Annotated in this window: 53 protein-coding genes and 1 tRNA gene (2 of these 54 running past the window's edge); 19 read left to right on the top strand and 35 right to left on the bottom strand. The window is 72.5% G+C overall.

All coding sequences use genetic code 11. The features are described from left to right. From OF852_RS01635 to OF852_RS01600, 8 genes are all read right to left on the bottom strand, one after another. A protein-coding gene (locus OF852_RS01635; protein ID WP_271120074.1) for a transglutaminaseTgpA domain-containing protein crosses the window boundary here: on the bottom strand, window positions 1-1,009 show its beginning. Its footprint begins 1,295 nt before the window's first position; the window shows 1,009 of its 2,304 coding nt (coding positions 1-1,009); the start codon lies at window positions 1,007-1,009; its stop codon lies beyond the left edge, outside the window. Then, window positions 1,006-2,427, bottom strand: coding sequence for a DUF58 domain-containing protein (locus tag OF852_RS01630; RefSeq protein WP_271120073.1), 1,422 nt, complete (start codon window positions 2,425-2,427; stop codon window positions 1,006-1,008). The genes OF852_RS01635 and OF852_RS01630 overlap by 4 nt, the downstream gene beginning before the upstream one ends. After that, window positions 2,424-3,395, bottom strand: coding sequence for an AAA family ATPase (locus OF852_RS01625; RefSeq protein WP_271120072.1), 972 nt, complete (start codon window positions 3,393-3,395; stop codon window positions 2,424-2,426). Before OF852_RS01625 ends, OF852_RS01630 begins: the two co-directional genes overlap by 4 nt. Window positions 3,396-3,427: 32 nt before the next feature. After that, window positions 3,428-9,385 carry an Ig-like domain-containing protein gene (locus OF852_RS01620; RefSeq protein WP_271120071.1) on the bottom strand — a complete coding sequence of 1,986 codons (5,958 nt, stop codon included), beginning with the start codon at window positions 9,383-9,385 and terminating at the stop codon, window positions 3,428-3,430. Between the two features lie 4 nt (window positions 9,386-9,389). Next, window positions 9,390-10,823 carry a serine/threonine-protein kinase gene (locus OF852_RS01615; RefSeq protein WP_271120070.1) on the bottom strand — a complete coding sequence of 478 codons (1,434 nt, stop codon included), beginning with the start codon at window positions 10,821-10,823 and terminating at the stop codon, window positions 9,390-9,392. Between the two features lie 102 nt (window positions 10,824-10,925). Beyond that, complete coding sequence (locus OF852_RS01610) at window positions 10,926-11,723, bottom strand: PP2C family protein-serine/threonine phosphatase (protein WP_271120069.1); 798 nt, start codon at window positions 11,721-11,723, stop codon at window positions 10,926-10,928. After that, window positions 11,720-12,352, bottom strand: coding sequence for an FHA domain-containing protein (locus tag OF852_RS01605; RefSeq protein ID WP_271120068.1), 633 nt, complete (start codon window positions 12,350-12,352; stop codon window positions 11,720-11,722). Before OF852_RS01605 ends, OF852_RS01610 begins: the two co-directional genes overlap by 4 nt. A 53-nt stretch (window positions 12,353-12,405) precedes the next feature. Continuing rightward, entirely contained in the window at window positions 12,406-13,842 is a 1,437-nt protein-coding gene (locus OF852_RS01600) for an aminobutyraldehyde dehydrogenase (RefSeq protein WP_271120067.1), read from the bottom strand. Window positions 13,843-13,957: 115 nt separating this feature from the next. On the opposite strand from OF852_RS01600, the gene OF852_RS01595 reads away from it, so the two are divergent. The 5 genes from OF852_RS01595 to OF852_RS01575 all read left to right on the top strand — a co-directional run bounded on the left by OF852_RS01595 (window position 13,958) and on the right by OF852_RS01575 (window position 18,468). Further along, a complete protein-coding gene (locus OF852_RS01595) occupies window positions 13,958-14,425 on the top strand; it encodes an Lrp/AsnC family transcriptional regulator (RefSeq protein ID WP_271120066.1) in 468 nt (155 codons plus the stop codon). A gap of 2 nt (window positions 14,426-14,427) precedes the next feature. Next, window positions 14,428-15,846 (top strand): aspartate aminotransferase family protein, encoded by a 1,419-nt coding sequence (locus OF852_RS01590; protein WP_271120065.1) that lies wholly within the window; start codon window positions 14,428-14,430, stop codon window positions 15,844-15,846. Between the two features lie 65 nt (window positions 15,847-15,911). Further along, window positions 15,912-17,216 (top strand): NAD(P)/FAD-dependent oxidoreductase, encoded by a 1,305-nt coding sequence (locus tag OF852_RS01585; protein WP_271120064.1) that lies wholly within the window; start codon window positions 15,912-15,914, stop codon window positions 17,214-17,216. Window positions 17,217-17,302: 86 nt separating this feature from the next. Beyond that, complete coding sequence (locus OF852_RS01580; RefSeq protein ID WP_271120063.1) at window positions 17,303-17,860, top strand: YceI family protein; 558 nt, start codon at window positions 17,303-17,305, stop codon at window positions 17,858-17,860. A gap of 74 nt (window positions 17,861-17,934) precedes the next feature. Then, window positions 17,935-18,468 carry a TspO/MBR family protein gene (locus OF852_RS01575; RefSeq protein ID WP_271120062.1) on the top strand — a complete coding sequence of 178 codons (534 nt, stop codon included), beginning with the start codon at window positions 17,935-17,937 and terminating at the stop codon, window positions 18,466-18,468. Window positions 18,469-18,477: 9 nt separating this feature from the next. On the opposite strand, the gene OF852_RS01570 is transcribed toward OF852_RS01575, so the two are convergent. After that, window positions 18,478-19,443 (bottom strand): aldo/keto reductase, encoded by a 966-nt coding sequence (locus OF852_RS01570; RefSeq protein WP_271121091.1) that lies wholly within the window; start codon window positions 19,441-19,443, stop codon window positions 18,478-18,480. Window positions 19,444-19,557: 114 nt separating this feature from the next. Between OF852_RS01570 and OF852_RS01565 the strand changes: the two genes are divergently transcribed. Then, entirely contained in the window at window positions 19,558-20,166 is a 609-nt protein-coding gene (locus OF852_RS01565; RefSeq protein WP_271120061.1) for a methylated-DNA--[protein]-cysteine S-methyltransferase, read from the top strand. Further along, complete coding sequence (locus OF852_RS01560; protein WP_271120060.1) at window positions 20,163-20,756, top strand: DNA-3-methyladenine glycosylase I; 594 nt, start codon at window positions 20,163-20,165, stop codon at window positions 20,754-20,756. Before OF852_RS01565 ends, OF852_RS01560 begins: the two co-directional genes overlap by 4 nt. A 21-nt stretch (window positions 20,757-20,777) precedes the next feature. Here OF852_RS01560 and OF852_RS01555 read toward each other — a convergent pair whose 3' ends face one another. The 14 genes from OF852_RS01555 to OF852_RS01490 all read right to left on the bottom strand — a co-directional run bounded on the left by OF852_RS01555 (window position 20,778) and on the right by OF852_RS01490 (window position 32,453). Then, window positions 20,778-21,752 (bottom strand): hypothetical protein, encoded by a 975-nt coding sequence (locus OF852_RS01555; RefSeq protein WP_271120059.1) that lies wholly within the window; start codon window positions 21,750-21,752, stop codon window positions 20,778-20,780. 40 nt (window positions 21,753-21,792) lie between these two features. Then, entirely contained in the window at window positions 21,793-22,539 is a 747-nt protein-coding gene (locus tag OF852_RS01550; RefSeq protein ID WP_271120058.1) for a YaaA family protein, read from the bottom strand. A gap of 1 nt (window position 22,540) precedes the next feature. After that, window positions 22,541-23,065, bottom strand: a complete 525-nt coding sequence (locus tag OF852_RS01545) for an AAA family ATPase (protein WP_271120057.1) — start codon at window positions 23,063-23,065, stop codon at window positions 22,541-22,543. 13 nt (window positions 23,066-23,078) lie between these two features. Continuing rightward, window positions 23,079-23,339, bottom strand: coding sequence for a F0F1 ATP synthase subunit epsilon (locus OF852_RS01540; RefSeq protein ID WP_271120056.1), 261 nt, complete (start codon window positions 23,337-23,339; stop codon window positions 23,079-23,081). 2 nt (window positions 23,340-23,341) lie between these two features. Next, the gene (gene atpD / locus OF852_RS01535; protein WP_271120055.1) at window positions 23,342-24,802 is read right to left on the bottom strand and encodes a F0F1 ATP synthase subunit beta; all 1,461 of its coding nucleotides are present in this window, start codon (window positions 24,800-24,802) and stop codon (window positions 23,342-23,344) included. Between the two features lie 23 nt (window positions 24,803-24,825). Next, entirely contained in the window at window positions 24,826-25,722 is an 897-nt protein-coding gene (locus OF852_RS01530; RefSeq protein ID WP_271120054.1) for a F0F1 ATP synthase subunit gamma, read from the bottom strand. 47 nt (window positions 25,723-25,769) lie between these two features. Further along, on the bottom strand, window positions 25,770-27,407 hold the full coding sequence (gene atpA / locus OF852_RS01525; protein WP_271120053.1) for a F0F1 ATP synthase subunit alpha: 1,638 nt from the start codon (window positions 27,405-27,407) through the stop codon (window positions 25,770-25,772). Between the two features lie 28 nt (window positions 27,408-27,435). After that, complete coding sequence (locus tag OF852_RS01520; protein WP_271120052.1) at window positions 27,436-28,221, bottom strand: F0F1 ATP synthase subunit delta; 786 nt, start codon at window positions 28,219-28,221, stop codon at window positions 27,436-27,438. Then, window positions 28,221-28,787, bottom strand: coding sequence for a F0F1 ATP synthase subunit B (locus OF852_RS01515; RefSeq protein WP_271120051.1), 567 nt, complete (start codon window positions 28,785-28,787; stop codon window positions 28,221-28,223). The genes OF852_RS01520 and OF852_RS01515 overlap by 1 nt, the downstream gene beginning before the upstream one ends. A 23-nt stretch (window positions 28,788-28,810) precedes the next feature. Further along, window positions 28,811-29,035 carry an ATP synthase F0 subunit C gene (gene atpE / locus OF852_RS01510; protein WP_271120050.1) on the bottom strand — a complete coding sequence of 75 codons (225 nt, stop codon included), beginning with the start codon at window positions 29,033-29,035 and terminating at the stop codon, window positions 28,811-28,813. A gap of 54 nt (window positions 29,036-29,089) precedes the next feature. Beyond that, complete coding sequence (gene atpB, locus OF852_RS01505; RefSeq protein ID WP_271120049.1) at window positions 29,090-29,911, bottom strand: F0F1 ATP synthase subunit A; 822 nt, start codon at window positions 29,909-29,911, stop codon at window positions 29,090-29,092. 126 nt (window positions 29,912-30,037) lie between these two features. Further along, entirely contained in the window at window positions 30,038-30,478 is a 441-nt protein-coding gene (locus OF852_RS01500) for a hypothetical protein (protein ID WP_271120048.1), read from the bottom strand. Beyond that, entirely contained in the window at window positions 30,475-31,779 is a 1,305-nt protein-coding gene (locus tag OF852_RS01495; protein WP_442908654.1) for a glycosyltransferase family 4 protein, read from the bottom strand. The genes OF852_RS01500 and OF852_RS01495 overlap by 4 nt, the downstream gene beginning before the upstream one ends. Beyond that, window positions 31,776-32,453 carry an L-threonylcarbamoyladenylate synthase gene (locus OF852_RS01490; RefSeq protein WP_271120046.1) on the bottom strand — a complete coding sequence of 226 codons (678 nt, stop codon included), beginning with the start codon at window positions 32,451-32,453 and terminating at the stop codon, window positions 31,776-31,778. The genes OF852_RS01495 and OF852_RS01490 overlap by 4 nt, the downstream gene beginning before the upstream one ends. A 64-nt stretch (window positions 32,454-32,517) precedes the next feature. Here OF852_RS01490 and OF852_RS01485 point away from each other — a divergent pair, with 64 nt between their 5' ends. Then, the gene (locus tag OF852_RS01485) at window positions 32,518-33,132 is read left to right on the top strand and encodes an HAD-IA family hydrolase (protein ID WP_271120045.1); all 615 of its coding nucleotides are present in this window, start codon (window positions 32,518-32,520) and stop codon (window positions 33,130-33,132) included. A 164-nt stretch (window positions 33,133-33,296) separates the two neighbouring features. Here the strand turns inward: OF852_RS01485 and prmC are convergent, their stop codons facing one another. From prmC to argS, 10 genes are all read right to left on the bottom strand, one after another. Continuing rightward, entirely contained in the window at window positions 33,297-34,175 is an 879-nt protein-coding gene (prmC, locus tag OF852_RS01480) for a peptide chain release factor N(5)-glutamine methyltransferase (protein WP_442908653.1), read from the bottom strand. A gap of 5 nt (window positions 34,176-34,180) precedes the next feature. After that, complete coding sequence (gene prfA, locus OF852_RS01475; protein WP_271120044.1) at window positions 34,181-35,266, bottom strand: peptide chain release factor 1; 1,086 nt, start codon at window positions 35,264-35,266, stop codon at window positions 34,181-34,183. Window positions 35,267-35,268: 2 nt separating this feature from the next. Beyond that, a complete protein-coding gene (rho, locus tag OF852_RS01470) occupies window positions 35,269-37,311 on the bottom strand; it encodes a transcription termination factor Rho (protein ID WP_442908638.1) in 2,043 nt (680 codons plus the stop codon). Between the two features lie 239 nt (window positions 37,312-37,550). Next, on the bottom strand, window positions 37,551-38,489 hold the full coding sequence (gene thrB / locus OF852_RS01465; RefSeq protein ID WP_271120043.1) for a homoserine kinase: 939 nt from the start codon (window positions 38,487-38,489) through the stop codon (window positions 37,551-37,553). After that, entirely contained in the window at window positions 38,486-39,565 is a 1,080-nt protein-coding gene (gene thrC, locus OF852_RS01460) for a threonine synthase (protein ID WP_271120042.1), read from the bottom strand. The genes thrB and thrC overlap by 4 nt, the downstream gene beginning before the upstream one ends. 3 nt (window positions 39,566-39,568) lie before the next feature. Further along, a complete protein-coding gene (locus OF852_RS01455) occupies window positions 39,569-40,900 on the bottom strand; it encodes a homoserine dehydrogenase (RefSeq protein WP_271120041.1) in 1,332 nt (443 codons plus the stop codon). After that, the gene (gene lysA / locus OF852_RS01450) at window positions 40,897-42,324 is read right to left on the bottom strand and encodes a diaminopimelate decarboxylase (RefSeq protein ID WP_271120040.1); all 1,428 of its coding nucleotides are present in this window, start codon (window positions 42,322-42,324) and stop codon (window positions 40,897-40,899) included. The genes OF852_RS01455 and lysA overlap by 4 nt, the downstream gene beginning before the upstream one ends. Window positions 42,325-42,457: 133 nt before the next feature. Further along, window positions 42,458-43,429, bottom strand: coding sequence for a nucleoside hydrolase (locus tag OF852_RS01445; RefSeq protein WP_271120039.1), 972 nt, complete (start codon window positions 43,427-43,429; stop codon window positions 42,458-42,460). Then, complete coding sequence (locus OF852_RS01440) at window positions 43,426-44,241, bottom strand: LmeA family phospholipid-binding protein (RefSeq protein WP_271120038.1); 816 nt, start codon at window positions 44,239-44,241, stop codon at window positions 43,426-43,428. Before OF852_RS01440 ends, OF852_RS01445 begins: the two co-directional genes overlap by 4 nt. A gap of 2 nt (window positions 44,242-44,243) precedes the next feature. Next, window positions 44,244-45,896, bottom strand: coding sequence for an arginine--tRNA ligase (gene argS / locus OF852_RS01435; RefSeq protein WP_271120037.1), 1,653 nt, complete (start codon window positions 45,894-45,896; stop codon window positions 44,244-44,246). Window positions 45,897-45,959: 63 nt separating this feature from the next. Between argS and OF852_RS01430 the strand changes: the two genes are divergently transcribed. Next, window positions 45,960-46,550, top strand: coding sequence for a hypothetical protein (locus OF852_RS01430; RefSeq protein ID WP_271120036.1), 591 nt, complete (start codon window positions 45,960-45,962; stop codon window positions 46,548-46,550). A 16-nt stretch (window positions 46,551-46,566) separates the two neighbouring features. Here the strand turns inward: OF852_RS01430 and OF852_RS01425 are convergent, their stop codons facing one another. Further along, window positions 46,567-47,247, bottom strand: a complete 681-nt coding sequence (locus OF852_RS01425; protein ID WP_271120035.1) for a pyridoxine/pyridoxamine 5'-phosphate oxidase — start codon at window positions 47,245-47,247, stop codon at window positions 46,567-46,569. A gap of 23 nt (window positions 47,248-47,270) precedes the next feature. On the opposite strand from OF852_RS01425, the gene OF852_RS01420 reads away from it, so the two are divergent. The 4 genes from OF852_RS01420 (at window position 47,271) to OF852_RS01405 (ending at window position 49,688) form a co-directional block, all read left to right on the top strand. Continuing rightward, window positions 47,271-47,343, top strand: a tRNA-Arg gene (locus OF852_RS01420). Window positions 47,344-47,531: 188 nt separating this feature from the next. Then, window positions 47,532-48,347, top strand: a complete 816-nt coding sequence (locus OF852_RS01415; RefSeq protein ID WP_271120034.1) for a CPBP family intramembrane glutamic endopeptidase — start codon at window positions 47,532-47,534, stop codon at window positions 48,345-48,347. Beyond that, the gene (locus tag OF852_RS01410; protein ID WP_271120033.1) at window positions 48,319-48,924 is read left to right on the top strand and encodes a TetR/AcrR family transcriptional regulator; all 606 of its coding nucleotides are present in this window, start codon (window positions 48,319-48,321) and stop codon (window positions 48,922-48,924) included. The genes OF852_RS01415 and OF852_RS01410 overlap by 29 nt, the downstream gene beginning before the upstream one ends. 95 nt (window positions 48,925-49,019) lie before the next feature. Further along, window positions 49,020-49,688, top strand: a complete 669-nt coding sequence (locus OF852_RS01405; RefSeq protein WP_271120032.1) for a TM2 domain-containing protein — start codon at window positions 49,020-49,022, stop codon at window positions 49,686-49,688. A gap of 33 nt (window positions 49,689-49,721) precedes the next feature. Here the strand turns inward: OF852_RS01405 and OF852_RS01400 are convergent, their stop codons facing one another. Next, window positions 49,722-51,152 (bottom strand): helix-turn-helix transcriptional regulator, encoded by a 1,431-nt coding sequence (locus tag OF852_RS01400; RefSeq protein WP_271120031.1) that lies wholly within the window; start codon window positions 51,150-51,152, stop codon window positions 49,722-49,724. A gap of 135 nt (window positions 51,153-51,287) precedes the next feature. Here OF852_RS01400 and OF852_RS01395 point away from each other — a divergent pair, with 135 nt between their 5' ends. The 6 genes from OF852_RS01395 to OF852_RS01370 all read left to right on the top strand — a co-directional run. Next, window positions 51,288-53,177, top strand: coding sequence for a phosphoenolpyruvate carboxykinase (GTP) (locus tag OF852_RS01395; RefSeq protein ID WP_271120030.1), 1,890 nt, complete (start codon window positions 51,288-51,290; stop codon window positions 53,175-53,177). A 94-nt stretch (window positions 53,178-53,271) separates the two neighbouring features. After that, the gene (locus OF852_RS01390; RefSeq protein WP_271120029.1) at window positions 53,272-53,877 is read left to right on the top strand and encodes an RNA polymerase sigma factor; all 606 of its coding nucleotides are present in this window, start codon (window positions 53,272-53,274) and stop codon (window positions 53,875-53,877) included. Then, a complete protein-coding gene (locus tag OF852_RS01385; protein WP_271120028.1) occupies window positions 53,867-54,637 on the top strand; it encodes a hypothetical protein in 771 nt (256 codons plus the stop codon). The genes OF852_RS01390 and OF852_RS01385 overlap by 11 nt, the downstream gene beginning before the upstream one ends. Window positions 54,638-54,743: 106 nt before the next feature. Further along, window positions 54,744-55,391, top strand: a complete 648-nt coding sequence (locus tag OF852_RS01380; protein WP_271120027.1) for an NADPH-dependent F420 reductase — start codon at window positions 54,744-54,746, stop codon at window positions 55,389-55,391. Window positions 55,392-55,420: 29 nt separating this feature from the next. Beyond that, entirely contained in the window at window positions 55,421-56,227 is an 807-nt protein-coding gene (locus OF852_RS01375) for an arginase family protein (protein ID WP_271120026.1), read from the top strand. A 29-nt stretch (window positions 56,228-56,256) separates the two neighbouring features. Further along, window positions 56,257-56,567, top strand: partial view of a crotonase/enoyl-CoA hydratase family protein gene (locus OF852_RS01370; RefSeq protein WP_271120025.1) — the 5' end (the start) only. 487 nt of this gene lie beyond the right edge of the window; 311 of the gene's 798 nt are visible here — the first part of the coding sequence; its start codon is at window positions 56,257-56,259; the stop codon falls past the right edge of the window.

The raw sequence follows: 56,567 nt of genomic DNA, 5'->3' as shown, positions 1-56,567 counted from the left end.
CGGAGGTCGGCACGCGCACGAAGCTCCCGGAGGCGGTCTCCTCCTGCGAGCTCCCGACCGAGTAGACGACGCCGTCGTAGCTGTCGAGCGCGGCGACACGCAGTCTCGCGCCGTCGGGCAGCCCGTCGACGTGGAGCATGACCTCGTCGCGCCGCTCCACGGCGAGGTAGCGGCGGAGTCCGGCGAGGGGGCTCGGGTAGGCGCGCGGGTCGAATGGCTGCTCGACGGCGGTGCGGAGCACATCGCGCTCCCCGGCGGGCGGGAGCCCGGTGGTGGCGCCGATCCCCGCCCCGGCCGCGAGCGCGAGGATCAGGCCGGCTGCGACGACGCTGCGCACGCCGGCGATCCGGTCGGCGACGGCCTCGAGCCGGCGCGGGCGCTCCTGGACCTCGGGGGCGAGGAGTCGGATCGCGGCGCGACGGCGCATCGATCGCAGGCGCACGCACCACAGGAGGATGACGGCGAGGAGGGCGAGGGCGAGCGGCACGGGCCAGGGCACGGTCGCGGGGCCGAAGACGATGCCGACGACGAGGATGACGACGGAGGGGATCGCGGCGAGCTCGGGTCGCCGGCTCCGCAGCGCGACGGAGAGCGCGACGATGGCACCGCCGAGCACGAGCAGGAAGGCGGGGACGAGCAGCGCCTGATAGCTGCCGACGGGCAGCGTGATGGTGAGGAGCTGGCGCCAGCTCAAAGCGACGGCGCCGAGGAGCTCGAGGATGCCGTCGAGGCTGGGCAGGACCCCCGACACGGCGCGCTCCGGCACCGCGACGGGCACCCCCGCCGCGAGGAAGACGAGGAAGCCGGCGAGCACGACGACCGCGGCCGGCCAGCGCCAGGCGGCGCCCGCCGCGGCCACGAGCGTGCCGAGCACGAGGCCGATGCCGATGAGCACGAGGAAGCGCTCGCCCTGGTACACCGGCCACATCGTGAGGGCGGCGATGCCGACCGAGAGGCAGGTGAAGAGCACGCTCGAGAGCGCCGAGGCGACGCCGCGCTGCGGGTTCATGCGATCGCCGCCGCTCGCGCCATGGCCGCGCGGAGGTCGTCGAGGTAGCCGATGGTGAGCACGGTGAGACCGGCGACGCGGCGGAGGCCGGGCTTCGCCTCGGGGTCGCAGACGACGGCGACGACCTCGACGTCGGGCGGGAAGCCGGAGGACGCGGCGCGCAGCTCCGAGGCGGCGGGCACCGAGCCGCAGATCAGGAAGGCGACCGAGATCCCGGCGACCCGATCGGCGGTGACGCGCGCGACATCCCGCACCCCGAGCGCCGTGGGGGCCATCTGCACGACGGCGAGGTCGTCGAGGAGCCGGGCGGGGCGCACGGTCGCGAGTCCCCGCACCGCGAGCACCTTGCGGCGCGCGAACTCGGGCGTCTTCTCGCTGACGACGACGGAGACGGTGCGGCCGTCGCGGATGGCGCGGACGCCGAGGCTGCCGGCCGCGCTCACGGCGAGCTCGAACTCCTCGGGCGAGGCGTAGTCGGCCAAGGCGAGGCTCAGCGCGACGACGAGATGGCTGCGGCGCGTCTGCTCGAACTGGCGCACCATGTAGGTGCCGGTCTTGGCGGTCGACTTCCAGTGGATGTAGCGGCGGTCGTCGCCCGCCTGGTACTCGCGCAGGGCGTGGAAGGACACGTCGCTGTCGGTGAGGTCGCGGGTCGCGGCGCCCTCAAGGTCGCGGATGAGGCCCGTCGAGGTGGAGGGGACGGCGACCGTGCGCGGGTGGACGGTGAGCTCGATGGCGTCCGCCCAGATGAGCTCGCGTCGGACCAGGCCGATGGGGTCGGCGCGCACGGAGCGGACGGGGCCGACGGGGACGATCCCGCGGTGCACGGTCGGCACCGCGGTCTCGCGCTCGTGGACGCCGCCGCCGCGCAGCCCCGGCACCACCACCTCGACGAGCCCCTCGCCGACGGGGATCTCGGCCGTCGAGCCGAGGATCCGCAGCCGACCCGGGTTCTCGATCCGCACGATCATGGCGGCGGTGTCGCCGACGACGACGCGGCGGTGGGCGAGTTCGAGCGTCATGCGGTACCCGGGCCGGCCGACGAGCGCGATCGCGGCGACGACGATGAGGAGCACCCCCGCCCAGCCGACGGCGGCGAGCTCGATCCAGCCGAGGCGGTAGCCCGCGAGCAGGCAGAGCGGCACGAGCGCGAGAACGACCCAGCCGAGCGGCGTGACGACCCCGGCGAGGCGCGAGCCGGCGCGGCGGAGCACACCCCCGACGACGCTGCCGGCGCGCACGCTCGCGACGACGGCCTCCGCGAGGAATCCGGTGCGCGTGCCGACGAGGCGCGTGCGCGTGTTCGTGAGGCCGACGTCGCCGGTCGTGGTGACGGCGTCGGGCCGGTGGGTGCCGGTGGCGCTGGTCCTGGTCGCGCCGCGGCGCGAGGAGCGCCCCGGTTCGCGGGGCGTGCTCACACGGCTTGCCGATCGCTCGGCGGCGGCGTCTCGATGAGGATCTGCGCGACGATGCTCGAGCTCGTGACGCCGTCGAACTCGGCCTCGGGATCGAGGACGAGCCGGTGCGCGAGCACGGGCTCGGCGAGGGCCTTGACGTCGTCCGGGACGACGTAGTGCCGGCCGCTCGCGGCGGCGAGCGTCTTGGCCGTGCGGGTGAGCGCGAGCGCGCCGCGGACGCTGGCGCCGAGGCGGACCTCCTCGGCGGTGCGGGTCGCCTCGACGAGGCGGCCGACGTAGTCGTTGATGGTGGGGTCGACGTGGACGGTCCGCGCGAGGCGGGCGAGCTCGAGGACCTCCTCGGCGCCGACGATCTCGGGGAGCGTCGTCTCGTGCGCGCGGGTGCCGGCGCCCTCGAGGATGCGGAGCGTCGAGGCGTGGTCGGGATAGCCGATCGAGGTCTTCATGATGAAGCGGTCGAGCTGCGCCTCGGGGAGGCGGTACGTGCCGGCCTGCTCGATGGGGTTCTGCGTCGCGATGACCATGAACGGCGAGCCGACGGGGTGCTCCTCGCCGTCGACCGTGACGTGGCCCTCGTCCATGACCTCGAGGAGCGCCGCCTGCGTCTTGGGGCTGGCGCGGTTGATCTCGTCGGCGAGGACGATGTTCGCGAACACGGGGCCGCGGTGGAAGTCGAAGCGGCCGGAGCGCTGGTCGTAGATGCTGACGCCCGTGATGTCACCGGGGAGCAGGTCGGGCGTGAACTGGATCCGGCTCGAGCTGCCGCCGACGCTCTGCGCCATGGCCCGCGCCAGCGAGGTCTTGCCGGTGCCGGGGGCGTCCTCGAGCAGCAGGTGCCCCTCGCTGAGCAGGGCGACGAAGCCGAGGCGCACGACGAAGGTCTTGCCGAGCAGGACCTGCTCGACGTTCTGGACGAGGCGGGCGAAGGCGTCCTGGAAGGATGCGGCCGCTTCGGGCGTCATGGTCATGTCTGGGGGCTTCCGTTCGGGGTCGAGAGGTCTCAGTCGTAGTCGTTCCAGCGGTACTCGCGCACGTAGCTGTCGCCGTTGGCCCGGATGGTGACGGTGAGGGCGGGGTAGCCGCCGAGCGCCCGCTCGCGCACGTCGCAGGTGCCGGGGCCGGAGGTCAGGGGCACCTGCGTGGTGCCGCCGTCGCAGGAGACGGTGACGGCCGTGTACGCGTTGTCGACGCGTCCGGCATCCCAGCGCCACTCCCCGCGGCCGCGGTCGACGACGCCGCCCGGGTCGGTGACGATGGCCGCGAGGCCGACGAGCTGGTCGTTGCGGACGGGGACGCCGAGCGCGAAGCTCTGCGACCAGTCGGTGCTGCAGAGCACGGTGTCGCCGTAGGCGGCGCAGGCCTTGACCTGCACGGCGACGTTCCGCCCGTAGTGCGTGCTGTCGGCGACGAGCCGCGAGCCGAGCTGACTGGGCCGCCCGGAGGAGCCCTGATCGACGCCCTCGCCGATGAGGCGATAGCGGAACAGGCTCCCGGCATCACCGCTGGGCGGCGCCGCCGTGTAGGAGTCGAGGGTGAAGTCCCAGGTCGACGCGCCGTTCGCGCTCGGCCCGCTCGTCGAGATCGAGGTGACGGTGCCGGGCGGGACGCGCGGGGTCACGGAGACGGGTGCGGTCGCCGTGCAGCCCTGTCCGTTGTAGGCGTAGACGAGCATCTGGTAGGTCTGGTTCGCGGTGAGGCCCGAGAAGGTCGCGCGGACCTCGCCCGCCCCCGTCCACTTCACGCGGCTGTCGGCGGGCGGCGGCGACACGACGGGGTCGCCGGAGTCGACGCCGCTGACGGTGCAGCCGGGGGCCGAGTCCGTGTAGGCGACCGCGTAGTAGTTGGTGATGGAGCGGCCGTTGCTGTCGAAGGCGCCCGCCCAGTCGAGCGTGACGGTCGTGGGGCTCTCGGGCTCGCTGGAAGCGGAGGGCCGGGTGGCGCCCGCGATGGGCGCGCCGGCGGGGCGCCCGGTCGAGCTCGCCTCGTTCCAGGTGGCGAGCGAGTTGGGGGCGCTGTTGCGGGCGCTGACGGCGTAGCTGGTCGCGCTCCCGTTCGTGATCGAGGGCGCCTGGATGTTGCGGCTGTAGGAGGTGCCCGCCGGGTCGGAGGGGTCGACGGAGACGTTCGAGGAGACGCCGCCGACGGTCACGACGTAGAAGGAGATGGGGCTCGCGGAGCCGGCTTCCGCGGGCTTGCGCCAGCTCACGCGCAGTCCCTGGTCGAGCGGCGTCGAGGAGAGCCCGGTGGGCGCCCCCGGGATGATGTCCGACCAGATGGCCCGGGTGTTCGCGACCGGGTCGGATGCGCCGATCGAGTTCACCGCGGCGACGCTGTACCGCACGGCGTGGCTCGGCCCGTTGCCGGGGGTCGCGATCGAGCACGATGCCGGCCCCGAGCAGGTGGTCGTCGAGAGCTGGGCCCCGGAGTCGGCGCCGGTCACGCGGATCCGGTACTCGGTGATCGGCGAGTTGTTCGCGGACCCCGGCTCCCACGTGACCTTGAGGCTGCGGTCGCCGAACTCGGTGGTGCGCACGCTCGCGACCGGGTCGGGTCGGTCCTGCACGGAGATGCGGACGCTCCCCCAGACGTCGCGCGAGGGATCCCGGGTGGCGTCGGAGACGCGGTACTGGAGGCTCGCGTCGGCCGGCGCGGCGTTCTGCGAGACCTGGACCCGCAGGATGGAGCCGTCGCCGCTCGTCGTGACGCGCACGCCGTCGGGGAGCGAGTCGCCGTCGGCGCCGCGGACCTCGACGACCTCGAGCGGCTGACCGGGGAACGGGTTCGTCGCCCGGTCGTTCGCGAGGACGTCGATCGTGGTCGTCTCGCCGCGCTTCGCGACCGCGACATCCGGCGCCGGGCTCGCGAGCGGACGCGTCGAGGCGACGACGGAGAGGTTGATGCGACCCGCCTGCCCCTCGGAGAGCGCGTCGCGGACCCCGAGGCTCATCGACGTGCTCGAGCCCTTCGGGGTCGAGGGGTCGGCCGTGAGCACGAGCCGCTGGCCGTTGAGCTGGTAGGTGAATCCCTCGGGCAGCGGCGCGAGGGGCGAGAACTCGAGCTCGTCGAGATCGTCCGGATAGGGGTAGTTCGTGAGCCGCAGCAGGTCGAGCTCGCGCGACTGGCCCGGCTCGAACTCGAGGGACGCGCCGAGGAACAGCGGCGGCTGGTTCTCGCGCGGGAGCACGTCGATCGGGAGCGAGAGCACGGCCGTGCGCCCCTCGGGATCGTCGGGGCCGGTCCCGTCGGTGACCTCGAACGCGATGCTCGCGGGCCCGAAGTACTGATCCGCCGAGGTGTAGCGGAGGGTGTCGCCGTCGACGACGAGGTCGTCGCCGTTCGCGTGCGTCGCGCGCACCGTCGCGGCATCGGTGATCTGCACGCCCTCGCTGCCGAGGGAGACGACGTAGTCGTCGAGGTCGATGACGAGCGGCTCCTCGCTGCGCACGCTGAGCTTGCCGACCTCGGGGCGCAGCTGCGGCAGCGCGTCCGCGGTGCCGGGCACGACGATGAAGGCGTAGGCGCGCAGCTGCTCGTCCTCCGGGTTGGAGACGAAGAACGGGATGATCTGCCGCTCCTCCTCGACCGAGACGCGGATGCGCTTGTCGGCCTGGACCTCGGGTCCGGCGCCGTAGCCGGGCAGGACGCCGACGTCGAGCTCGAGCGAGGACCCGTCGGCGAAGAAGACGTCCGCGAGGACGTCGACGTCGATCGAGGTCCGGTCGAGGACGTCCGCGACGGTGAGGACGGCATCCCGCGCGACGGGGCGGGCGAGCGGCGCGTCGGGGTCGACGATGACCGAGATGTAGGCCGAGCTCTGTCCGCCGAACTCGTTCGAGATCGTGTAGACGAGCCCGTAGCGGCCGGGCGCCTCGGGCGGGGTGATGTCGACGATCTCGTCGTCGATGATCTCGGCCGCGACGAGCTCGTCGTTGGGCTCCACGGCATCCACCCGCAGCGCTCCGCCGTCGGGGTCGGAGTCGTTCTGGAGCGCCTGCACGGAGACGGTCTTGCCGGGCCGCACCGTCACGACGTCGTCGACCGCGATCGGGTTGCGGCCGCCCGCGGCCCTCGGGCTGATGCCGATGCGCACCGTCCCGGTCGCCTCGAGCCCGAGCCCGTCGCGGACGCGGTAGGTGAAGGCGTCCGTTCCCGCCGAGTACGCGCCCGCCTCGTAGACGAGGTAGTCGGCGCCGACCTCGATGACGGAGCCCTTCTCCGGGCTCGAGTCCTGCCCGAGGAGCTGGACGGCATCGCCGTCCGGGTCGATCCCGGCGAGGGGCAGATCGACGAGGATCTGGCTGCCGGCGATCGCGCGCGCCGTCACGGTGCGGGGCAGCGGCGCGCTGTTGGTCGCGGCGTTGCGCTCGCGGACCGAGATCTGCACCGACGCCTCGGCGCGCTGCCCGTCCGTGCCCTCGATCGCGTAGACGGCCGTGTAGTTGCCGGCGGTCTCGGGCGCGAGGTAGCGGAGGCGGCTGCGGGAGGCGAACAGCAGCCCGCCGCCCTCGGGGACGTCCTCGACGAGCTCCGGCAGGAGGGTGATGTCGAAGCCGTCGGGCTGCTCGTCGTTGTCGAGGACGGGGATGTCGATGATGTCGCCGACGCGCGCGTTGATGCGGTCGTCCTCCGCGATGGGCGCCTGCTGCTGCACCGGCGGGGGGATCTGGACGACGGTGATGGTGCCGGCGGCGTCCGCGAGGCCGTTGCTCACGCGGTAGTCGAGCGTGTACGGCTCGTCCACCGGCCCGACGAGGGTGACCCGGACGCTCCGCTGCTCGACGAGCTCGGCGCGGATGCCGCTCTCCGCGGGCGGCTCCTGCAGCTCCGTCACGACGAGCACGCCGCCGGAGGGGTCGATGTCGGTCGCCGCGACGTCGACGAGCTCGTCGCCGAGCGTCGTGACGAAGACCGTCTTCGGCACGGTGATGGGGCGCGCGTTCGCGTCCGGGGGCGCGCTCACGTCGACGCGCACGATGCCCGTGACCGTCTGCTCGTCGTCGGTGACGACGTACTCCAGATAGTGCGTGCGCACCTGGTCGCTCGTGAACGCGAAGGTGCCGCGCTCGAAGCTCGGCTCGACCGAGACGCCGGTCGTCGCGGGCACGGCGTTGAGCCGGACCTCGCCGTTGCCGCCGCGCACGTGCTCGAGCGGGGCGATCTGCACCTCCTCGCCCGCGGAGGTCTGGACGGCGAAGGGCTCGGCGATGATCGGCACCTCGCCGGACTCGCGGATCGTGACGGCGAGGCCGCCCGTCCCGGTGGCGGTCCCGTCGGAGACCGCGAGCACGACATCCCGGAGCCGGCTGCCGTCGTCGCCGTCCGTGTAGACGACCTCCCCGCCGGGCTTCGAGGTCGCCGCTCCGCCCTCGGAGCTCGTCGCCGAGGCGAGGTACATGGCGTCGCCGTCGGGGTCGACCCAGTCGCCGAGGACCTGCGTCGCGACCCGGTCGCCCGCGCGGACGGTCGTCTTCGTCGTGCGCACCTGCTCGGGCGGCGAGTTCTCCTCGGCGGCGCGCACCTCGACGGTCACGGTCGCCGTGGAGCTCCCCCCGCGGCCGTCGCTGATCCGGTAGTCGAACTCGACCTTCCCGGTCGCGGCCTCCTCGAGGGCGATCTGGAGCTGCTGGCGCTGGTTGACGATGTCGATGCGGCCGGTGCGCTCGTCGAGCTCGGTGACCTCCTCGATCACGAGGACGTCGCCGTTGGGGTCGTAGTCGTTGAGCAGCACCGGCAGGATGCTGGCCTTGCCGGGCCGTGCGCCGAACTCGTCGTCGACCGCGACGGGCGGCTGCTGGCGCTCCTCGAGGTCGGGCGGCGTGTCCTCGTCGTCCTCCTCGGCGTCCTGCTCGTCCTGGCGCTCCTCGATGAGCTCGTCCCAGTTGTCGATGAGCTGACCCGACTCCTGCACCGCCCAGGCGGCGCCCTGGCGGCGGTCGGAGAGGAGGACGTGACCGTGGCGGCTCTGGAAGTCGAGGAGGGCGCCCGGGGGCATGCCGGACAGCGACAGCTCGGTCTCGGCTCCGCCGCACCGGCGCCAGGCGGTGCCGTCGCTCCAGCCCGCGTACTCGCAGCCGCCGATGCGCACGGGCGCCGCGGCCGAGCCGGAGCGGCCGACGGCGAGCGGTCCCGGCTCCGCGCCGTCGAGCGGGACGCTCACGAGCCCCTCGCCGTGGGCGACGAGGACCCGGCCGCCGTCGGCGGAGGGCTCCTGGAGCTGCGGCTCGCCCGCCGCCGGGATCAGGCCGGTGAGGTCGGCGACGCCGGACTCGGTCGCGATCTGCCGGGTCGTGCGATCGAGGACCGCCCAGCGCCCGCCCGCCGCGGTGATCCGCACGTCGTCGGACGGGTCCGGCAGCTCCGCCGCCCAGCTCGTGTCGGCCTCGGAGGCCGCCGCCGTGTCGACCCGGTAGACGCGGGCGGCCTCGGCGGAGTACGCCCAGAGGATGCCGGCGCCGTCGAGCGCGAAGTCGGCGCCCGCGCCGTACGCCAGGGTGGGCTCGGCGAGCGGGTCGAAGCCCTGGAGGTCGCCGCGTCCGAGGATCCAGGCCTCGCCGGTGCCGCGCGCCGCGATCACCACGATGTCGCCCGCGAGCATCACCTCGGGCTGCTCCGGCGGGAGGGCGATGGTGTCGAGCACCTCCGAGGTCGCGGTGTCGATCGTGTCGAGGGAGGCGTTCGAGCCGTCCACGAGGAGCACGCCCTGCGCATCCTGGACGACGCGCATGTCCTGCCCCTCGCCCTGCACGACGGTGTTGAGCTCGTGGAGCTCGACGTTCGCGCGGCCGATGACCTGCCGCGTGCCGTTCGCGACCCAGACGGCGCCGTCGTCGAGGTCCATCCGCTGCGCCGTGTAGCCGGTGGAGACGATCGCGACGGTCGCGACGACGGCCGCGATGACGGTCCCGCTCACGGCGGTCGCGACGACGCCGCGGTGGGCGGCGATCCAGCGGCCGATCACGCGATCACCCGCCGTCCTGGACGTCGAGGCACTTCTCGGCGCTCGGCTCGCCCGAGGTGCCGTCGCGGTTCACCGACACGGTGAGGCAGACGAGCTCGCCGGGCACGGCGGCGACGCGGAAGCTGGGGCTCCCCTGGATGCTCGACTCGCCGTCGCGCACCTGCACGCGGTACAGGTCGCCGTCGGCGATCCCCGGGTCGTCCCAGCTGAACTCGACGGCGCCGTCCTGCTCGACGGCGGAGATCTCGGCGACGCGCGGGATGTCGCCCCCGCCCGCGGCGCGCACGAGCACGGCGATGGCGGCCGCGCCGAGGCCCAGCACGAGCACCGCGCTCACGATGAGCACCCAGATCAGCACCTGCGGTCCGGCGGGCGGCGCGCCGGTGCGGCTGCGGGAGAGCCGCGGCGGCAGGCTCGGATCGCGGAGCACCGTGCCGACGGCCTCGTGGGTCTCCCGCCCGAGCGCCTGCCGACGGCGGCGGCGGCGGCTCGCGGCGGCGGCCCCGGTCGGGACGGCGCGGACCTTCGTGCGCTCCTCGAGGTCGCCGACCGTCTGGAGCGCCCAGTCGTCCATCGCGACCTCGATGGGGGTCTGCGCGACGCCGAGCTCGGATTCGATGAGCTGCAGCTCGCGCACGAGCTCGATCGCGCTCTGCGGTCGCTGCTCGGGGCGACGGGACATGGCGCGGCGGAGCAGCTGCTCGAGGCTCGCGGGCACGTCGGGGCGCGCGATCGCCTGCGGCTTCGCCCGCCCGATGCGGCCGATCAGCTCGGCAGAGGTGTTCGAGCCGCCGGCGACCTCGAAGGGCGACCGGCCCGCGAGGAGCGAGTAGACGGTCGCGGCGAGCGACCACACCTCGCTCGTGACGGAGCCGGGGGTCTCGTCGAGCAGGACCTCGGGCGCCGACCACGGCACCGAGAGCCCGACGGCCTCCTCGTCGCGTGCCGAGCTCAGCGTCGAGGCGATGCCGAAGTCGGAGAGCACGGGATGCCCGTAGGCGGTGAGCAGGATGTTCGAGGGCTTGATGTCGCGGTGGAGCACGCCCGCACGGTGGGCCGTCTCGACCGCCGAGCCGATGCGGACGGCGATGCGGAGCACCTCCGGCACGGGGATCCGCTCGCGACGGTAGCGCTCGCTCAGCGCGGCGGAGCAGAGCTCCATGACGAGGTAGGGGCGGCCGTCGGCGGAGACCCCCGCCTGGTAGACGGTGAGGATCGAGGGGTGTGCGCTCACCTGCGCCATGAGGTTCGCCTCGGCCTGGAACATCTGGCGCACCTGGTCGTTGACGACCTCGTTGAGCATGACCTTGACGGCGACCTGGCGGCGCGGCATGTTCTGCTCGTAGAGGAAGACGTCGGCGAAGCCGCCCGAGCCCAGGATGTGCACGAAGCTGAACCCGGGCAGGACGGGAGGCTGCGACGGCAGACGGCGCGCCATGTTCGACCCCCTTCCAGGCACAGGTGGCTCGATTGTAGGCAGGCTCCGGGCCGCCGAAGCGCACCTCACCCCCGAACGGGGGGCGTGTGTCGTGCGCCCGGTTCAGGGGGCGTGCACGATGTCGACGACGAGCACCGTGACGTTGTCGCGACCGCCCGCCGCGAGGGCCGCGTCGACGAGCGCGGCGGCCGTGGATGCGGGCGCCAGCCCCGCCGCGAGGTGGAGCCGGATGCGCTCGGCGCCGACCTCGCGGGTGAGGCCGTCGCTGCAGAGGAGGAGCCGCATCCCCGTCTCGAGCGCGAGGCGGATGCGGTCCGGCGCGGGCGGCTCGTGGAAGCCGAGCGCCCGCGTGATGACGTTCGCCTCGGGGTGGTCCTCGGCGAGCGCGGGATCGAGGAGGCCGGCGTCGACGAGCTCCTGGACGACGCTGTGGTCGACGGTCGCCTGACGGAGCTCGTTCCGGGCGAAGCGGTAGACGCGGCTGTCGCCGATGTTGAGCAGCTCGCCGACCGGGGCGCCGTCCTCGTCGAGGGCGAGCACGAGCGCGGCGACGGTGGTCCCGGCGCCGAGCGGCAGCTCGGCGCCGAGCGCGTCGATGTCGGCGGCGGCGCGGTCGAGGGCGGCGAGCGCGGTCTCGACGGCCGGCTCCCCCGCGAGCTCCGGGCCCGAGGCGTCCGCCGCCTCGGCGAGGCGCGTGACGACCGCGTGGCTGGCGCGATCCCCTGCGGCGTGGCCGCCCATCCCGTCGGCGACCGCGAAGAGCGGCGGCTGCGCGAGCGCGCTGTCCTCGTTCGCCTCCCGCCGGAGGCCGATGTCGGTCGCGACCCCCCAGGCGAGCTCGAGGTCGCCCCGCGGGCCGCTGAGGACCGCGGTGCCGGTGCGCGCGCCGAGGACGGTCATGCCTCTCCCGGCGCGATCAGCTCGAGCACGGCGCCCTCGCCGAGCTCGAGGCTCGCGGGCGGCTGCACGACGACGGTCTCGCCCTGCACGAGGCGGGTGCCCTCGGCTCGACGCAGCAGGGTGCCGTTGGTCGAGCGGAGATCGGTCACGAGGATGCCGGTGCCGGCCGGCCGCAGCTCGAGGTGCGTCGAGGAGATCTCGCCGTTCGGCGAGGGCACGCGGAGGAGCCGATGGCCGCCGGGGACGGGGATGCGCGGCGCGGCGGGCCTGCGTCCGACCAGGATGACGCGGTCGATCGCGACGAGGTGGTGGCCGACGCGCACGTGCGCCGCCCCGGCGGCCCCGGTCCGCGGCTCGGGCTCGGGCTCGGCGGCCGGTGCGGGCGCGGGCTCGGCCACGGCCGCCGGAGCGAGCTCGGCCGGCACGACGACCGGCGGCTCGGGTCGCGGCCCCGGCTCGACGAGTTCCGGGAGTCCGGAGGCGGCGGACTCGGGCGGCTCCGGGACCGAGGGCGCGCGGTGCCGCGCGCGCGGGACCGTCTCGTCCTCGATCGCGTCCGCATCCGGCTCGACCGGCACGGCAGCCGCGGCACGCGGCCGCAGCACGGTGTCGTCGAGCTCCGGGTCCATCGTCCTATTCTTCCCCCGCGGGGGCCGCGGCGCGCGACCCGGCGTCGGCGGGCCTACTCGCCGATGTAGGACATGACGTGCTTGATGCGCGTGTAGTCCTCGAAGCCGTAGACCGAGAGATCCTTGCCGTAGCCGGAGTGCTTGAAGCCGCCGTGCGGCATCTCGGCGACGAGCGGGATGTGGGTGTTGATCCACACGCAGCCGAAGTCGAGGCGCTTCGCGGCGCGCATCGCGCGGCCGTGGTCGCGCGTCCAGACGCTCGAGGAGAGTCCGTAGCGCACGCCGTTCGCCCAGCCGAGCGCCTGGCCCTCGTCCGCGAAGGACTGCACGGTGATGACGGGACCGAAGATCTCGTTCTGGATCGCGTCGTCGTCCTGGCGGAGGTTCGCGACGACCGTCGGGTCGATGTAGTAGCCCTTGCCGTCGTGGACGGTCCCGCCGACGCGGACCTCCGCGTGCGAGGGCAGCGCGTCGAGCACGCCGCGCACGCGCGCGAACTGGTCCGCGTTGTTGAGGGGCCCGAAGAAGGTGTCCTCGGCGCGCGGGGCGCCCGTCTTCACGTTCGCCTGGACGTAGGCGGCCATCTGCTCGACGAAGGCGTCGTGCACCTTCTCGTGCACGAGCACTCGCGTCGCCGCGGTGCAGTCCTGGCCGGCGTTGAAGTAGCCCGCGATCGCGATGCCCTCGACCGCCTTCTCGAGGTCCGCGTCGTCGTAGACGATGACGGGGGCCTTGCCGCCGAGCTCGAGGTGCACCCGCTTGAGGTCGCCCGCGGCGGCCTTCGCGACCTCCATGCCGGCGCGCACCGAGCCCGTGATGGAGACCATCTGCGGGATCGGGTGCTCGATCATCGCGGCGCCCGTCGTCCGATCGCCGGTCACGACGTTGAGCGTGCCCGTCGGCGTGTGCTCGGCGACGATCTCGGCGAGGAGCAGCGTCGACTGCGGCGTCGTGTCGGAGGGCTTCAGCACGCTCGTGTTGCCCGCGGCGAGCGCCGGCGCGAACTTCCACACCGCCATGTTGAGCGGGTAGTTCCAGGGGGTGACCTGGCCGACGACGCCGATCGGCTCGCGGCGGATGACGCTCGTGTGGTCGGCCATGTACTCCCCGGCGCTCAGCCCGTCGAGGTGACGCGCGGCGGTCGCGAAGAAGCGGATCTGGTCGACCGAGAGCATGATCTCGTCCTCGACGAGGCTCGCGCGGGGCTTGCCCGCGTCCTGCGACTCGAGGTCGGCGAACTCCTCGGCGCGGCGCTCCATCTCGTCCGCGATGCGGAAGAGGGCGAGGGATCGCTCCCCCGGCGTCGTGTCGCCCCAGCTCTCGAAGGCGGTCGCGGCGGCCGAGAAGGCGGCGTCGACATCCGCCGCGCCCGAGACGGGCGAGGTCGCGTAGACGGACTCGTCGGCGGGGTCGACGACGTCGAAGCCGGCATCGGCCTTCGCGTCCACGTACTCGCCGTTGATGAAGTTGCGCAGTTCACGGGCAGCCATGCCCCCACCATAACCGCCGCGCCCTCCCGGCGACACTGCGGATTCCGTCCGTCGAGATCCCGATTTCCTGCGGATCCGCTTGTACGCATCGCTCTCGACTGACAGAATCGAAGCCATGTCCGCTCGCCCCAGGCCCATCGTGCTCGACGACGTCTCGAAGGCGATCGTCGAGCAGCTGCAGGAGGACGGCCGCCGCTCCTACGCCGAGATCGGGAAGGCGGTGGGGCTCAGCGAGGCCGCCGTGCGCCAGCGCGTGCAGAAGCTCACGGATGCGGGCGTCATGCAGGTCGTGGCCGTCACCGACCCGATGCAGCTCGGCTTCTTCCGCCAGGCCATGATCGGCATCCGCGTCTCCGGCGACACGACGCGGGTCGCGCAGGCGCTCGGCGAGCTGCCGAGCGTCGACTACGTCGTCCTCACGGCGGGCAGCTTCGACCTCCTCGTCGAGGTCGTCTGCGAGAACGACGACGACCTCATCGAGCTCCTCAACCGCCGCATCCGCGCGATCGACGGCGTGCAGTCGACCGAGACCTTCGTGTACCTGAGGCTCCACAAGCAGTTCTACAACTGGGGAACGAGATAGCCATGACCACCACCGTCCAGCCCGTCGAGTCCGTCGACGACGCCGACCTGCAGCAGAAGGCGAAGGACCATCTCTGGATGCACTTCGCGCGCCAGTCCGTCATGGAGGACGGCCACGGCGTCCCCGTGATCGTGAAGGGCGACGGCCACCACATCTGGGACGCCCAGGGCCGGCGCTACCTCGACGGCCTCTCGGGCCTGTTCGTCGTGAACGCCGGCCACGGCCGCACGCGCCTCGCCGAGACGGCCGCGCGGCAGGCCGAGGAGCTCGCCTTCTTCCCGCTGTGGTCCTATGCGCACCCGGCCGCGATCGAGCTCGCCGACAAGCTCGCCGACTACGCGCCCGGCGACCTGAACCGCGTCTTCTTCTCGACGGGCGGCGGCGAGGCGGTCGAGACCGCGTTCAAGCTCGCGAAGTACTACTGGAAGCTCCAGGGCCAGCCGACCAAGCACAAGGTCATCTCGCGCGCCGTCGCGTACCACGGCACGCCGCAGGGCGCGCTCGCGATCACCGGCATCCCGGCCATGAAGGCCATGTTCGAGCCGATCACGCCCGGCGGCTTCCGCGTGCCGAACACGAACGCGTACCGCGCGGAGGAGATGGGCTTCGTCGGCGACGCGCAGGGCGCCGACGCCGAGGCCTTCGGCCTGTGGGCCGCGAACCGCATCGAGGAGATGATCCTCTTCGAGGGCGCCGACACGGTCGCCGCGGTCTTCCTCGAGCCGGTGCAGAACTCGGGCGGCTGCTTCCCGCCGCCGCCCGGCTACTTCCAGCGGGTGCGCGAGATCTGCGACCAGTACGACGTCCTGCTCGTCTCGGACGAGGTCATCTGCGCCTTCGGCCGGATCGGCCACATGTTCGCCTGCGACGCCTACGGCTACGTGCCCGACATGATCACCTGCGCGAAGGGCATGACGAGCGGCTACTCGCCGATCGGCGCGACCATCGTGAGCGACCGCATCTACGAGCCCTTCAAGCACGGGCAGACCTCCTTCTACCACGGCTACACCTTCGGCGGGCACCCCGTCTCGGCGGCCGTCGCGCTCGAGAACCTGCGCATCTTCGAGGAGGAGGGGCTCAACGAGCGCGTCCGCGAGAACTCGCCCGTCTTCCGGGCGACGCTCGAGAAGCTGCTCGACCTCCCGATCGTCGGCGACGTCCGCGGCGACGGCTACTTCTTCGGCATCGAGCTCGTGAAGGACAAGGCGACGAAGGCGACCTTCGACGACGACGAGTCGGAGCGCCTGCTCCGCGGCTTCCTCTCGAAGGCGCTCTACGAGGCCGGCCTCTACTGCCGCGCCGACGACCGCGGCGACCCCGTCATCCAGCTCGCCCCGCCGCTCACGATCGGCCCGGCCGAGTTCGACGAGATCGAGGCGATCCTGCGCAAGGTCCTGACGGAGGCGTGGGAGCGGCTCTGAACCCGGCAGCCGAGAGCCCGTATGGCGGGCTGTCGTTCTGGCACGACTCGCTCGAGGGGCCGCTCGTGCCGCGCGCGCCCCTCGACGGGGATGCGGAGGCGGATGTCGCGATCGTCGGCGGCGGGCTCACCGGCCTGTGGACGGCGTGGTATCTGCTCGAGCGCGACCCCGCGCTGCGCATCGTCGTGCTCGAGCGGGAGATCGCCGGCTTCGGCGCCTCGGGCCGCAACGGCGGCTGGGCGAGCGCCCTGTTCCCCCGATCGACGGCGTCGCTCGAGCGCGCGCACGGCCGTGAGGCGGCGCTCGCGATGCGGCGGGCGATGGTCGCGACCGTCGACGAGGTGGGCCGCGCGTCGACCGCCGCCGGCATCGACTGCGACTTCGCGAAGGGCGGCACGGTCGTCTACGCCCGGGACGGCGTGCAGCTCCGCGCGGCCCGGGCGGAGGTCGAGGAGGCGGCCGGCTTCGGCGTCGACGCGCTCGAGCTCTGGGGCGCGGAGCGCGTGCACGCGGCGGGCGCCCTCGGTGCGGTCTTCGATCCCGCCTGCGCGCGCCTGCATCCCGCGAAGCTCGTCCGCGGCCTGGCTCGCGCACTCGAGTCGCGCGGCGTGCGGATCGCGGAGCGGACGAGGGTGCGGGACTGGTCGCCCGGCCTCGTCGAGACGGACCGCGGCCGGGTGCGCGCCGAGTCGATCGTCATCGCGCTCGAGGGCTACGGCGCGGCGCTCCCCCGGCTGCACCGCCGCATCCTGCCGCTCTACTCGCTCATGATCGCGACGGAGCCCCTCGCGCCCGAGGTCTGGGATGAGATCGGGCTCCGGCACGGGCAGACCTTCTCCGACTTCCGGCACCTGCTCATCTACGGTCAGCGCACGGCCGACGACCGGCTCGCCTTCGGCGGGCGCGGCGCCCGCTACCACTGGGGCAGCGACATCCGCCCCGACTACGACCGGGTCCCCCGCGTCTTCGAGCGTCTCCGGCGGACGCTCGGCGAGCTGTTCCCGGCGATCGGGGATGCCGCGGTCACCCACCGCTGGGGCGGGCCGCTCGGCGTGGCCCGGGACTGGCACGCGCACGCGAGCTGGGATGCCGTCACCAGGATCGCGAGCGCCGGGGGCTACGTGGGCGACGGCCTGAGCACCACCAATCTCGCGGGCCGCACGCTCGCGGATCTCATGACGGGCACGGACTCGGAGCTCGTCCGCCTCCCGTGGGTCGGGCACCGCTCGCCCTCCTGGGAGCCGGAGCCGCTGCGCTTCCTCGGCGCGAACGCGGGGCTCCTCGCGATGCGGGCCGCGGATGCGGAGGAGCGCGCGACCGGCCGGCCCTCGCTCGCCGCGAGAGTCATGGGCCCGCTCACGGGGCACTGAGTCGAGCGGCGCGGCTCCCCGAGTTTTTTCGTGACACGTCACCGGAATCGGGAATGAATGCCTCATCCATGCGATTGCATGGAGGCATGACCACTCTCACCGCACGCCCCGACTTCGTCGCCGGCACCTGGAAGCTCGACCCCTCGCACTCCGAGGTCGCCTTCGCCGTCCGCCACCTCGCCATCTCCAAGGTCCGCGGGACCTTCGAGACCTTCGACGTCACGATCGTCACCGCCGAGGACCCGGCGGACACGAGCATCGAGGCCGTCATCGACGTCGCGAGCGTCAACACCAAGAACGCCGACCGCGACGGCCACCTCCGCACCGGCGACTTCTTCCTCGCCGAGGAGCACCCGCAGATGACCTTCGTCTCGAAGGGCGCGCCCGTCGTCGACGGCGACGACTTCGAGATCTCCGGCGAGCTCACCCTCCGCGGCGTCACGAAGCCCGTCACGCTCAAGGGCGAGATCGGCGGCGTCACGACCGACCCCTGGGGAGGCACCCGCGCCGGTGCGACCGCGACGGCGAAGATCAACCGCCACGACTTCGGCGTCAGCTGGAACACCGCCCTCGAGACCGGCGGCTTCATGCTCGGCGACGACGTGACCATCTCGCTCGACCTCCAGGTCGTCCTCGAGAAGTAGCACGCGACCCGCTCGACCTCGACGCGGCCTGGGAGGCTCCTCCCGGGCCGCGTCCCCGTCTCTACCGTGGAGTCATGACCGCCATCGCCGGCCCCCGCCCCGCGCACCCGGGTCCCCTGCGATCCGCACTGGTGCTCCTCGCCTTCCTCGCGATCTCCTTCGCCGTCGCGGCGCTCGGCGGCACCGCCACCGCCGGCAACGTGGAGGGCTGGTACGCGGATGCCGACAAGGCCTTCTGGACGCCCCCGAACGCGGTCTTCGGTCCCGTCTGGACGGTGCTCTACACCGTCATGTCGGTGAGCGCCTGGCTCGTCTGGCGCGAGCGGTCGCGCGAGCCGCGCCTCGTCCGCCGCGCCCTCGCGGCCTACGTCGCGCAGCTCGTGCTCAACGCGATCTGGACGCCCGTCTTCTTCGGGCTCTACCCGCTCCTCGGCTCCGCCGCGCTGTGGGCCGCGCTCGGCATCATCCTGCTGCTGGATGCCGCGATCCTCGTGACCATGCTCCGCTTCTGGGAGGTCCGCCGGGTGTCGGCCGTCATCCTCATCCCGTACTGGGCATGGGCGCTCTACGCGACGACCCTGACCTGGGCGCTCGCGGCCATGAACTGAGCGGCGGCGTCAGTCGGCCGGGGCCGGGAACCAGCCGTCGATGAGCGCGAGCGCCTCCTCGTCCGGCTCCCACGCGGTCGTCGCGGCGGCGTTCTGCGCGACCTGCTCGGGACGCGTCGCGCCCGCGATGACGCTGGAGAGGGCCGGTCGCGCGAGCAGCCAGCCGATCGTCGCCTCGAGCATCGTGATGCCGCGCTCGCGGCAGAAGGCCTCGAAGGCCTCGATCGCATCCCAGGGCGCCTCCTCCGCGAGGTGCGGGCGCTGCCGGGCGATGCGGGTGTCGGCCGGGCGCTCGGTGCGCGTGAACTTGCCGGTGAACAGGCCGTTGTAGAGCGGGAAGTACGGGAGGAACCCGACGCCGAGCTCCTCGGCCGCCGGCAGCAGCTCGCGCTCCGCGCCCCGCCGGAGGAGGCTGTACTCGTTCTGCGCGCTGACGAAGTGCTCGGTGCCGAGCAGGTCGGCGAGCACGTCGGCCTGCGCGAGCTGCCAGGCCGCGAGGTTCGAGTGCCCGATGTAGAGGATCTTGCCCTCCTTCACGAGCTCGTCGAGCGCCGTCATGGTCTCCTCGATCGGCGTCGCGGGGTCGGGCGTGTGCAGCTGGTAGAGGTCGATGCGGTCGGTGCCGAGCCGCTGGAGCGAGCCCTCGACCGCGAGCCGGATGTAGCGGCGCGAGCCTCGGGCGCCCCAGCTCGGCAGCGGGCTCGGGATGTCGGCGTGGCCGAACTTCGTGGCGATGACGACCTCGTCGCGGCGCGAGCCGAGCGCCGCGCCGAGCCGGCGCTCGCTGAGCCCGTACTCGGCGCCGTAGACGTCGGCGGTGTCGAAGAGCGTGATGCCGGCGTCGATCGCGGCGCCGACGACGGCGTCCGTGCCGGCCTGCTCCTCGCTCGCGGTGCCGGTGCGGCCGAGGTTGTTGCAGCCGAGGCCGACGGCCGAGACGCGGAGGCCGGATCGGCCGAGGGTGCGGTACTCCATGCTCATGCTCGAGAGCCTAGGGGGCCCTCCTCCACAGGGACCGGACGCGGCGCCCGTCCACGGATGCCGGAGCGGCCCGGCGCGATGTCGGAGGACGGGGCTACAGTCGCACGCATGAAGAGCCCCGAGACCGCCCCCGCGTCCATCCGCCGCCTCGACAGCCCCATCGGCCGCATCGAGCTCGGCGGCGACGGCGTCTCCGTCGTCTCGCTCTCGATCGAGCGCGACGGCCGCCTCCCCCACGACGGCCTGCCGGAGCAGAGCGACGACGTCCTCGACCGCGCCGCGGCGCAGCTGGCCGAGTACTTCGCGGGCGACCGCCGCGACTTCGACGTGCCCGTCGACCTCCGCGGCACCGCATTCCAGCTGTCGGTGTGGGAGCAGCTCGTGGAGCTCGAGTGGGGCGAGGTCGTCTCCTACGGCGAGATCGGTCGGGCGACGGGCCGCGAGACGGCCGGCCGCGCGGTGGGCGGCGCCGTCGGGGCGAACCCCGTGCCGATCATCGTCCCCTGCCACCGCGTGCTCGCGGGCGACGGCCGGATCACCGGCTACAGCGGCGGCGAGGGCATCGCCACGAAGTCGTGGCTGCTCGCACACGAGGGGATCGCGCACTCGGTGCCGGCGGCGGCCGTGCAGACGGCGCTCGAGGGCCTCGACGAGACCGCGGACGCCGAGCGCGACATGCATTCGCAGAGCCCCGCCGCGCAGACCTCCGCCGCGTGACGGGCCGAGCCGCCGTCCTGCTGGGGCAGGACGGCGTCAGCCGCTGCTCCTGGGCGGGCGAGGACCCCGAGTATCAGCGCTACCACGATGAGGAGTGGGGGCGTCCGCTCCACGGCGACCGGCCCCTCTACGAGAAGCTCACGCTCGAGGGATTCCAGGCGGGGCTCTCCTGGATCACGATCCTGCGCCGCCGGCCGACCTTTCGCACGGCGTTCCACGACTTCGACTTCGAGCGGATCGCCGAGTACGACGAGGCCGACGTCGAGCGGCTCATGGCCGACCCCGGCATCATCCGGAACCGCGCCAAGGTCCTCGCGGCCATCTCGAACGCGCGGGTGACGCGCGAGCTCGTCCGCTCCGAGCCGGGGGCGCTCGACCGCCTCCTCTGGGGCTTCGCACCGGCGGCCCGCGGCCGTGTTCTCACGAGCTGGTCCGAGGTGCCGGCCGAGACGCCCGAGTCGAAAACCGCGAGCCGCGAGCTCAAGCGCCTCGGCTACCGCTTCGTCGGACCGACGACGGTCTACGCCCTCATGCAGTCCTCGGGCATGGTCGACGACCACCTCGCGGGCTGCTGGCGTGCGGAGGCCTAGCTCGAAACAAGCGCCCAGCAGTCAATCGCGTCTCGCCAGCAGCGCCATCAGCTCGTGCATGTACGCGGGACTCGCCGGCATGTCGTCGGTAGATCGTCCGTCTTTCGAGGGAGGGTCACCAAGTACACGACGGGCAAACACGTCGTAGATGGAGTTGCGAGCCGACACGTCAGTCACCGGCTCGATGAATGCCGGGAACGACTGCAATTGCACTTGAACACCCTTCGCCCAGTTGAACTGGGCACGATGTTGGCTCGCCTGCCTAGCCAAATAGGCACCGAGACCGCCAATTCCTCCGAGGATCGCGATCCTCAGAATCAAGCCGGACCAGTCATCCGATCCTGGTGCAGGCATCAGCGCTGCGATCGCGATTGCGACACCGAACATTGCGAGAGCGGCACCGCGGAACCAGTTTGAAGCCAGTCGCTCATCTGACGCGTAGCTCTCGAAGTACGTTGAAAGGTTCGCTGTTCCGATAATGCCTGCCGAATCTCGTGCCGCATCTGCAGAAGTCTCCAGCTGCGCCGTGATCTCTCTCGCCCTCTCTTCCGCGGCCGCTAGCCCGCGTTCGTAGGACAATCGCGCGCGCTCAAGCGCGATCTGATCTTTGACCTGAGAGACCCTTGCGAAGACGTAATCTGCGATCTTGGACGCTTCGAATTCGAAATCGTCGGCGGCATACACGCCCGGATCGAGTCGAAACTGGCTCGCTACTGTCTCAAGCGATTCCAGCGCCCCAACGGCCGCATCGAGTATTGAGCTCTCAGTCGAATCTACGAGGAGGGTAGGAAGCCGATCGAAGAAGCCTTCGAGCTCTTGCCGCAGTGAACTAGTCCAGAGCGCAGGCCCATCGACAGCACCCATAACTGTGGCGAGCGTCTCTTCGATCGCCTGTCGTGCGATAGGAGCCAACTCGTCGTTGCGGCGATCGAACGCGTCTGTCGCCATGGAAATGAGGTCCCGCACTCGGCGAGCAAGATGATCATCTGTTGGCATGGAATCGACAATAGATGAGCGGTGCGACTCCTTTAGATACTCACACGACGAGGTCGAGCTCGCCCGGCGCCCCGGTCTCGAGACGCCAGCCGCTGCGCGCGGCCCAGGCGAGCAGCCCGGCGACATCCTCGTGGACCTCGCCGGATTCGACGATGGCGCGCGCGAAGCGCCCCTTCGCCTGCTTGTTGAAGTGGTTGAGCGCCCGCTTCCGGCCGCCGGCGTCCTCGCTCACGACGCGGAGGAAGACGGCATCCGGGCGCCGCGGCAACGGGCCGAGCGCGGCGTACCCCTCGGAGCGCGCATCGATGATCAGCCCCGGGTGGGCGGCGAGCAGCTCGCCCGTCCGCTCGCGCCAGATGCCCTTGAGCGTGCGTCCTGGCAGCCGCGAGTCGTGCGACAGCCGATAGCTCGGGATCGGATCGAGCGCACCGAGGAGGCCGAACAGGGCCGAGTGCACCGCGACATGACGCGCGGCGAACTCGCGCTGCGCCGCCGTCAGACGACCCGCCTCGAGCGCGTCGAACAGGACCCCGTCGAAGCGATCGAGCGCCGGGAGCACGGGCGAGGAGCGGACGACCCGGTTCTTCGCCGCCTCGGGTGCCCCCTTCGGGCCGAGCTTCAGCGCCGCCGCCGCCGTCTCGAGATTCGTCGAGAGCGCGCGGAGTTCGGCGAGGGCCGCCCGGCGGGCGGACGCCAACTGCGGGAAGGAGAGCGCGTCGAGATCGAGGGCGGTGCCCTCCGGCCCGCCCTCCCGCTTCGTCTCCGAGGGCGGCAGCAGGAGCAGCACGTCAGCTGGCCAGGAAGGCGATCGCCTGATCGACGTTCTCGCCGAGCGCGCGGCTGGAGTCGAGCGTGATGCGCGGGACCGCCGCGCTCAGCCCGGACCAGTCCTGCCATTCGTCGAGCGCCTGCTCGACGAGGTGCCAGCCCGGCTCGCGCAGCTGCGGGTTCGTGCGGGTGCGCGTCTCGAGCCGCTCACGGTGGAGCTCCTCGTCGCTGCAGACCACCTCGATGAAGCGCAGGGGCACCGACTGGCGCTCTGCGAGGCCGAGCCACTGCTCGCGCGCCGGCTCGACCGCGTTCACGGCATCCACGATCACGCCCGGCCCGCTGCTCGCGAGCACGGACTCCGCGAGGGTCTCCGCCACGAGGTAGGCGGCGAGCCCGGTCGGCTGGTCGGAGTCGATCCCGGCGCGCAGGATCGAGGACTCGATCGGGTCGACCGAGACGACCGGCATGCCGAGGCGGTTGCCGACGACCTCGCTGATCGTGCTCTTGCCGGAGCCGGGCAGACCCGCGAAGACGACGAGCATCGCTCTGCGGAGCTCAGACGAGCTCGGCCGCGCCCGCGACGATCGTGACGACGTCGTTGTCGACCGAGAGGAAGCCGTCATCCGCCTTGGCGGTGACGACCTGGCCCTCGGCCGTGGTGACGCGCACCTCGCCCTCGGCGAGGATCGCCAGGACGGGCTCGTGCCCGGCCAGGATGCCGATCTCGCCCTCGGTCGTGCGGGCGATGATCTGCCTCGCCGCGCCCGACCACACCTCGTGGTCGGCCGCGACGACGCTCACCTGGAGCTCGGCCATGATCAGCCGTTCTCCTTCTGGATCTGAGCCCACTTCTCCTCGACGTCGGTGATCGGGCCGACGTTGAAGAACGCCTGCTCCGCGACGTGGTCGAAGTCGCCCTTGACGATCGCGTCGAAGGACTCGATCGTGTCGGCGAGCGGGACGGTGGAGCCCTCGACGCCGGTGAACTTCTTCGCCATGTAGGTGTTCTGCGAGAGGAACTGCTGGATCCGGCGCGCGCGCGACACCGTGATCTTGTCCTCCTCGGAGAGCTCGTCGACACCGAGGATCGCGATGATCTCCTGCAGCTCCTTGTTCTTCTGGAGGATCTGCTTGACCGAGGTCGCGACACGGTAGTGGTCCTCGCCCAGGTAGCGGGGGTCCATGATCCGCGAGGAGGAGGTCAGCGGGTCGATCGCCGGGTAGAGGCCCTTCGAGGCGATCTCTCGCGAGAGCTCCGTCGTGGCGTCGAGGTGCGCGAAGGTCGTCGCCGGCGCCGGGTCGGTGTAGTCGTCCGCGGGGACGTAGATCGCCTGCAGCGAGGTGATCGAGTGGCCGCGCGTCGAGGTGATGCGCTCCTGGAGGATGCCCATCTCGTCGGCGAGGTTCGGCTGGTAGCCCACCGCCGACGGCATGCGGCCGAGCAGCGTCGACACCTCCGAGCCCGCCTGCGTGAAGCGGAAGATGTTGTCGATGAAGAGGAGCACGTCCTGCTTCTGCACGTCGCGGAAGTACTCCGCCATGGTCAGCGCGGAGAGCGCGACCCGGAGGCGCGTGCCCGGCGGCTCGTCCATCTGGCCGAAGACGAGGGCGGTCTTGTCGAAGACGCCCGCCTCCTCCATCTCGCCGATGAGGTCGTTGCCCTCACGGGTGCGCTCGCCCACACCGGCGAACACCGAGACGCCGCCGTGGTCCTGCGCGACACGCTGGATCATCTCCTGGATGAGGACCGTCTTGCCGACGCCCGCACCGCCGAAGAGGCCGATCTTGCCGCCCTGCACGTAGGGGGTGAGGAGGTCGATCGACTTGATGCCGGTCTCGAAGAGCGCGGTCTTCGACTCGAGCTGGTCGAATGCCGGGGGCTTGCGGTGGATCGGCCAGCGCTCGGTGATCTCGAGCTGCTCGCCCGGCTCGGCGTTGAGGACCTCGCCGGTCACGTCGAAGACCTTGCCCTTGGTCACGTCGCCGACGGGCACCGAGATCGCGGCACCGGTGTCGCGGACCTCCTGACCGCGGACGATGCCGTCCGTCGGCTTCAGCGCGATCGCGCGGATGACGTCGTCGCCGAGGTGCTGGGCGACCTCGAGCGTGATCTCGGTCGACGTGTCGCCGATCGTGATCGTGGTCTTGAGGGCGTTGTAGACCTCGGGGATGGCGTCGTGAGGGAACTCGATGTCGACGACCGGGCCGGTGACGCGGGAGACGCGTCCCACGCCGGCGGCGGAGTCCGTCGAGGCGGGCTTCTTCGCGGTGGCAACCATTGTTCTGTCTTCTCTCGTGTGGGTTACTTCGAGCTGAGGGCGTCGGCGCCGCCCACGATCTCGGAGATCTGCTGCGTGATCTCGGCCTGGCGCGCGTTGTTCGCCAGCCGGGTGTAGTCGCGGATGAGGCCGTCGGCGTTGTCGCTCGCGGCCTTCATCGCCTTCTGGGTGGCCGCGTGCTTCGCCGCCGCCGACTGGAGCATGGCGTTGAAGATGCGGCTCTCGATGTAGACGGGCAGGAGCGAGTCCAGCACGCGGTCGGCATCCGGCTCGAACTCGTAGAGCGGGAGGATGTCCTTCGCCCCGGGCTCGTCCATGCCCTCCACGACCTCGAGCGGGAGCAGGCGGACCGTCTCCGGCGTCTGCGTCAGCATCGAGACGAAGCGGTTGTAGACGACGTGGATCTCGTCCACCCCGCCCTCCGCCGTCGGCTGGACGAACTTGTCCACGATGGCCTGGCCGATCTCGCGGGCCGTCTCGAACTCGGGGCTGTCGGTGCCGCCGACCCACTGCTGCTCGGACTCGCGGCGGCGGAACTGGAAGTACTGCACCGCCTTGCGGCCGATCAGGTAGTGGACGACCTCCTTGCCCTCCCCCTCGAGCCGGGCCCGGAGCTCGCCCGCCTCGCGGATGACCTGCGAGTTGAACGCGCCCGCGAGGCCGCGGTCGGAGGTGAAGAGGACGATGGCCGCACGCGTCGGCTTCTCGGCCTCCGTCGTGAGGATGTGGTCGACGTTCGAGTAGGTCGCGACCGCGGACACCGCGCGGGTGACGGCGCGCGCGTACGGCGTGGACGCCTTGACGCGCTGCTGCGCCTTCTGGATGCGCGACGCCGAGATCAGCTCCATGGCACGGGTGATCTTCTTGGTCGTCTGGGCAGAGCGGATCTTCTGCCGGTAGACCCGAAGCTGGGCTCCCATGTCGTCACTTCCTTCTGGATCGGGCTGGTCGGATGGTCACGCGGCGCCTAGCGGCGCGACTTGACGATCTTCTCCTGGTTGATGTCCTCGAGCGGCATCTCGTCGACCTGCTCGGTGCCGGGCGCGTCGAGCGCGCGGCCCTCGCCGGTCTGGAAGCCCTTCTTGAAGTCCTCGACCGCGGACTGGAGCTTCGCGACGGTGTCGTCGTCGAGGACGTTCGTGTCGCGGAGCGTCGAGAGGATGTCGGTGTTGCGGTTCAGCTCATCGAGCAGCTCGCGCTCGAAGCGGAGCACGTCCTCAACCGGGACCTCGTCGAGGTGGCCGTTCGTGCCGGCCCAGATCGAGACGACCTGCTCCTCGACGGGGTACGGCGAGTACTGCGGCTGGCGGAGCAGCTCGGTGAGGCGGGCGCCTCGGGCGAGCTGACGGCGCGAGGCCGCGTCGAGGTCGGAGGCGAACATCGCGAAGGCCTCGAGCGAGCGGTACTGGGCGAGCTCGAGCTTGAGCGTGCCGGAGACCTTCTTGATGCTCTTCACCTGCGCGTCGCCGCCGACGCGTGACACCGAGATGCCGACGTCCACCGCGGGACGCTGGTTCGCGTTGAACAGGTCCGACTGGAGGAAGATCTGGCCGTCGGTGATCGAGATCACGTTGGTCGGGATATACGCCGAGACGTCGTTCGCCTTGGTCTCGATGATCGGGAGGCCGGTCATCGAGCCCGCGCCGAGCTCGTCGGAGAGCTTCGCGCAGCGCTCGAGCAGGCGGGAGTGCAGGTAGAAGACATCGCCCGGGTAGGCCTCGCGCCCCGGCGGGCGGCGGAGGAGGAGGGACACGGCGCGGTACGCCTCGGCCTGCTTCGACAGGTCGTCGAAGATGACGAGGACGTGCTTGCCGCCGTACATCCAGTGCTGGCCGATGGCCGAGCCGGTGTAGGGGGCGAGGTACTTGAAGCCCGCGGGGTCGGAGGCGGGCGCCGCGACGATGGTGGTGTACTCCATCGCGCCGGCGTCCTCGAGCGCGCCCTTGACGGAGGCGATCGTGGAGCCCTTCTGGCCGATGGCGACGTAGATGCAGCGGACCTGCTTCTCGGGGTCGCCCGAATCCCAGTTGGCCTTCTGGTTGATGATCGTGTCGATCGCGATCGCGGTCTTGCCGGTCTGGCGGTCGCCGATGATGAGCTGACGCTGGCCGCGGCCGACGGGGATCATGGCGTCGATCGCCTTGATGCCGGTCTGGAGCGGCTCGTGGACCGACTTGCGCGCCATGACGCCGGGAGCCTGGAGCTCGAGCGCGCGACGCGCCTCGCCCGTGATCTCGCCGAGGCCGTCGATGGCCTGGCCGAGCGGGTCGACGACGCGGCCGAGGAACTCGTCGCCGACGGGGACCGAGAGGACCTCGCCCGTGCGGGTGACGGGCTGGCCCTCCTGGATGCCGGTGAACTCGCCCAGGACGATGACGCCGATCTCGTTCTCATCGAGGTTCAGCGCGAGGCCGAGCGTGCCGTCCTCGAACTTGATGAGCTCGTTCGCCATGACGCCGGGGAGGCCCTCGACGTGGGCGATGCCGTCCGCCGCGTCCACGACGGTGCCGACCTCGGTGGTGGCCGCCGCGGAGGGCGTGTAGCTCTTCGCGAAGTCCTTCAGGGCATCGCGGATCTCGTCCGGGCTGATGCTGATGTCAGTCATTGCGTTCCTATCTGTGCGCCTGGCCGGGTCAGCCGGCGAGCTGAATTCTGAGGTCCTGCAGCCGCGCCGAGACGCTGCCGTCGATGACGTCGTCGCCGACCTGCACCCGGAGGCCGCCGAGGATGGCGGGGTCGATCACGAGGTTGATCCGCGGGGTGCGGCCGTACTGGGCCGCGAGCGCCGCCGTGAGCTTCTTGAGCTGCGCGGCGGAGGGGGCGGAGGCGGCGGTCACCGTCGCGACGATCGCGTCGCCCGAGTCGGCGACGATGCGCGCGGCCTGGGCGACGAGGGCGCCGATGCGGCGGCCGCGCGGGCTCTGGACGAGGTGCCGCACGATCGCGGTGGTCGAGGCCGAGGCCCGCCCGCCGAGGAGACGCTCGACGAGCGCCACCTTGCCGGCGGGGTCGCTCAGCTTCGCGCCGACCGCGAGCTCGAGCTCCGCGTCGCTCGCGACCGCGGCCCCGAAGGCGAACAGCTCGCCCACGATGTCGTCCCTCGACGCCATCGCGACCGCGCGGATGCCGATCTCCTCGATGCCGTCCACGAGCTCGGCCGCGCTGGACCAGCGCACACCGGCCAGGGTGCCGAGGAGCTTCGTCGCGGGCGCATCGAAGGAGCCGAAGACGCGGCCGATGATGGCCGTCTTGTCGGACTCCGGCACCGCGGGGTCGGCCAGGAGCGCCCGCAGCTGCGCGGAGCCGTCGACGGCGCGCCCGGCGGCGAGCAGCTGCTCGCCGGTCTCGAGCTTCACGCCGCGCGTGGACGCGAGGGCGGACTTGGCCGCCTGGAGCGCCTGCCTGGTCGCGGATCCCACTACTTGCCCGCCTTCGCCTTCTCAGCCGACTCGAGGTCCGCGAGGAAGCGGTCCACGAGGGCGGTCGACTTCTTGTCGTCGCTCAGCGCCTCGCCGACGACGCCCGAGGCGAGGTCGAGCGCGAGGGAGCCGACCTCGGACCGCAGCGAGACGAGCGCGGCCGCGCGCTCGGCGTCGATCTGCGCCTGGGCGCTCGTCGTGACGCGCTGCGCCTCGACGGTCGCCTGCTCCTTCGCCTCGGCGACGATCTTCTGCCCGTCGACGCGGGCCTGCTCGCGGATGCGGGCGGCCTCGGCACGGGCGTCGGCGAGCTGCTTGTTGTACTCGTCGAGCGCCGCGGCGGCCTCGGCCTGCGCGTTCTCGGCCCGCTTGATCCCGCCCTCGATGACATCGGCGCGCTCGTCGAGCATCTTGTTCAGGCGCGGGAGCACCCGGACGAGGAAGAACACCAGGATGATCGCGAACGCGACCGCCGACCAGATGATGTCGTAGTCGGCCGGGATGAGCGGGTTGATCTGCTCACCCTCTTCGGCCGCGACGACCGCGGTCTGGAATGCGTACAGCATTCCGCCTCCTTACGACGTGGTGCTTACGGGAAGGGGATGAAGCCGACGGCGATCGCGATGAACGCGAGCGCCTCGGTGAAGGCGATGCCGAGGAACATGAGGCCGGTGAGGCGGCCCTGGAGCTCCGGCTGACGGGCGACCGACTCGACGGTCTTGCCGACGACGATGCCGACGCCGATGGCCGGGCCGATGGTGGCCACGCCGAAGGCGAGCGGAGCGAGGTGACCGGTGATCTCAGCGAGGTTCACTGTGTTTCCTTCCAGAGGGGGTTGGGATCCGAGGCGGGGTGCCTGGACGTGTTCTCAGTGCTCTTCAGCCAGCGCGAGCTGGATGTAGACGGCGGTGAGCAGGGTGAAGACGTAGGCCTGGAGCACGGCGACGAGCAGCTCGAAGAGCGTGAACGCGAAGCCGAAGGCGAAGGTTCCGATGCTGAACAGCCCGAAGAAGCCGCCTGCGGTGAAGAGGAAGAAGTGCGTCGCCGAGAAGCAGAGCACGAGCAGCATGTGGCCCGCGACCATGTTCATGAGAAGACGGATGGCGAGCGTGACCGGGCGGAGGATGAAGGTCGAGATGAACTCGATCGGGGTGACGATGAAGTACAGATACCACGGGACGCCGCTCGGGAAGAGCGAGTTCTTGAGGAACGAGCCCGGGTGCTTGCGCAGCCCCGCGTAGATGAAGAGCACGTAGGAGACGAGCGCGAGCACGAGCGGCAGGCCGATGACCGAGGACCCCGCGATGTTGAGGCCCGGGACGATGCCGGTGACGTTCATGCCGACGATGAAGAAGAACATCGCCATGAGAACCGGCATGAAGCGCTTGCCGTCCTTCTCGCCGAGCGTCTCGATGATGATGTTGTTCCGCACGAAGCCGAACAGGAACTCGTTGATGACCTGGCCGCGCTTGGGCACGAGCGACATCTTGCGCGTCGCGATGAAGAGCCAGATGAGGAGCAGCGCGACGACGAGCAGGCGGATCAGCATGATCCGGTTGAGCTCGAAGGGCGTGCCCTCGAAGGCGATCACGGGAGGGAAGAACTCCTCCAGCGAGGGACCGTGGAACTCCCCGTCACCGCCGGCGGCGATCGGGAGCACGCCGGCCAGGGCCGCGGGGGCGGATGACACGAGGGTGAGAGCGTTGAGTAGCAGCGCGTTCTCCTGAATCGGGGCGCGGCGACGCGCGGCGATCGACTGGGGAATGTGTACCCAACCCTATCAGTAGGAGACAGGGGTCGGGGACCAGAGGACCGCTCAGTCGAGCGGCTTCTCGGGCTCCTGCGCATCGCTCACGTAGGGCACGCGGGCACGCTGGAAGGCGAGCACGTCGACGACGAGAGAGCCGAGCACGGCCACGACGACCGTCACGAAGAAGACGTAGGGGTCGAGCCAGGCCTGGCCGCGGAGCCAGATCGTGAGCACGAGGAAGAGCACGAGCTTGAGGAGCCACGCGCCGAGCACGATGCCGAAGAAGAGCGGGCTGCCGGGATCCCCCGCCGTGACCCGCGCGGCGATGAGGATGCTCGCGGCCGTGAGCCCGAGGAACAGGGCGACCGCACCGGCCGCGATGAGCGCGGCCGCCAGCCCCGGCATCCCCGCGACGAGGAAGCCGACGATCGAGCCCAGCACGGCGACGGCGCCCGCGAGGATGCCGCCGTAGCGGAGGGCGAGGGTCAGGATGGGGGCGGCGCTCACTCGGCGTCCTCCTCGGTGCTGCGGCGCGAGATCGCGCCGGTCGTGATCGGTCCGGTGGCGATCCGCTCGAGGACCGCGTCCGCCTCCGCCTCGGAGGGGGCGGCGTCCTCGGGCTCCTCGGCCGCCGCGGCATCCAGCGGATCGAAGCGGGCGAGGGAGGCGTCGGTGCGCTCGGAGCCCGCGGCCTGGACCGCGGCCTCGACGGCCTTGCGGCGACTGAGCGGCGACAGCGTCACGATCGTGCAGACCACGAGGCCGGCGCTCGTGACCGTGACGGCCCACCACCAGTCGGTGAAGAGGAACAGCAGGCAGCCGACGCTCGCGGCCGCCGTCCAGGCGTAGAAGATCAGGACCGCGTGGAAGTGCGAGTGCCCCATGTCGAGCAGGCGGTGGTGGAGGTGCTTGCGGTCGGCGCTGAAGGGCGACTTCCCGGCGCTGAGACGCCGGATCACGGCGAGGCTGAAGTCGAGCAGCGGCACGACGAGCACCGCGAAGGGCAGCAGGATCGGGATGAACGCCGGCAGCAGCAGCTCGGCCTGCGCGACCCGGTCCGGGTCGATCTGCCCCGTGACGGCGACCGTCGAGGCGGCCATGAGCAGGCCTGTCAGCAGCGCCCCCGCATCCCCCATGAACAGCTTCGCCCGGTGCCAGTTGAGCGGCAGGAAGCCCAGGCACGCGCCGATGAGGATCGCGGTGATGAGCTGCGCGAGGTTGAAGTAGTCGCTCTGCTCCGTCTGCCCGTAGGAGATCGTGTAGCTGTAGATGAAGAACACGCCGTTCGCGATGATCGCGACCCCCGCGACGAGCCCGTCGAGCCCGTCGATGAAGTTCACGGCGTTCATCACGAGGACCACGATCACGACGGTGAGCAGCAGCGAGATGATCGGCGACGGCAGCGCGCGCACGCCGGGCAGCGGCACCGAGATGATCTGGATCCCCTGCCACGCCATGAGGCCGGCCGCGATGAGCTGGCCCGCGAGCTTCGTGAGCCAGTCGAGATCCCAGATGTCGTCGGCCGCGCCGATGAGCACGATGAGGAGGGCGGCGCCGAGGAGGCCGAGGATCTTGCCGGGCTCCGAGAACACGATCGAGAAGCTCGGGAGCTGCGAGGCGACCGCGAAGGCGGCGATCACGCCGAAGAACATCGCCACCCCGCCCAGCCGCGGCGTCGGGCGGGAGTGGACGTCGCGCTCGCGGATCTTCGGGTAGAGCCGGAACCGCACGCTCAGCCGCCAGATGAGGAGCGCGAGCGAGAAGGTGACCCCGGCCGCGATGAGCGCGACGAGGCCGTAGAAGACTATGCGCACCGATCGGCTCCGACCACGCGGATGATGTCCTCGTCGGCGATGACGCCGTGCCGCAGGATCCGCAGCTTCCCCGCCGGATACTCGAGCGCCGTCGCGTCGACGATCGTCGAGCCGGCGCGCGCGAGCTCGTGGTCGGCGTCGCCGATGAGGCCGGCCTCGAGGTACACGGCGACCGAGTCGCCGAGCATCGCCTCCGCCTCCGCCGCGGTCAGGGCGGCGGGCTCCCCCGTGCGGTTCGCGCTCGAGACCGCGAGCGGGCCCGTGTCGGCGAGGAGCTCGAGGGCGAGCGGCTCGTCCGGCATGCGGAGGGCGACCGTGCCGCGGGTCTCCCCCAGATCCCAGTCGAGCATGGGACGCGAGCGGAGGATGATCGTGAGCCCGCCCGGCCAGAACTCCTCGACGAGGGCGTGCACCTCGGTCGGCACCGGATCCGCGAGGGCGCCGAGCTGCTCGACGCCGGGCACGAGCACGGGCGGCGGGGCGGTGCGATCGCGGCCCTTCGCATCCAGGAGGCGCTGGACCGCCTCGGGCTGGAAGGCATCCGCCGCGACCCCGTAGACCGTGTCGGTCGGGATGACCGCCAGCTCGCCGCGCGCGATCGCCTGCCGCGCGAGGCGCATGCCCGAGAGGAGCGCCGCCGGGTCCGAGCTGTCGAAGAGGGGAGCCATGTCGGCTCCCATGCTAGTTGCCCGGTCGGGCGGAACCTGCGCGATGGGCGAGGATGGAGCCATCATGCTCCTCTTCGTCTTCGACATGGACGACGTCCTCTACGACTACGACTGGCGGCACCGGATGTCGGGCCTCAGCGCTCTGACCGGTCACGACCTCGGCGAGCTGCGCTCCCGCTGGTGGACGCGGGAGGGCGAACTCGCCGCCGAGGCGGGCGGCTTCGCCGACGGCGACGCCTACCTCGCCGCCTTCAATCGAGCGCTCGGCACGGGCTTCGAGCGCGCCGACTGGGTCGCCAACCGCGGCGGCGCGATGCGGCCGCGGGCGGAGGCGGTCGAGGCCGTCGCGCGCGCCGCGGAGCTCGGGCAGGTCACGCTGCTCACGAACAACGGCCCGCTCGCCGACGAGCACCTCCACGAGCTCGCCCCCGAGCTCGTGCCCGTGATCGGCCGCGAGCACCTGCGGGCGACGAGCCGCTACGGCGCGCGGAAGCCGGACCCGCGCGTCTTCGAGCGCGTGCTCGACGCCTACGGCGCGCCCGCCGCGAGCACCTTCTTCGCCGACGACCTCATCGCGAACACCGAGTCGGCCGCATCCCTCGGGATCTCCGTGCACACGGTCCGCGGGCCGGGAACGCTGCGCGCCGCCGTCGAGGCCTTCGCGGCCTCCGCCGGCTGACGACCGGACGCGTCTCGAGGCGCGTGCGACGGCGTCGCGCGCTCCCCGACGGGCGGCGAGCTGTGCCGATCCTCGGAGATCCGGCGCGATCTGCACCCGGGGAACGGGATTCGACGGGATTCTCCGAGAATCGGCACGCCTCCTCCTCGACGAGCGGGAGCGACCTAGCGGGAGGCCGTGGTCACGCGATCGCGGCCGAGGAGATCGCGGTGGGTCGCGGTCGCGCGCCAGCCGTCCGCCTCGAGGATCGCGCGGATCTCGGCGCCCTGCGGCTCGCCGTGCTCGATCACGAGCGCTCCGCCCGGACGCGCGAGCGCGTGGGCTCGGACCGACAGCGCGCGCACGACGTCCAGCCCGTCCGCGCCGCCGTAGAGCGCCGTCTCCGGGTCGTGGAGGCGGACCTCGGGGTCGCGCGGGATCGCCGCCGCGGGGATGTAGGGCGGGTTGGAGACGACGACGTCCACCTGGCCGTCGAGCTCCGGGAGCGCCCGCGCCAGATCGTCGAAGACGAGGCGGAGGTTCTCGGCGCCCTGCTCGCGCGCGTTCTGCTTCGCCCAGACGAAGGCGGCCGTCTGGTTCTCGACCGCGATGACGCGCGCGTGCGGCGCCTCGGTCGCGAGCGCCAGGGCGATCGCACCGCTGCCGGTGCCGAGGTCGACCGCGAGCGGGGAGGGCGACGGCACCGCGAGGAGCGCGTCGAGCGCGATCTGCGCCGTGAGCTCCGTCTCGGGCCGCGGGACGAAGACACCCGGGCCGACCGAGAGCTCCAGGTGGCGGAAGGGGGCGCGCCCGGTGATGTGCTGCAGCGGCTCCCGCGACGCGCGCCGCTCGACGGCCTCGATCGCCTGGAAGGCCTGCTCGGCGTCCACGGGCGCGTCGACGAGCGCCTTCGCCTGCACCTGGCCGCGGCTCAGGCCGAGCACGTGCGCGAGCAGCAGCTCCGCATCCACCTCCGGCGCGCCGATGCCGGCCGCGCCGAGCACCCGCACGGCGTGGGCGCGGAGGCCGGCGACCGTGCGGAGCGCGTCGAGCTGGCCGGTCACGACGCTCACGAGCCGGACTCGTCGCCGAGCTCCGCCAGTCTGGCCTCCTCGTCGGCCTGGATGCAGGATTCGATGACGGGCTGGAGGGCGCCGTTCATGACCGCGTCGAGGTTGTAGGCCTTGTAGCCGGTGCGGTGGTCGGCGATGCGGTTCTCGGGGAAGTTGTACGTGCGGATGCGCTCGGAGCGGTCCATGGTGCGGATCTGGCTCCGGCGCGCGTCCGAGGCGGCGGCCGCGAGCTCCTCCTGCTGGCGCGCGAGGATGCGTGCGCGGAGCACCCGCATCCCCGCCTCGCGGTTCTGCAGCTGCGACTTCTCGTTCTGCATCGACACGACGATGCCGGTCGGGAGGTGCGTGATGCGCACCGCCGAGTCCGTCGTGTTGACGCTCTGGCCGCCAGGGCCGGAGGAGCGGTAGACGTCGATCTTGAGGTCGTTCTGGTCGATCACGACCTCCTCGGGCTCATCCACCTCGGGGAAGACGAGCACGCCCGTCGTCGAGGTGTGGATGCGGCCCTGCGACTCCGTCGCCGGAACGCGCTGCACGCGGTGCACGCCGCCCTCGTACTTCAGGGTCGCCCAGACGCCCTGCGCCGGGTCGCTCGCGTTCGACTTGATCGCGACCTGCACGTCCTTGTAGCCGCCGAGGTCGGACTCGGTGCGCTCGAGGAGCTCCGTCTTCCAGCCCCGCGACTCGGCGTAGTGCGTGTACATGCGGAGCAGGTCGGCCGCGAAGAGCGCCGACTCCTCGCCGCCCTCACCGCCCTTGATCTCCATGATCACGTCGCGGCCGTCATCGGGATCGCGCGGGATGAGGAGGCGCCGGAGCTTCTCCTGCGAGGACTCGAGGGCCTCCTCGAGACCGGGCACCTCGGCGGCGAAGGCCTCGTCCTCCTTCGCGAGCTCGCGCGCCGCCTCGAGGTCCTCCCCCGCCTGCGTCCACGCGGCGTGCGCATGCGCGATGCGGCTGAGCTCCGCGTAGCGGCGGTTGACCCGCTTCGCCCGCCCGGCATCCGCGTGGATGGCCGGGTCGGCGAGCTGCTGCTCGAGCTCCCTGTGCTCGGCCAGCAGCCCGGCGACCGACTCGAACATGCCTACTCCTTGTGGCCGGCGTGGTGGCCCGAGCCGCCGTTGCCGTTGCCGCCCTGCGGCAGCGCCTTCTGGATCTGGACGAGGAACTCGGTGTTCGAGCCCGTCTCCTTGAGCTTCGAGAGCACCGACTCCAGCTGCTGCTGGAGCTCGAGGCCCGCGAGCGCGCGGCGGAGGCGCCAGGTGATCTTGACCTCGTCGTTCGAGAGGAGCTCCTCCTCGCGACGCGTCGAGGACGCGTAGATGTCGACCGCGGGGAAGATCCGCTTGTCGGCGAGCGCGCGCGAGAGGCGGAGCTCCATGTTGCCGGTGCCCTTGAACTCCTCGAAGATCACCTCGTCCATCTTCGAGCCGGTCTCGACGAGCGCCGTCGCCAGGATCGTCAGCGAGCCGCCGCCCTCGATGTTGCGCGCCGCGCCGAAGAAGCGCTTCGGCGGGTAGAGCGCCGAGGCGTCGACGCCGCCCGAGAGGATGCGGCCGGAGGCCGGCGAGGCGAGGTTGTACGCGCGGCCGAGGCGCGTGATCGAGTCGAGGAGCACGACGACGTCCTCGCCGAGCTCGACGAGGCGCTTGGCGCGCTCGATCGCGAGCTCCGCGAGCGTCGTGTGGTCCTCGGCGGGGCGGTCGAAGGTCGAGGCGATGACCTCGCCCTTCACCGAGCGCTGCATGTCGGTGACCTCCTCGGGACGCTCGTCCACGAGGACCACCATGATGTGCGCCTCCGGGTTGTTGATCGAGATGGCCTTCGCGATCGCCTGGAGGATGAGGGTCTTGCCGGCCTTCGGCGGCGCGACGATGAGACCGCGCTGGCCCTTGCCGATGGGCGCGATGAGGTCGATGATCCGCGTCGAGAGCTTCTCGGGCGTGGTCTCGAGGCGGAGGCGCTCGTTGGGGTAGATCGGCGTGAGGTCGCCGAACTGCACCCGGTTCGCGAGCTGCTCGACGGGGAGGCTGTTGACCGAGTCGATCTTCACGAGCGCGTTGAACTTCTGGCGGCCGCCCTGGCTGTCGCCCTCGCGCGGCTGGCGGATGGCGCCGATGACGGCGTCGCCCTTCTGCAGGTGGTACTTCTTCACCTGGCCGAGCGAGACGTAGACGTCGTTCGGACCGGGCAGGTAGCCGGAGGTCCGCACGAAGGCGTAGTTGTCGAGGACGTCGAGGATGCCCGCGATGGGGATGAGGACGTCGTCGTCGCTGAGCTCCGGCTCGATCTCGTCGTTCTGGGCGCCGCGGCCGCGCTTGCGGTCCCGGTTGCGGCTGCGGCGTCCCTCGCCGGCCTGCTCGTCGTCGTCGGAGCGGAGGCCGCCGCCCTGGTTCTGCTGGCCGTTCTGGTTCTGCTGGCCGCCCTGCTGCTGGCCGTTCTGGCCCTGCTGCTGGTTCTGCTGGCCGCCCTTGCCGCGGTTGCGGCGGTTGCGCGAGCGTCCGGAGCCGCCCTCCTGCTGACCCTCGGAGCCCTCGCCCTGGGCGGGCTGCTCCTCGGAGCCGGCCTCGGCCTCCGCCTCGGGCTCGGTGCCGGTCTGGGCGCCGGCGGCGTGCTCGGAGGCGGCGCGGCGCGAGCCGCGCGAGCGGCGCGAGCCCTGCTTGGGCGCCTCGGCCTCGGCCGGCGCGTCCTCGGACTCGGACGCGGAGGCGGTCCCGGTCTCGGGCGCCGCGGCGGGCGCGGAGGCGACGCGGCCGGAGGCCTGCGCGGCGGCGGCCTCCTCGGCGATCTGCGCGGCGAGGGCCGCGGTCTCGCCGGTGGAGGCGCTGACGCGGCGCGAGGCGCGACGCGGCGCCTTCGCGGGCGCGGACTCGACGACGGGAGCCGCCTCGACCGGCGCGGCCACGGCCTCCGCCTCGATCAGCGCGGGCGCGGCGGCCGGCGCCGGCTCGACGGCGGGCGCCGCCTCGACGGGCGCGTCGCCCGCCGTGAGGGCTGCCACGAGGTCGCCCTTGCGGAGCTTCGCGGCCCCGGGGATGCCGCGCTCGGCGGCGAGGGCCTGGAGCTCGGCGAGCTTCATGCGCCCGAGCTGCGTCGCCGTCGGCGCAGGGGTGGTGGAGTCAGTCACGATGGTGGTGTCCTTTCGGCCCGGGCAGAGAACATCCGGGATATGGCAGGCGCGGGTTGCGGAGACTTGCCGCTTGGCGGGGTTCCGCGGTTCGGCGCCCGGGCTCTCGACGCGAGCCGGGTCGTGACGACCCGATGTGTCGCAGAGCACTGAACCGATGGAGAGCCGCGACCAGATGGTCGAGGCCCGAGGAGAGCATCGGCGGTTCCGCTGCCCGCCGCTCGAGTTCTCGGGTGCGGCTAGGCGACGGCGTCGGCCGAATGCGGTACCACTGTAGCACCGCGGAAGTCGACCGCCAGCATGAGCGAGCGCCACGGCGAGGCGGCGTGCTCGGCGACGAGCTCCGCCGCGCGCAGCCGCTGGGCGGGGTCGCTCCCGAGGACGAGGATCGACGGTCCCGCGCCCGAGACGACCGCGGCGAGGCCCTCCTGCCGGAGCACCTGGATCAGCGCGTCCGTCTCCGGCATGGCGCTGGCGCGGTAGCTCTGGTGGAGCTTGTCCTCGGTGGCCGCGTGGAGCAGCTCGGGGCTCTGGATGAGGGCCGCGATGAGCAGGGCCGAGCGCGAGACGTTGAAGATCGCGTCCTCGTGGGGCACGGACGCCGGCTGGAGGCTGCGCGCGAGCGCCGTCGACATGGTGCTGGACTCGGGCACCGCCACGTAGGGCGAGACGCCGCGGTGCACGATGAGCTTCTTGTGCTGCGGGCCGTCCGGCGTCATCCATGCGATCGTGAGCCCGCCGAAGAGCGCCGGCGCGACGTTGTCGGGGTGCCCCTCGAGCGCGGTCGCGAGTCGGAGGAGGCCCTGGGCGTCGATGTCGACGACGCCCTCGAGGAGCCCCTTCGCGGCCATGATCCCGGAGACGATCGCGGCGCCCGAGGAGCCCATGCCGCGGCCGTGCGGGATGCCGTTGTGGGCGACGATGCGCAGGCCCGGCAGCTCCTGGCCGTAGGCGTCGAAGGCGTAGGCGATCGACCGGACGACGAGGTTCGACTCGTCGGTCGGGACCTCGCCCTCCCCCACCCCGTGCACCTCGACGTGCGCGCCGGGCTCGGCGACCGCGGTCACGACGAGCTCGTCGTAGACCGCGAGCGCGAGGCCGAGCGTGTCGAAGCCGGGGCCGAGGTTCGCGGTGGTCGCGGGGACCTTGACGGCGACGGAGCGGCCGATGAGGCTCATGCGCCGCCGCCGAGTCCGAGGACCTCGGCGATCGCCTTGGTGTCGACCGGCACGACCGTGGGGGCGACATCCGCGCCGTCGGGGCCGCGGAGCGCCCACTGCGGGTCCTTGAGGCCGTGGCCCGTGACCGTCAGGACGACCGTCGCGCCCTTCGGGATCGCGCCCGCCTCGGCGCGCTCGAGGAGGCCGGCGACGCTGATCGCGGAGGCGGGCTCGACGAAGATGCCGACCTCGGCGGAGAGGATGCGGTGGGCCTCGAGGATCTTCTCGTCGGAGATCGCGCCGAAGTATCCGTCGCTGTCCTCGCGGGCGGCGAGCGCGAGCTCCCAGGAGGCCGGGTTGCCGATGCGGATCGCGGTCGCGATGGTGTCGGGGTCGCGGACGACCTCGCCGCGGACGAAGGGCGCGCTGCCCTCGGCCTGGAAGCCGAACATGCGGGGCAGACGGGTCGTCGCCCCCCGATCGAGGTCCTCGCGGTAGCCGCGGTGGTAGGCCGTGTAGTTGCCGGCGTTGCCGACCGGGATGAAGTGGAAGTCGGGGGCGTCGCCCAGCACCTCGACGACCTCGAACGCGGCGGTCTTCTGCCCCTCGATGCGGTCGTTGTTGACCGAGTTCACGAGGTGCACGGGGTACTTCGCGGCGAGATCGCGCGCGATGTCCAGGCAGTCGTCGAAGTTGCCCTGCACCTGGAGGAGCTCGGCGCCGTGCGCGATCGCCTGCGCGAGCTTGCCCATCGCGATGCGCCCCTCGGGCACGAGGACGGCGGCCGTGATCCCCGCGTGCGTCGCGTAGGCGGCGGCCGAGGCGGAGGTGTTGCCGGTCGAGGCGCAGATGACCGCCTTCGCGCCGTGCTCGACCCCCTTCGTGACGGCCATCGTCATGCCGCGGTCCTTGAAGGATCCCGTCGGGTTCATGCCCTCGAACTTCACCCACACGCGTGCGCCGGTGCGCGCCTCGAGCGCGGGAGCCGGGATGAGCGGGGTGCCGCCCTCGCCGAGCGTCACGATCGGGGTCGCGTCGCTCACGTCGAGACGGTCGGCGTACTCGCGGACGACGCCGCGCCACTGCTGGGCCATTGCTCAGGTTCCTTCGACTCGCAGCACGCTGGACACCGACTCGACGACGGCGCTCGCCTCGAGCGCCGCGACCGTCGCGGAGAGCGCGGCTTCCCTCGCCGCGTGCGTGCCGATCACCAGGGTAGCGGTCGCGGGGCCGTCCTCAGGACCGCCCGCGGCCGCTGCCGACACGCTCTGCTGCACGGCCTCCACGGACACGCCGTGCTCGGAGAACTCGCTCGCGATGCGGGCGAGCACGCCGGGCTCGTCGCGCACCTCGAGGGTCACCTGGTAGCGCGTGGTGACCTTCGAGATGGGGAGGACGGGGAGGTTCGCGTGGGTCGACTCGGCGACGCCGGGGCCGCCGATGACGTGGCGGCGCGCCGCCGAGACGACGTCGCCGAGGACGGCGGAGGCGGTCTGGAGCCCGCCGGCGCCCGCGCCGTAGAACATGAGGGGGCCCGCCGCGGCGGCCTCGAGGAAGACCGCGTTGTTGCCGCCGTGGACGGCGCCGAGGGGGTGGTCGCGCGGGATGAGCGCGGGGTGGACGCGCACGCTCACGCCGTCCTCCCCCGTGTCGGGATCCTGGAGCCGCTCGCACACGGCGAGCAGCTTCACGACGAAGCCCGCGGCGCGCGCGGCCGAGACCTGCTCCTGCGTGACGCCCGAGATGCCCTCGCGGTGCACCGACTCGAGCGGGATCGCGGTGTGGAAGGCGAGACCGGCGAGGATCGCGGCCTTCTGCGCGGCGTCGTGGCCCTCGACGTCGAGCGTGGGGTCGGCCTCGAGGTAGCCGAGCTCGAGGGCGACGCGCTGCGCCTCCTCGGCGCTGATGCCCTCGGCGTCCATGCGGTCGAGGATGTAGTTCGTCGAGCCGTTGACGATGCCGTAGATGCGCTCGATGCGGTCGCCCGCGAGGCTCTCGCGGAGCGGGCGGATGATCGGGATCGCCGCCGCGACGGCCGCCTCGTAGTACAGCTGGGCGCCGAGCTGCTCCGCGACCTCGAAGAGCTCGTGGCCGTGGGTCGCGAGGAGCGCCTTGTTCGCCGTGATGACGTCGGCGCCCGAGTTGAGGGCGGTCAGCAGCAGGCTGCGGGCGGGCTCGAGCCCGCCGATGAGCTCGATCACGATGTCGGCGCCGAGGATGAGCGACTCGGCGTCGGTCGTGAGGAGCTCGCGCGGGATGTCGGCCGTGCGCGGCGAATCGAGGTCGCGGACGGCGACGCCGACGAGCTCGAGGCCCGCGCCGACGCGCTCCCCGAGCTCCTCGCCCTGCTCGAGCAGCAGCGAGGCGACCTCGGCGCCGACGCTGCCCGCCCCGAGGAGGGCGATGCGGATGTTGCGGTACTCGATCATCGGGACTCTTCTCCGGTGGTCGGACGGGGGATGCCGGCGTCGCGGCAGAGCAGGTCCGCCTCGGTCTCCCGGCGGACGAGCACGCGTGCGGCGCCGTCGCGCACGGCGACGACGGCGGGGCGTGCGAGGTAGTTGTAGTTCGAGGCGAGCGAGAAGCAGTAGGCGCCGGTCGCAGGGACCGCGACGAGGTCGCCGGGGGCGACGTCGCCCGGCAGGTAGTCGTCGCGCACGACGATGTCCCCGGACTCGCAGTGCTTGCCGACGACGCGCGCGAGCGCCGGCTCGGCCCTCGAGCGGCGGCCGGCGAGGCGGACCGTGTAGTCGGCGTGGTAGAGCGCCGTGCGCAGGTTGTCGCTCATGCCGCCGTCGACCGAGACGTAGCGGCGGACGGCCGTGCCGGCATCCCCTTCGAGCGCGACGTGGACATCCTTCGTCGTCCCGACCTCGTAGAGGGTGACGCCCGCGGTGCCGATGATCGCGCGTCCGGGCTCCAGGGCGAGGTCGGGCACCGGGATGCCGCGCTCGGCGCAGGCCTCCCCCACGGCTCGGGCGATCTCGCCCACGATCTGCTCCGCGGGAGCCGGGTCGTCGACCGGGGTGTACGCGATCCCGAAGCCCCCGCCGAGGTTCAGCTCGGGCACCGGCCCGCCCTCGAGCAGGCGCGCGTGCAGGCCGACGAGCCGGCGCGCGGCCTCGCCGAAGCCCGCCGCGTCGAAGATCTGCGAGCCGATGTGCGAGTGGAGGCCGAGGAGCCGCAGGGAGGGCTCGGCGCGGATCGCGTCGACGACGCCGTGCGCGTCGGCGATGGGGATGCCGAACTTCTGGTCCTCGCGCGCGGTCGCCAGGTACTCGTGCGTGGAGGCGTGCACCCCGCTGTTGATGCGGAGGCGCACGCCCTGGACGCGGCCGTGCCGCTCGGCGGCGCGCGCGACGCGCTCGACCTCGACGACGCTGTCGAGGACGATCGCGCCCACGCCGACCTCGACCGCGCGGTCGATCTCGGCGAGGCTCTTGTTGTTGCCGTGGAGGCCCAGCTCGGCGGGCTCGGCGCCGGCCGCGAGCGCGAGTGCGAGCTCGCCGCCGCTGCAGACGTCGATCCGGAGTCCCTCGGCCCGCATCCAGCGCACGACCTCCGCCGAGAGGAAGGCCTTGCCCGCGTAGTAGACGTGCGCCCGGGCGCCGAGCGCGCCCATCGACTCCTCGGCGGCCTCCCGGATGCGGCGCGCCCGGCCGCGGGCCTCGTCCTCGTCGAGGACGTACAGCGGCGTCCCGTGCTCGCGCGCGAGCTCGGTCGCGGCGACGCCGGCGAGGCGGATCGCGCCGGCCTCGTCGCGCGCGGCGGAGGCCGGCCAGACGAGCGGCGCGAGCGCGTCGGGGTCCGCGGGGCGGACGAGCCAGGCGGGTGCGAGCGGGTTGTCGGACATGAGCCTCACGAGGTGCGGGCGCGGATGGCGCGAGCGTCGAGCGATGGTGAGGCGAGCGGACCCGGATTGATCCCTGAAGCCGGGACCATGCTAGCGAATCGCGGGAGGCATCCCGATCCGTCGTGCCGGCGGGCTAGATCCGGAAGCGCACCAGGCGATCGACGAGGAGCTCCGCGAACCGTCCGTCGGTCTCGAGGACGACCGTGCAGTTGCCCTCGGGCGCACCGCGGAAGCCGCGGTAGCGCTGGCGGGTGTCGACCCAGGTCTTGCCGCGGCCGGGTCCGTCGCTGCAGTCCACCTCGACCGGCAGCCGCGGCGCCGAGACCGGGACGACGTCGCCCGTCAGCACGCCGGCCGCGAGCGCATCGTGCTGCGCCGCGCAGCGCACGTCGTAGGAGTCCTCGAGGTAGAAGTCGAAGTAGAACTCGCTCGCATCGGCGATGAAGCGCGCGACCTCGCCGCCCTCGGCCCGGAGGCGGTCGAGGTGGGCCTCCGTCATCAGGTCCCGCATCGTGACGTCGAGCGGGACGAGCACCGTCTCCCACCCTGCCGCGACGACGCGCTGCGCCGCCTCGGGGTCGTGGATGATGTTCGCCTCCCCCGCGGGCGTCACGTTCCCGGGCGCATCCGCCGCGCCGCCCATGATCACGACCCGCGCGACCCGCTCCTCGACGCCGGGCAGCCGGTCGAGCGCGTGGGCGAGGTTGGTGAGCGGCGCGACCGCGAGCAGCTGGAGCCGGCCCTCGTGCTCGCGCGAGAGGCGGTCGATGAGCGCGACCGCGTCCTCCTCCACCGGGCGGGCCCCGCGGAGCGGCGGGAGGCCGGCATCCCCCAGGCCGTCCTCGCCGTGGACGCTCGTCGAGACGAAGTCGAGCGTGCCGTCGAGCGGCGCCTCCGCGCCGATCGCGACCGGGATGTCGGCGCGGCCGACGAGCTCGAGGATGCGCAGCGCGTTGACGGCGCAGACCGGCGCCGTGTTGTTGCCGAAGACGGTCGTGATGCCGACGACGTCGACCCGCTCGTGCCCGAGGAGGTAGAGGAGCGCCGCGGCGTCGTCGATGCCGGGATCGCAGTCGACGAGGACGGGGATCCGCTCGCCGCTCACGAGCAGCTGCCCTTCTCCGCGAGCCCGGGACCGCCCAGCGGGGCGCCGTCGCCGGTGATGTCGAGGACGAGGCGCGCGCCCTCGACCTCCGCGCCCTCGAGGCGGAGGGCCTCCGGCAGCGACTCCGCGACGCAGATGCTGCGCTGGGCGAGCACCTGGTCGGCCGCGAAGCCGAACGGCCCCTCGCGGAGCTCCCGCGCGTCGAGCTCGGCGCCGTTCACGAGGAGCGTCGTCGGCTCCAGCACGAGCGCGCCGCCCGAGGCGGTCGGCGCGAACGACATCCCGACCGGGATCGAGAGCCCGAAGGCCTCGAAGGCGCTCTCCGCGACGATCTCGCCGTCGCGCAGGTCCAGCCCCGAGAGCTGGATCCCGCCGAAGCTCTCGGCGGCGCCCGCGAGCGACTCCTCCGGCACCGCGACGGAGATGTCGAGCGCGGTCACCGGCGCGCCCTCCGACAGCGGGACCCCGCGCGCCGCGACCTCGACCGAGCCGGTCAGGCCGTTGAACTCCGCCTCGGCGATCGAGACGTCGAGCTGGTCGAGGCGCCCGCGAAGCGCCTGGATGAGGATCGGCCCCTCGCCGACCGAGACCTCGACGCCCTCCTCGGAGGGCAGGCCGAGCACCTCGACGATGCGCGCTCGCGCCATGTCCCGCGCGACCTGCTTCGCGATCCCGTCGAGCACGAAGAACGCGACGACGAGGAGCACGAGGATGCCGAGGATCACCCAGGGCCAGCGACGGCGGCGACGACGCGGCTCGGCCGGCTCCTCGACCACGGGGAGCGGCGCCGTGCGGGCCTCCGGCTCGGCCACGGCTACATCCGCTCCGGAGCGGAGACGCCGAGGAGGCCGAGCGCGTTGCGGAGCACCTGGCCGGTCGCGTCGTTGAGCCAGAGGCGCGTGCGGTGCACGTCCTCGACGGGCGCCTCGCCGAGCGGGGTCACCCGGCAGCTGTCGTACCAGCGGTGGTAGGCGCCCGCGAGCTCCTCCGCGTAGCGGGCGATCCGGTGCGGCTCACGGAGCTCCGCCGCCTGCCGGACGACGCGCGGCAGCTCCGCGAGGAGGCCGAGCAGCGCCGACTCCGTCTCGTGCTCGAGCAGCCCGGGCTCGAAGACCGAGCGGTCGACTCCCGCCGCGGCCGCGTTGCGGGCGACCGCCGCGGTGCGGGCGTGGGCGTACTGCACGTAGAAGACGGGGTTGTCGTTCGTGCGGCGCGTGAGCAGGTCGAGGTCGATGTCGATCGAGCTGTCGACCGAGCTGCGCGAGAGCGCGTAGCGCGCCGCATCCACGCCGACGGCGCCCACGAGATCCTCCATCGTGACGACCGTGCCGGCGCGCTTCGACATCCGCACCGCCTCGCCCTCGCGCACGAGGTTCACCATCTGGCCGATGAGGATCTCGTGGTTGACGTAGGGCTCGTCGCCGAAGGCCGCCGTCATCGCCATGAGGCGCTTCACATAGCCGTGGTGGTCGGCGCCGAGCATGATCAGGTTCCGCTCGAAGCCCCGCTCGCGCTTGTCGAGGTAGTAGGCGAGGTCACCGGAGATGTACGCGGCCTCGCCGTCGGACTTGATGACGACGCGGTCCTTGTCGTCGCCGAACTCCGTCGTCCGCAGCCAGGTCGCGCCGTCCGCCTCGAAGATGTGCCCGAGCTCGCGGAGGCGGGCGACCGCCCGCTCGACGGCGCCCGAGTCGTGGAGGTCGTTCTCGTGGAAGTAGACGTCGAAGTCGACGCCGAACTCGTGGAGCGAGGCCTTGATGTCGCCGAACATGAACTGCACGCCCAGCTCGCGGAACACCTCCTGCTGCTCCGCACGGGGCAGCGCGGCGAGGTCGCCGGGATAGGCGTCGAGCACGCGCGCCGCGATCTCGGGGATGTAGAGCCCGCCGTAGCCGTCCTCCGGTGCCGGCTCGCCGAGGAAGCTCGCGACGAGGCTCCGCGCGAAGCGGTCGATCTGCGCGCCGTGGTCGTTGAAGTAGTACTCGCGGGTGACCTCGCCGCCCTCGGCCGCGAAGATGCGCGCGAGCGAGTCGCCGACGGCGGCCCAGCGCGTGCCGCCGAGGTGGATGGGGCCCGTCGGGTTCGCGGAGACGAACTCGAGGTTGATGCGGACGCCCGCGTAGAGGTCGCCGCGCCCGTAGGCCTCGCCGCCCTCGACGATCGTGCGGGCAAGCTCGCCCGCCGCCGCCGCATCCACCCGGATGTTGATGAACCCGGGGCCCGCGACCTCGGCCGTGCGGATGCCGGCCTGCTCGGCGAGCGCCGTCGCGATCTCCTGCGCGAGCTCGCGGGGGTTCGCGCCGAGCGGCTTCGCGAGGCGCATCGCCACATTCGACGCCCAGTCGCCGTGCTCCCGGCTGCGCGGGCGCTCGAGGACGATCTGCGAGGCCTCGACCGAGCCCCCGCGTCGCTCGACCGCGGGGCGGACGACGTCGAGGAGGAGGGCGGAGAGCTCAGCGGGATTCACGAGGTCCGATCCTATCGCGGGGCGCTCCCCCGCCCGGGCGCCCGTCGGCGGCATGATGACGGGATGGCCGCACTCCCCCGCCTCCTCGCCGTCGTCGCCGCCCCGCTGCTCCTCCTGCCGCTCGCCGCCTGCGTGCCGGGGGCGGCTCCTGGCCCCGGCGGGTCCGGCGCGCCCGAGCCGAGCGCCTCGAGCGAGCCCGGGCCCGGTGAGAGCGCGGCCCCGGCGCCGACCGAGCGGCCCGCGGGACCCGCCGCGCTCCGCATCTCCTGCGAGCAGCTCGTGCCCGCGGAGCTCGTCTACGGCTTCAACCCGAACTTCGCGCTCCTCGACGACTGGACGCCCGAGACCGGCAGCCCGGGGGCGGCGGCGCTCGCGGCGGACGGCACCGCCTGCCGCTGGCAGCACGAGTCGAGCGCCGACACGATCGATGTGGCGGTCGCCCAGCCGGGGCCGGATGCGGGGCTGCTGCGGGGCGCGATCGCCGGCACGGCGGTTCCGGGCCTCGGCGAGGAGGCGAGCTTCGCGCGGGTCGGCCGCGTCGCCCTCCTCGACGTCGTCGCGGGGTCGGCGAGGGTCTCGGTCGCCTCAACCTACCTCGAGTCGGCGGCCGACGCGCGGCCGCTCGCCGAGGCGGCGCTCGACGCGCTCCCCTGAGCGCGGTATCGCCGCCTCACGGCCAGAGGCGCTCGCGGAGCCAGTCGCCGGCGTCGTCGCGCCGGTAGCGCAGGCGCACCTGCCCCTGCTCGGCGGAGGTGGCCCAGAACTCGAGCTCCCGTGGGCGCACCCGCCAGGCGCCCCACCCCGCGTCGACGAGCTCCGGATCCTCGGCGAGCCGCGCCCGACCGGCCGCCACGAGCGCCGCGGCCTCCGTCTCACCCGGCATGGGCCCCGAGGGCGGCGCCGCGATGATCCGGGCCCGGGCCTCCGGGTGCCGCGCCAGGAAGTCGGCGGCCGAGACCTCGGCATCCGCCCGCTCCGCGGGCCCCGTGAGGCGCACCTGGCGGCCGCGCTCGCGCCAGTACAGCAGCAGCGCCGCCTCCGAGCCGCCGAGGAGGTCGCGGCCCTTCGCGCTCGCATCGTGCGTCGCGAACCAGGCCGACTCGGCATCCAGGTCCTTGAGGATCAGGGTGCGGACGGAGGGCCGCCCGAGCGCGTCGACGGTCGCGAGCGAGGCCGCGTGCGGCTGGAGCGCGCCCGCCTCGATCGCATCGTCGAGCCACCCGGCGAGGAGCGCGAGCGGCTCGGCGGGCGCGGCATCGAGGTCGAGGCCCGGGGTGTCGGGCGCGAACACGGGGAGCTCGCGGAGCCTCGTGCGCCAGGGGGACGGGGCGTCACGGCGGGGGCTCGTCATCCTGCTAGCCTAAGAGCGCCCTGGCCCCCATAGCTCAGGGGATAGAGCGTCTGCCTCCGGAGCAGAAGGCCGTAGGTTCGAATCCTACTGGGGGCACCTCATCAGTCGGGACGGTCACCGATCGGCTTGGTGCTCTCAACCGACCACTGCACCACTCGCGTTCGCGAGCGCACCCGCGAACAGCTCCGCCAGTCGACGCGCACCGGCTTCGTGGACACGCCGAGCGCGACGAGCCATTCGCGTCGACGCACGGTCGTCGAGGAATACGAGTGTATTCTCGTCGCGTGACTGCCACACGCGCCCCACTCGACGACAGCCCCCCACGCCACGACGCCGTGGCGGTTCGACGACCGACGTGGCGGCGGCCGTGGGTCAGCTCGATCGTGTTCGCGCTCGCCCCGGTGGTGTTCATGACGGCGGGGTCGGCGGTGGCCCAGATCCTCCAGCTCTCGGATGTCGCGTCGGTCCTCGCCCTGGCCGGTGCCGCCGTGATGTCCGCTGGGGTCGGGCTCGTCGTCATGCGGGGCTCGGGGCCGAGGCTTTCCGCGTACGGGATGCAGCGGCCGAGGAATCCGGACGTCGCGATATGGTTCCTGCCGGCTCTCGGTGCGGTGCTCGTCTCGATCGTGTCGCAGATCGGCGGGCTGGACCTGGCACGGTGGCTCCCGTACGCGGCGCTCGCCATAGCGACCGCGCTGAACGAAGAGCTCTGGTTCCGGGGCGTCATCGTGACGGTGCTGCGAACCCGGGGAGTCAGAGCGGCGGTGTACGGCAGCGCGGCCCTGTTCGCGATCTTGCATCTGGCGAACCTCGCCGGTGGAGAGCCGGCCCTCGATGCCGCGCTGCAACTCGTGTTCGCGCTCCTGTTCGGGATCGCGGCCGCGCGACTCGTCCTGGCGACCGGCAGCATATGGCCTGCGGCCGCCTGGCATGCCGCGTGGAACTTCGTCAATCTCCTCGCCGGCGATCAGACGACGCCGGTCGCGTTGATCGGCCTCGGCTTGGCATCCACGATCATCCTCATCTACTCGATGGTCGTCGCTCGGCGCACCCAGCGAAAGCACACGGACGATGAGCGCGAACAGCCCGCTCCCGCTTGACCTCACGGGCCGCCAGGAAGCTCTCGCCGATGCCGCCCTCACCGTCATCAGCAGCGGCGGGATGGCCGCATTGTCGTTTCGCACCGTCGCGGCGACGGCGAAGTGCTCCGTCGGCTCCGTGCAGAAGGCATTCCCGACCAAGCTCGACATGATCGCCGCCGCCTTCTCGCGCCTTCGTCAGGTGGCGGTCCCGCTGCCGCAAGGGGAACCCGGCCGCCCCACCCTGCGCGAGTGGCTGACCGAATTGGCCGTGTGCATCCTGCCCCTCGACGAGGCCCGCGCAGCGGCCCAGCGACAAGCCGAGGCGTTCGCCCAGCACGCCATGAACGACCCTGCGATCGCGCACGCCCTCGCCGCGAGCGACGATCACCTCAGAGATCTGTTCTCCAAGCTCGTCGACCGCGCGAAGCGTGAAGGAGAGGTCTCCCGCGACATCGACGCCGAGCGGACCGGCTGGGCGATCCTGGCGCTGCTCCAGGGGGCGGCGACCCAGCTGGCCTACCAGCCACGTCCCGAGGCAGAGGTGCGCGACCGTGTCGATGCTGCCGTGCACCAGCTCTTGCGCGACACGCGCTGAAACGTCCGCACAGCGATCCGTGCGATCGACCGCTCGCCGCGCCGGTGGAGGCCGCCCGGCTCGACCTCGCCGGGTTCCGCGTGCAGACTCGGACGATGACCGCACGCGACGACCTCCGCGAGCTCCCCTCCCCGAAGTCCTTCATCGTCACCTGGATCCTCTCGGTCTTCCTCGGCGGCCTCGGGATCGACCGGATGTACCTCGGCAAGTGGGGCACCGCGATCCTCAAGCTCGTGACCGTCGGCGGCTTCGGCTTCTGGTACCTGCTGGATGTGATCTTCACGCTGATCGGCATCTCGCGGGACGCCGAGGGGCGCCGGGTGCGCGGCTCGTCGACCGCGCACGTCGTCGCGTGGATCGTCGCGATCCTCGTGCTCGCCGGAGGCGGCACGGGTGCCGGCGTCACGCAGCCCTGGCAGTCGCGGCAGAGCGCCGACGCGGGCCCACCCGTGGACGCGAGCGCGCTTCCGGCTCCTGAGGCCGGCTGGGAGCGGATCTCCTCGGGCTCCGGCCACGGCGCCGTCACCATGTCGGGCACGGTCGCGGACCCGGGCGCCGAGCTCCGCCTGTCCTGGGCGGTCCCGGACTCGGGCGCCTCGCTGACGGTCCGCGTCTCGGACGACTCGGGCATCCTGATCGAGCGCCGACTCGACAGCACCGCCATCACGGCGGGCGAGAGCGAGCCCGTCGAGACCGCCGGCGGCGACATCGTCGTCGACGTCTCGGGCGCGGGCGCCTGGGCGCTGGCGCTCGATCAGCGCTGACGCTCCGGAGCGCGCCGTGCCCCGATCTCCGGCTCAGGAGCCGGCGTGCGTCTCCAGGAACTCGTAGAGCTCGCGATCGTCGACGCCCGGGAAGGTGCCGGAGGGCAGCGGCGAGAAGATGTGGGCGTGCACCTTCGCGCTCGACCAGGCGCGACCCGCCCACCGCTCGCGGAGCTCGGCGGACGGCCGGCGGCAGCATGAGGCGTCGGGGCAGCGCGAGTGCTCGCGGCGCCCCGTCTCGCGGCCCCGGAACCACTTCGACTCGGCGAAGGGCACGCCGATCGTGATGGAGAACTCCTCGCCGTCGCCCGTGCCGATCTGGGTCGACTCGAAGAAGGTGCCCTCGGGGGTGTCGGTGTACTGGTAGAACTCCGTCGTCCGGTTCGTCCGCGCGAAGGCACGGCGGGCGGCCCACTGCCGGCACACGATCTGGCCCTCGGCCGAGCCCGTGACATCCACCGGGAGGCGGAGGCCGTCGTTCTCATAGGCCTTCGAGACCGCGCCGTCGTCGCCGACCCGCAGAAAGTGCACGCGCATGTCGAGGTGCTCGGTCGCGAGGTTCGTGAAGCGGAGCGCCGCCGCCTCGTGCGTCACCCCGAAGGCGTCGCGGAAGTCCTCGACCGCGATGTCGCGGTCGGCCTTCGCGCGCCGCAGGAACTCGACCGACTGCGCCCGCGGCATGAGGCAGGCGGCCGCGAAGTAGTTGATCTCGAGCCGCTGGCGGAGGAAGTCGGCGTAGTCGACGGGCGCCTCGTGCTCGAGGAGCCGGTGCGCGATCGCCTGGAGCGCCATCGACCGGAGGCCGTGGCCGCCCGGGATGGACGCCGGCGGCAGGTAGATCCGCCCGTTCTCGAGGTCGGTGACGGAGCGGGCCGAGTGCGGGAGGTCGGGGACGTGCACGAGCTCGAAGCCGAGCCGTTCCGCCATCCTCGAGACCGAGCGGTGGGTGAGGGCGCCCGTGCTGTGGCCGACGGCGGCGAGCTGCGCCTCGGCGAGCTCGTCGATCCACGGCAGCGCGTTGTCCTCGGTGCGCATGCGCTGCCGGAGCTCGGTGTTGACGCGGCGGGCCTCCTCGGGTGTCGCGATGGCCTCCCGCGCGCGCCGGGCGAGCTCGCGGTGCAGGCCGACGATGGCCTCCAGCGTGTCGTCGCCCATGGTGCGACCCGCGCGGATCACGGGGAGGCCGAGTTCGGCGTAGGCGGTGCCGCGCTGCGCCCGTTCGAGCTCGATCTCGAGGGCGGCGCGCGGGCTCGGCGGCCGCTCCTCGAGGAGCTCAGCCAGCGGCACCCCCAGCTGCTCCGCGATCGCGGTGAGGACGCTGAGCCGCGGCTCGCGACGGCCGTTCTCCATGAGGGAGAGCTGGCTGCCGGCGACGCCGACGAGCTGCCCCAGCTGCTCGAGCGTGAGCCCGGCCTCCCCGCGGAAGTGCCGCATCCGCTGCCCGAGGGTGACGAGATCCTTCATGGACTTGACGATAGCGAAAGAATCGCAGATTTTGCCATTCCAGTTCGACGCAATATCGGTATTCGAGGGCGCACAGTCGAATCACATCGATTTCTTCAGCGGATCGAACCCTGGATTGGACGGCACGAGATGACCATGACCGCGCAGCCGACCGCCGCCGAGACGGCTCCCTCCCCCGCCGAGCCCGGCGAGGATCTCGCGTCAGTGCACACGAGCGCCTGGGCGCTCCCGCCCGCCGGCGCCGATCCCCGCGTCGTCGCCTGGGTCGAGCAGCTGGCCCATCGCCTCACCCCCGACACGGTCGTCTGGTGCGATGGCTCGCAGGGCGAGCGCGACGAGCTCACCCGGCTCATGGTCGAGCGCGGCACCCTCGTGCAGCTCAACCCCGAGCACCGGCCGTACTCCTTCCTCGCACGGAGCGACCCGCGGGATGTCGCCCGCGTCGAATCCCGCACCTTCATCTGCTCAGAGCGCGAAGAGGATGCCGGCCCCACGAACCACTGGGTCGCGCCGGAGGAGATGCGGCGCACGCTCGACGAGGCGAGCCGCGGCGCCATGCGCGGGCGCACCATGTACGTCGTCCCCTTCTCGATGGGGCCGCTCGACAGCCCGCTCGCGCGCCGCGGGGTCCAGGTCACCGACTCCCCCTACGTCGTCGTGAGCATGGGGATCATGACGCGGATGGGGCACGCGGCCCTCGAGCGGATCCGCCCCGGGACCGAGTGGGTGCGCGCCGTCCACACCGTCGGGGCGCCGCTCGCGCCGGGCGAGGCCGATGTCGCCTGGCCCTGCAACGAGGTGAAGTACATCAGCCACTTCCCCGAGACCCGCGAGATCGTCTCCTTCGGCTCCGCCTACGGCGGCAACGCGCTGCTGGCGAAGAAGGCCTTCGCGCTCCGCATCGCGAGCGCCATGGCGCGCGACGAGGGCTGGCTGGCCGAGCACATGCTGCTCCTCAAGGTCACCAATCCGCGCGGCCGCGTGCTCCACGTCGCCGCCGCGTTCCCGAGCGCCTGCGGCAAGACGAATCTGGCGATGCTCAAGCCGACGATCCCCGGCTGGCAGGTCGAGACCATCGGCGACGACATCGCCTGGCTCGCGCCCGGTGCCGACGGGCGGCTGCGTGCCATCAACCCGGAGGCCGGCTTCTTCGGCGTCGCGCCCGGCACGGGCGCCGCGACGAACCAGACCGCCGTCGACACCCTCTGGGGCAACACCATCTTCACCAACGTCGCCCTCCGGCCGGACGGGGACGTCTGGTGGGAGGGACTCACCGAGGACGCGCCCGAGGGGCTCGTCGACTGGCGCGGCGAGGACTGGACCCCCGCATCCGGCACGCCCGCCGCCCATCCCAACTCCCGGTTCACCGTCGCGGCCTCGCAGTGCCCGACGATCGCCGACGACTGGGAGGACCCGGACGGCGTCGTCATCGACGCGATCATCTTCGGCGGCCGCCGCGCCACGAACGTGCCACTGGTGGTGGAGGCACGGGACTGGGAGCACGGCGTCCTCATGGGCGCCACCATCTCCTCGGAGCGCACGGCGGCCGCCGAGGGCACCATCGGGGAGCTGCGGCGCGACCCCTTCGCGATGCAGCCCTTCTGCGGCTACAACATGGCCGACCACTGGGCGCACTGGCTGGAGGTCGGCGGCCGCCTCCGCGCGGGCGGGCACCCGCCACGCGTCTTCCAGGTGAACTGGTTCCGCAAGGACGAGGACGGCCGCTACATCTGGCCGGGATTCGGCGAGAACAGCCGCGTCCTCGCCTGGATCCTCGACCGGGTCGACGGACGCGCGACCGCCGCCGCGAGCCCGCTCGGCTGGATCCCGCGGCGCGAGTCCGTCGACCTCGACGGCCTCGAGCTGCCCGAGGGCGACTGGGAGCGGCTGTTCGAGGTGGACCGGGGTGCCTGGCTCGACGAGGTCGAGGACACGGCCGCCTTCTTCGCCGGCTTCGGCGACCGGATGCCGGCGCCGCTCGAGCGCGAGCTCGCGCAGCTCCGCGAGCGGCTCGAGGCGCTGTAGACGGTCACCACTCCTCGACCTGCGGACCTCCCCCAACGTTTCCACCGCATCCCTCGTCTGAGAGGGTGAGGGCAGCAGCCGGAGGGAGCGGGTCATGGCGGATCGCCGCGCGGCGTGGGAGCAGACGGTCGTCGACCTCGTCGACCGCCGCGGCGAGGCGCTGAGCCGCTACGCGCTGCTGCTCTGCGGCAACCGCGACGATGCCGCGGACCTCGTGCAGGACGCGCTCGTGAAGACCTTCGGCCGCCTTCGCAACGGCTTCGACGTCGAACGCGCGGAGGCCTACGTCCGCCGGGCGATCATGACCACCTGGCTCGACCGGGGGCGCCGCGCCACGCGCTGGCGCCGCATCGCACCGCTCGCCTCCGAGCCCGAGCTGCAGCCCTCGCGGGCCGAGGACGTCGAGCGCCGCCTCGACCTGCATGACGAGCTCCGCCGCCTCTCGCCGCGCGAGCGCGCCTGCCTCGTGCTGCGCTACTACGACGACCTCAAGGTCGACGACGTCGCGGCGGCGCTCGGCATCAGCTCCGGGGCGGTGAAGCGCTACCTCAGCGACGGGCTCGCGAAGATGGCGATCTCGCTCGCCGACGACGGCACCCCGGCCGACCGCACGGGAGCCCCGGGCGCTCGGCTGGCGCAGGACGCGAGCGCCGAGCGGGCGGCCCGCACGACCGGGAGGGGAGGCCGTCATGGCCGATGATCGCGAGCGGGAGCTGCGCGAGCGGATGCTCGGCGGCGAGGACGCGCTGCCCTCGATCGACGTCGACCGGGTCCTCCGTCGCGCCCGGGCACGCCGGGCGCCTCGCGTCGTGGCCGTCTCCGCCGTGGGCGTGCTCGCCGCGGTCGGGATCGCCGTGCCGGTCGCGGTCGGCGGCATCGGGAGCGGCGCGATGACCGCGGCCGACGAGCGCTCCGACGTGCTCGGCACCCCCGAGGCGGCGCAGCCGCAGCGCGGCGAGGATGCGGGAGCCGGAGGCCAGGCCGATTCGGCCGCGTCCGCCGCGGCGGCGCTGAGCCGCTGCGGCGCCGCGCCGGCCCCCGCGAGCTCGCCGCTCGGCCTCGAGCTCACCGTGCAGGTGGACCGGGCGCCGGCCGGCTCCGAGCAGCTCACCGGCACGGCCCGGCTCGAGAACACGGGCGATGATGCGGTCGTCGGCGTCGCGAGCGCCGTCAGCATGACGATCTCGGCGGAGAGCACGGTGCTCTGGCACTCGAACGGCGGGCGCGACCTCGTGAGCGTCCCGATCGAGCTCGCGCCGGGCGAGCAGGCGAGCTTCCCGGTGCTGCTCGAGCCGCGGCGCTGCGGGTCCGCCGACGAGACGGGCGAGGCCTTCCGCGAGGACCTGCCGCCGCTGCCCGCCGGGCGCTATGCGGCGTCCGGCGCGCTCGGCGTGGAGCTGGCGTCGGGCGAGGAGCTCGTCGTCGCGAGCGCGCCGAGCCGGCTCGAGCTCAGCCGCTGAGCGCCGACGCGCGACTCGGGACTCGGACCGACGGTCATCCTGTGCCTCCCGTGCGAATCCGGGCCGGCCGGAACCGCGGAGCCCGTCGAGCGTGTTGGCTTCCGACATGACCACTCTGGGAATCATCGGCGCCGGCAACATCGGATCGCAGCTCGCCCGGCTCGCGATCGCCAACGGGCATCAGGTGGTGATCAGCAACTCCCGCGGGCCCGAGACGCTCGCGGAGCTCGTCGAGGAGCTCGGACCGAACGCGCGGGCCGCGACGCCCGCCGAGGCCGCGGCAGCCGCCGAGATCGCGGTCGTGACGACCCCGCTCGCGGCGCTCGACAGCTATCCGGAGGCGGAGCTCGCGGGGAAGACGGTCATCGACACGAACAACTACTACCCGGAGCGCGATGGCCGCATCGCGGAGCTCGACGACGAGAGCACGACGACCTCCGAGCGGACGCAGCGCCGGCTGCCCGGGTCGAAGGTCGTCAAGGCCTTCAACCACATCATGGCCGCGCACCTGACGACCGACGGCACCCCCGCCGGGTCCCCGGGGCGCCGCGCGCTCGTGGTCGCCGGCGACGACGAGCCGGCGAAGGCGCAGGTCGCCGCCCTCATCGAGGAGTTCGGCTTCGACACGGTGGATGCCGGCCCGCTCGCGGAGGGCTGGCGCATCCAGCGCGACACCCCCGGCTACGTCCACCGGCGCACGGCGGCGGAGCTCGAGGCGGATCTCGCCGCGGCGCGGCGCTACCGCGACATGTGAGGCCGCTGCGGCGGGCGTAGGGTGACGGCATGGCCGTGACCTTCGTGGTGGTGCCCCAGTGGCAGGGCTCGGGATCCGCGCGCGCGATGCAGCTCGTCGACGGGGCGGAGGCGATCCTCGGGGACCTGCCCGCCGCATCCACCCGGCGCATCGAGGTCCCGCTCGAGGCGGGCGACGCGGAGGGCACCGGGATCCTCCGACACAGCAGCCTGCGCCTCGTCCGCGAGCGCATCGAGCAGGAGCTCGCGGAGCTCGACGGCCCGGCGGTCCTCGTCGGGGGCGACTGCGGCGTCGACCACGCCGGAGTCGTGCGCTCGGCGGCCGGCGGGCCTGTCGCGCTGCTCTGGCTCGACGCGCACGCCGACGCGAACAGCCCCGCGACCTCCTCCTCCCATGCCTTCCACGGCATGGTGCTCCGCGCGCTCGTCGAGGAGGGCGTGGTGCCCGCCGATCGCGTGGTGCTCGCCGGCACGCGCGCCTGGGATGACGCGGAGGCCGAGTGGGCCCGCGCGGCCGGCGTGCGCACGGTCGACATCGAGGGCCTGCGCGCGGGCGACCCGCTCGCCGAGGCGCTCGCGGCGACGGGGGCGGCGCGCGTGCACATCCACGTCGACCTCGACGTCCTCGACCCGGGCGAGCTCGCCGGCCTCGACTTCCCGGAGCCCTTCGGGCTGAGCGTCGCGGAGCTCGTCGCCGCGATCGGGGTGGCCGCGCAGGGCCGGGAGCTCGCGGGGGCCGCCATCACCGAGTTCTCGCCGGCATCGCCGGCGGCCGCCGGCGACGACCTCGGCGCGATCCTCCGGATCGTCGGTGCGCTCGCGCGGACGGCTCGCTGAGCGCGGCACCGCCGTCCTACGCTGGGAGCATGACGGCTTCCGGCGACGACGCCCCCCGCATCCGGCTCGAGCGCGACGGCCACGTGCTGCGCATCGGACTCGACCGGCCCGAGAAGCGGAACGCCGCCGACTGGCGCATGCTGCAGGAGCTCGCCCTCGCCTACGGCGAGCTCGAGCGCGATCCGGAGCTGCGCGTCGGCGTGTTGCACGCGATCGGCGAGCACTTCACGGCGGGCCTCGACCTCGCGGACGTCGGCAGCCGGATCGGGCCGGACGGGCTCGACCTCGTGCCCGAGGGCGGCATCCACCCCTGGCAGCTCGAGGGCACGCGGCTGACGAA

It is taken from the genome of Homoserinibacter sp. YIM 151385, from assembly GCF_027912415.1.
Taxonomy (GTDB): Bacteria; Actinomycetota; Actinomycetes; order Actinomycetales; family Microbacteriaceae; genus Schumannella.
The sequence above is the reverse complement of the archived record's forward strand: the minus strand, read 5'-3'. Positions and strand labels throughout refer to the sequence as shown.

Excerpts from the sequence above, each read along its gene's own strand:
- OF852_RS01625 (WP_271120072.1), bottom strand. The coding sequence starts at position 3,395 with ATGACCATGACGCCCGAAGCGGCCGCATCCTTCCAGGACGCCTTCGCC.
- OF852_RS01615 (WP_271120070.1), bottom strand. The coding sequence starts at position 10,823 with ATGGCGCGCCGTCTGCCGTCGCAGCCTCCCGTCCTGCCCGGGTTCAGC.
- OF852_RS01610 (WP_271120069.1), bottom strand. The coding sequence starts at position 11,723 with ATGACCGTCCTCGGCGCGCGCACCGGCACCGCGGTCCTCAGCGGCCCG.
- OF852_RS01605 (WP_271120068.1), bottom strand. The coding sequence starts at position 12,352 with ATGGACCCGGAGCTCGACGACACCGTGCTGCGGCCGCGTGCCGCGGCT.
- OF852_RS01600 (WP_271120067.1), bottom strand. The coding sequence starts at position 13,842 with ATGGCTGCCCGTGAACTGCGCAACTTCATCAACGGCGAGTACGTGGAC.
- OF852_RS01595 (WP_271120066.1), top strand. The coding sequence starts at position 13,958 with ATGTCCGCTCGCCCCAGGCCCATCGTGCTCGACGACGTCTCGAAGGCG.
- OF852_RS01590 (WP_271120065.1), top strand. The coding sequence starts at position 14,428 with ATGACCACCACCGTCCAGCCCGTCGAGTCCGTCGACGACGCCGACCTG.
- OF852_RS01580 (WP_271120063.1), top strand. The coding sequence starts at position 17,303 with ATGACCACTCTCACCGCACGCCCCGACTTCGTCGCCGGCACCTGGAAG.
- OF852_RS01575 (WP_271120062.1), top strand. The coding sequence starts at position 17,935 with ATGACCGCCATCGCCGGCCCCCGCCCCGCGCACCCGGGTCCCCTGCGA.
- OF852_RS01570 (WP_271121091.1), bottom strand. The coding sequence starts at position 19,443 with ATGGAGTACCGCACCCTCGGCCGATCCGGCCTCCGCGTCTCGGCCGTC.
- OF852_RS01565 (WP_271120061.1), top strand. The coding sequence starts at position 19,558 with ATGAAGAGCCCCGAGACCGCCCCCGCGTCCATCCGCCGCCTCGACAGC.
- OF852_RS01555 (WP_271120059.1), bottom strand. The coding sequence starts at position 21,752 with ATGCCAACAGATGATCATCTTGCTCGCCGAGTGCGGGACCTCATTTCC.
- OF852_RS01545 (WP_271120057.1), bottom strand. The coding sequence starts at position 23,065 with ATGCTCGTCGTCTTCGCGGGTCTGCCCGGCTCCGGCAAGAGCACGATC.
- OF852_RS01540 (WP_271120056.1), bottom strand. The coding sequence starts at position 23,339 with ATGGCCGAGCTCCAGGTGAGCGTCGTCGCGGCCGACCACGAGGTGTGG.
- atpD (WP_271120055.1), bottom strand. The coding sequence starts at position 24,802 with ATGGTTGCCACCGCGAAGAAGCCCGCCTCGACGGACTCCGCCGCCGGC.
- OF852_RS01530 (WP_271120054.1), bottom strand. The coding sequence starts at position 25,722 with ATGGGAGCCCAGCTTCGGGTCTACCGGCAGAAGATCCGCTCTGCCCAG.
- atpA (WP_271120053.1), bottom strand. The coding sequence starts at position 27,407 with ATGACTGACATCAGCATCAGCCCGGACGAGATCCGCGATGCCCTGAAG.
- OF852_RS01515 (WP_271120051.1), bottom strand. The coding sequence starts at position 28,787 with ATGCTGTACGCATTCCAGACCGCGGTCGTCGCGGCCGAAGAGGGTGAG.
- OF852_RS01490 (WP_271120046.1), bottom strand. The coding sequence starts at position 32,453 with ATGGCTCCCCTCTTCGACAGCTCGGACCCGGCGGCGCTCCTCTCGGGC.
- OF852_RS01485 (WP_271120045.1), top strand. The coding sequence starts at position 32,518 with ATGCTCCTCTTCGTCTTCGACATGGACGACGTCCTCTACGACTACGAC.
- prfA (WP_271120044.1), bottom strand. The coding sequence starts at position 35,266 with ATGTTCGAGTCGGTCGCCGGGCTGCTGGCCGAGCACAGGGAGCTCGAG.
- thrB (WP_271120043.1), bottom strand. The coding sequence starts at position 38,489 with ATGAGCCTCATCGGCCGCTCCGTCGCCGTCAAGGTCCCCGCGACCACC.
- thrC (WP_271120042.1), bottom strand. The coding sequence starts at position 39,565 with ATGGCCCAGCAGTGGCGCGGCGTCGTCCGCGAGTACGCCGACCGTCTC.
- OF852_RS01455 (WP_271120041.1), bottom strand. The coding sequence starts at position 40,900 with ATGATCGAGTACCGCAACATCCGCATCGCCCTCCTCGGGGCGGGCAGC.
- lysA (WP_271120040.1), bottom strand. The coding sequence starts at position 42,324 with ATGTCCGACAACCCGCTCGCACCCGCCTGGCTCGTCCGCCCCGCGGAC.
- OF852_RS01430 (WP_271120036.1), top strand. The coding sequence starts at position 45,960 with ATGGCCGCACTCCCCCGCCTCCTCGCCGTCGTCGCCGCCCCGCTGCTC.
- OF852_RS01425 (WP_271120035.1), bottom strand. The coding sequence starts at position 47,247 with ATGACGAGCCCCCGCCGTGACGCCCCGTCCCCCTGGCGCACGAGGCTC.
- OF852_RS01410 (WP_271120033.1), top strand. The coding sequence starts at position 48,319 with ATGAGCGCGAACAGCCCGCTCCCGCTTGACCTCACGGGCCGCCAGGAA.
- OF852_RS01405 (WP_271120032.1), top strand. The coding sequence starts at position 49,020 with ATGACCGCACGCGACGACCTCCGCGAGCTCCCCTCCCCGAAGTCCTTC.
- OF852_RS01400 (WP_271120031.1), bottom strand. The coding sequence starts at position 51,152 with ATGAAGGATCTCGTCACCCTCGGGCAGCGGATGCGGCACTTCCGCGGG.
- OF852_RS01395 (WP_271120030.1), top strand. The coding sequence starts at position 51,288 with ATGACCGCGCAGCCGACCGCCGCCGAGACGGCTCCCTCCCCCGCCGAG.
- OF852_RS01390 (WP_271120029.1), top strand. The coding sequence starts at position 53,272 with ATGGCGGATCGCCGCGCGGCGTGGGAGCAGACGGTCGTCGACCTCGTC.
- OF852_RS01385 (WP_271120028.1), top strand. The coding sequence starts at position 53,867 with ATGGCCGATGATCGCGAGCGGGAGCTGCGCGAGCGGATGCTCGGCGGC.
- OF852_RS01380 (WP_271120027.1), top strand. The coding sequence starts at position 54,744 with ATGACCACTCTGGGAATCATCGGCGCCGGCAACATCGGATCGCAGCTC.
- OF852_RS01375 (WP_271120026.1), top strand. The coding sequence starts at position 55,421 with ATGGCCGTGACCTTCGTGGTGGTGCCCCAGTGGCAGGGCTCGGGATCC.